Source organism: Macrococcoides bohemicum, from assembly GCF_003259675.1.
Classification (GTDB): domain Bacteria; phylum Bacillota; class Bacilli; order Staphylococcales; family Staphylococcaceae; genus Macrococcoides; species Macrococcoides bohemicum.
Window position 1 is genome coordinate 1 of record NZ_PZJG01000001.1, and the last position, 56,886, is coordinate 56,886.

Here is a 56,886-nt window from a genome sequence, read left to right on the forward strand (position 1 = left end):
GACTTGTAATCAGTAGGTTGAGGGTTCAAGTCCTTTTTCCGGCACCATTTCTTTGAGCCATTAGCTCAGTTGGTAGAGCATTTGACTTTTAATCAAAGGGTCAGAGGTTCGAATCCTCTATGGCTCATCTTTTTTAATAAATATTATTTTGCGCGGGTGTGGCGGAACTGGCAGACGCACTAGACTTAGGATCTAGCGCCTTTGGCGTGGGGGTTCGACTCCCTTCACCCGCACCATATTGCGAAAGTAGTTCAGTGGTAGAATACAACCTTGCCAAGGTTGGGGTCGCGGGTTCGAATCCCGTCTTTCGCTCCATTAATTCTATCGTAATAATTATGGCTTTTATTATTTAAAAAGCCGGGGTGGCGGAACTGGCAGACGCACAGGACTTAAAATCCTGCGGTAAGTGATTACCGTACCGGTTCGATTCCGGTCCTCGGCACCATTAGCGCCCGTAGCTCAATTGGATAGAGCGTTTGACTACGGATCAAAAGGTTAGGGGTTCGACTCCTCTCGGGCGCGCCATTATTTTAATTACTAGCTACGGGAAGTAGCTCAGCTTGGTAGAGCACTTGGTTTGGGACCAAGGGGTCGCAGGTTCGAATCCTGTCTTCCCGATTTGCTTTAAAAGCTTTAATATGGGGGCTTAGCTCAGCTGGGAGAGCGCCTGCTTTGCACGCAGGAGGTCAGCGGTTCGATCCCGCTAGTCTCCACCATATTAACTAAATATTATTTCGGCGGCGTAGCTCAGCTGGCTAGAGCGTACGGTTCATACCCGTGAGGTCGGGGGTTCGATCCCCTCTGCCGCCACTATCTTTTTTAAAACTTAATGTGTACTTTTAGGATTTAGGACCTTTAGCTCAGTTGGTTAGAGCAAACGGCTCATAACCGTTGGGTCGCAGGTTCGAGTCCTGCAAGGTCCATTTAATTATTTTTATATAATGGAGGAATACCCAAGTCCGGCTGAAGGGATCGGTCTTGAAAACCGACAGGGGCTTAACGGCTCGCGGGGGTTCGAATCCCTCTTCCTCCGCCATTATTTTTTACTTCAGCAAAATAAAATAAAAAAGATTTTCAATTATTTATTATTATCGCGGGATGGAGCAGTCTGGTAGCTCGTCGGGCTCATAACCCGAAGGTCGGTGGTTCAAATCCGCCTCCCGCAATTATTAGTGGTCCCGTGGTGTAGCGGTTAACATGCCTGCCTGTCACGCAGGAGATCGCGGGTTCGATTCCCGTCGGGACCGCCATTTGTATGGCTCAGTAGCTCAGTCGGTAGAGCAATGGATTGAAAATCCATGTGTCGGCGGTTCGATTCCGTCCTGAGCCATCTTTTTTATTATTCTGCCGGAATAGCTCAACTGGTAGAGCAACTGACTTGTAATCAGTAGGTTGAGGGTTCAAGTCCTTTTTCCGGCACCATCTTGGAGGGGTAGCGAAGTGGCTAAACGCGGCGGACTGTAAATCCGCTCCTTCGGGTTCGGCAGTTCGAATCTGCCCCCCTCCACCATTTTTTATTTGTTTATTTTTAGGGGCATAGTTCAACGGTAGAATAGAGGTCTCCAAAACCTTTGATGTGGGTTCGATTCCTACTGCCCCTGCCATGGCGATTGTGGCGAAGTGGTTAACGCATCGGATTGTGGTTCCGACACTCGTGGGTTCGATTCCCATCAGTCGCCCTTAATTTTTTTAATATTGGGCTATAGCCAAGCGGTAAGGCAACGGACTTTGACTCCGTCACTCGTTGGTTCGAATCCAGCTAGCCCAGCTTTAGGCGCCATAGCCAAGTGGTAAGGCAGAGGTCTGCAAAACCTTTATCACCGGTTCAAATCCGGTTGGCGCCTCCATTATTTATATATGCGGGAGTATTTCAACTTTTAGAATACGGACCTTCCTGGTTCGAGATGTAGGTGTAAGTCCTACCTTCCGCTCCATTTTTTATTAAGCTGCATGATGCATGCTTATTTTTTTCGTAGAATTTATGTGATAAATAGAGACAAAAAAAGAACTACAGAAAGGATTCTGTAGTTAAAAGTAATTAAACGAAAATGAAATTTGGTGATAATAAAGTTGACGAGACTTTATTACACGTTCATTATAACAGTTCATTTGCTATTTGTGAACAGAGATTGAAAATAGGATGAAATTCTTGACCATAATTTTTTTAAGTATTATACTTATTAAATAATAAATTTTACTAAGCCACCGTGGCGGAATTGGCAGACGCGCCGGACTCAAAATCCGGTTCCTAACGGAGTGTCGGTTCGACCCCGACCGGTGGTACTAATGTCCCTTTAACTTTTAGTTAGAGGGACTTTTTTTATTTTAGATACCTGAACAATTCCGGATACTTGGAGTATCTGGAATTGTTCAATATAATAGCAACAGACAGACTTATGAAAGTAGGATAAATATGAGATACAACGAATACAATCAACCAGTAGGAGATTTGATTGAAGATTACTCCCCTGGAATACTTCCTAACATACAATCAATCATAGGAAAGACTGTCACTATAGAAAAAATTAATATTAAGCACTGTGATGATCTATATGAAATATACGGTGCATCATCAGAACCAGAACATCTTACATATATGCCGATTCAAAGATTTGAGAGTAAATTAGAATTTAAAGATTATTTAATACAGTTAATAGCTTCTGTTGATCCTTACTATTTAACGATTATCGACAATCAAACACAAAAAGCAGTAGGGACATTCTCTCTAATGCGTATAGACAACCTGAATAGGGTCATTGAAATGGGATGGATTGTGTATTCTCCATTATTAAAACGCAGCAGAGAGGCTACAGAAGCGCAATATTTAGTTATGAAGTACGTATTTGAAAACTTGCAGTACCGACGCTATGAATGGAAATGTGATAGCTTAAATGAAGCTTCTAATAAATCAGCAACACGATTAGGCTTTACGTTTGAAGGCACATTTAGACAAGCTACTGTTTATAAAGGACGTAACCGTGATACAAATTGGTTTTCAATTATCGATAAAGAATGGCTAGCCAATAAATTGAAATTAGAGTCGTGGTTAGATGATAGTAACTTTGATAGCAATGAAAATCAATTAAAATCATTAAGCGAAATGTAACCGGCACATACTCATTCATATTAATACCAATTCTATTTTGTTATATTGGAACTATAAACAATAAGGAGGAATTATTATGGGATTATTTGATGAATTGATGGGTAACTCTAGTGAAAAAAATACAGAGGAAGTTCAAAATGAATTTCAGGATTATTTGCTTGAAGATGAAGTAGTTGAGGCGAGTTTTATTCTTATTCGGGATTTGTTTGTGTTCACGAATAAACGTATCTTAATCGTTGATAAACAAGGGTTCTCAGGTAAGAAGATTGAGTTTATTACAATTCCTTATAAAAATATTCGAGCATTCAGTGTTGAAAATGCAGGTCGATTTGATATCGATGCAGAATTAAAATTATTTGTGGCAGGGATTCAAATGCCTATCGTTAAATTATTTAATAAAGACACTGATATTGTGAAATTACAAAAATTAATAGCGATGAGATTACTTAATTAATCAAAGCCCGCAGATTATAATTATTAATCTGTGGGCTTGCTTTTTTTGTATCAACTTTTATTAGAGTTATTAAGCATTGTTATTAAATTTAATGATAAAAATATAATTATTATTATCTAACAATAAAGTGTAAAATTACTTGTGAATATTTTAAGAAAGTAATACATTGTATTTACATTGGAGGTGCATAAATGGTTAAATCTAGCACGATTACTTTGACATTGATAAAGAATTAAAAGAAAATACGAGAATGGAACAAATGACGTATGATTATTAGAAAAACCAAACATCTCATTAATGAGATGCTTGGTTTTTTTCTTTTGTATTTAATATAGATATGAATAGCACGACACCGAGTATAATAATCATTCCAGCACATTGGATGATATCAAATGGTTGTTTCAGCCAGACAATACTGAGGATAACTGCTGTTAATGGTTCAATACATCCGAGTAGTGCAGTAAGTTGTGGATCGATATATTTTACGCTGAGTAGATATAGGAAGAAGGCTAGCGCGGTTCCAACGATGATAACGAATATGAGATAGACGTTAAACATTACACCATATGACAATGGATTTATCTGCCAGTGTCTATTGAATAGACTGATAAACAAACCAGCTATAAGCATCGCCCATCCGATAATGACAAGTGGTGTATTACGGACAAAGAGTCTTCCGGCATACATTGTATAGAACGCTGCTGCGATTGCTGATAATAATCCCCAGATAATTGCTGCTGGAGGTACGACAACATTGTTAATATTACCACTCGTGAGCAATAGGAATGTTCCGAATGAGGATACGAGTATAATAATCAGATCTATTGCTCTAAACTCTGTCTTACGTGTAATAAGCAGGAAAGTCAGGATGACAATCGGCGCTAAGTATTGTAAGAGTGTAGCTACTGCTGCATTACCCGCTTCTATTGATGCTAGAAATGTATACTGTACCGCGAGCATTCCAAATAATGAGTAAATCACAAGCTGGAAAAAAGTATGTTTATCACGAAATACATTCAGGATATTTTGCTTCCGTATCATAGCCAGGCAAAGTAAAAATATGCCGCTTAAGATTAATCTAATGGTAATAAACCAGTCAAGTGGTATGCTATAGCCTTGAAAGATTTGCTGGGATACTGTTCCGCCGACACCCCAGAATATTGACCCTAAGGTGACAAACATAATCCCTTTTAATTTATTATTCATCACTTCACTCCTTTCAAGCATTATATTGATTATAAATTTCCATATATAAGAATGTCAATATGACGTGAACGTTGTTTCTTTTGTGTGGACAATTTTTGATTTACAGTATTAACTTTGTTATGCATAATAATTAATAAATATATTTGAAATGTACCGTGTATTGAAAGGAGTGATTAAATATGACTAATGAACTTAATGTGGAGAATAATATAATAATATTTCCAGATATTGATGGCATAACACAGGAAGTTAAAAAGCTTAAAATAGAGATATCGATGTTAATACTCGAGCGCGATGAACTTTTATTTGTGGAGTGTAAAAATATCGAAACAGCGTATATGATACATCTCGGATTTTTGGAATATAAAATATTTGAAAAAGAGTGTTTATATTTACGCTTAAAACGGAGGATGGAACTGATTCAGGCGAAGTTAAATCGTCAGGAGAAAGTAGATTTACCTTTAATTGATGAGCAACTGGATCAGGAGTTTATCATATACAAACATCAACTGGATGAACAGCTGAACAAATTGAATAATGCTATTGACTATCAAAAAGGTGAAGCACTGTCAGAAGAAGATTATAAAGCATTAAAAAAGATGTATCGAACAATCGTTAAGTCATTACATCCTGATTTAAATAGCGATTTAACCGAGGAGCAGTTAAAGTTATTTCAAAATGCAGTCAGTGCATATGAAAAATGTGACATACTCACAATTGAAATGATATATTTCATTATCAATGACACTTCAAATGATAAAAAATTGGATAATAGGTCTGTTCTTGATGGACGTGATAAATTGTGTCAAAAGTTAGAACTGATTAAGCTTGAGATTGAACAGATAAAAGCGTCATACCCTTATACGATGAAGTCAATAATAACTGATCAGGATGCAATAGAGAAGAAAAAGACTGAGCTCGAACAAGTATTAATTCAGCTGGATGAAGTAATTAAAATATTTGAGCAAAAGATTGATGCATTGCGAGGTGTGTAAAATGCACGAAATAGATAAACCGAATGACCATGGATTGATGCATTTAATCCATAATAAAAATTTAACGGTACCGTTGCCTTTTGCGCGTGAAATCTTTTTATTTGATACTTATATCGCCGGAACATCGCATATTGAGGGTTTAGAAGAGTTATATGCGTACCTAATGGTTGGTAATCTATTAAATTTTTATAGAGAACCAGATAATCCTTATGATGCACAGGCTATAATGATAAAAAATGCTGATGGTGTTAAGCTAGGGTATATTCCTAAAGCAGATAATATAATATTTTCGAGGCTGATGGATGCCGGTAAGCTACTTTTTGGTAAAATTTCATCGAAAAGTATGAACGGAAATTGGGTAAAGATAAAGATAGATATATTTTTAAAAGACTAATGTATTAAAAGATAAAGATTATTATAAAGATTATTTAAGTATGACTGTGCGTATTAACCATGAGATATGGGAATTGTTTAGACGTTTAATGGTTAAACTAATGAATAATGGTAACAAGATAATGTCAACTAAAAATCCTAGTACTGGAATAAAATCAGGTATAAGGTCTATAGGTGACAATGCATAGATGATAGTGATAAGCGCCAATACTTTAGCGAGTATTGGTGTTTCTTTTTTATGTAATGCGATAAATATTGCTGGTACATCTATTTTTACTTGTTTTGCGCGTTGTTTTATATTCATCTTTTAACCTCGATAGTTTTTAGTCATAATATCGAATATAATAAAAAGATGCAAATTATAGATAGGACGTGATAATTTGGCTTCAGTAAGAGGGGTGTTATTTGCATTACAGAACATGCATTATGTTAGCGGTCGATGTGTATTACGACAGATGAAATAACAAATATATTAATGGAACATATGAAAGGTTCGATGCTGTATGAGCAATACAGTAAATTAAAGATACTGAATCAGATAGATTTTATTAATCAATATGAATATAGTGATAACAGAGTCGGTTACATCAATGATTATTTGAAGCTTTAGCGGAATCGATTGATGAAGATAGAAGATACCGCTAAAATTGGAATACAAAAAATCCCAATGCATCAAAATGCGCATTGGAATTTATGATTTAGATTTCTTTTTGGTTTTCAATAATTTTATTAACAATACCGTATTCTAAAGCTTCTTGTGTGCTTAACCAGTAATCACGACCTGTATGTTGTTCAACTTCTTCTACAGATTTACCAGTTTCACGTGCGATTAATTCGTTTAATTTTTGACGTGTACGGATAATTTCTTTTGCTGTGATTTCCATGTTAGACGCTTGTCCTTGTGTACCACCACTTGGTTGGTGAATCATGAAGCGTGTATTTGGTAATGCGTAGCGATTTTCTTTTTTACCTGATAAGTAAATTAATACGCCGGCACTAACTACCCATCCTGCACCGATAATCTTAACTTCTGATTCGATGAAATTGATCATATCGTGAATTAAATAACCTGAATCGACATGTCCACCTGGAGATGAGATGATTAATTTAATCGGCTCATGATTGATTGAATCTAATAATAATAATTGATTAACAACTTCTTTCGCTGATTTATCATCAATACCACCTGAGATTAAGATTGTACGTGATTCTATCATTTTTTCTAACATAAGATCTTTGTTTTCGTTTGTCATAATGTGCCTCCTATAAGCTTGTTATAATTATTTTATTGTTTTGGTCAATTTAAGTCAAAAAATATGGATTAATAAGATAAAATATCTTTATTTTTGTATAGCAGTCTTGCTTTATTTTTGGATTATGTTATGAAAGAATTAATTAAAAGAAATAGCATTGAATTTTTAAAAATTTATTGTTTTTAAGCGCTAAAGTATGTTAGAAATAATATTATACATTCTTTTAATAGATATTTAAATTTACAATTATAGGGTAGGTGTACAGATGAATATTAGCGCAAAACAATTCTTCACTAATATTTTAAATGGAATGGCAGCCGGTATTGTCGTTGCTTTAGTGCCAAACGCAATGCTTGGGGAGCTTTTTAAATATTTAGCAGGTTATCATCCTGTGTTTACCAGTCTTGGACAATTATTGGTTATCTTTCAGTTCTGTTTAAGTGCGTTAGCTGGTATTACGATCAGTCAGCAATTTAAATTTAACGGTTTACAGACAGCAATACTTTCTGGAGCTTCTGTACTTGGTTCTGGTGCCGTTCAGTTTAATGGTAAAGGCTTTATGTTTGCAGGTATCGGTGACATTATAAACATGATGTTAACCGTCGCGCTTAGTGCTTTTGTTTTAATTGTACTAGGAAATAAGATGGGAAGTTTGAATATCGTCTTTTTACCTTTGTTTGCAGGAATTTTACCTGGCTTTATCGGTTCTCTTACATTGCCTTTCGTAAAACAATTTACAGGTGCGATTGGCCAGGTCATTCAGCATTTTACTACTTTAAATCCACTCTTAATGTGTATTTTGATTGCGATTAGTTATAGTCTTTTGATGGCAACACCAATTTCTCTTGTTGCAATTGCAACTGTTATTAGTTTATCGGGATTAGGAAGTGGCGCAGCAAACTTAGGTATTGTTGCATGTTGTTACACATTCTTATTCGGTGCACTGCGTGTAAATGATAAAGGTACGATTATCACATTAATTATTGGCGCAGCGAAAATGATGATGCCGGTGTATTTCAAACATCCGATTATTATGGTACCGCTACTTATCAATGGTATCATTGGAGGATTATGTGCATACTTCTTTAACGTTCAAGGTACACCGATGTCTGCTGGATTTGGGTATACTGGACTAGTCGGTCCTATCAACGCTTTAAAGTTTATGGAAGGCACTATAATGCAGAATGTTATCAGTTTACTGTTAGCATATGTCATCATTCCGTTACCAATAGCATTTTTGTCTCATCAATTACTAAAAAAAGTATTACCGCGATATAATGATGAAATATATCTTTATAAAGCAGAACATTAGTATAAAGCAAAGTGGTCCGGTTCATTAAGAGAACCGGGCCACTTTTTAACGCTATTTATTATAATTTTTTAAAAATCGTTCTAATCTTACCATTGCCTCTTTAATCTCTTCCATACTTGATGCAAATGATAATCTAATATGTCCTTCACCATATTTTGAGAATGCACTTCCTGGTACAACTGCCAATCTTTCTTGATCCAGTAGGTCTAAGGCAAACTGATACGAATCGCTATTGTAAGCTGATATATCCGGGAAGATATAAAACGCACCTTGTGGTTTTTCAACCGGTAATCCTAATCCGGTTAATTTTTCATATAAGAAATCTCTGCGTTCGATGTATGCTTTATTCATAATTTTTACTGTCTCTGTATCTTTGAATGCTTCTATCGCACCATATTGACTCGGTGTTGCTACACAGATTGAATTATATAGATGTACTGATGTGACGTGAGTAATGAGTTCTGCATTAGACACAACGTAACCGATACGGGCACCTGTCACTGCATGGGATTTTGATAGACCATTGATAACAAATAATTTATCTCTCAGTTCAGGAAACTCTAAGAATGAATGATGTGGTGTGTCATATACATTCTCACTGTATATTTCATCTGTCACGATAAAGATATCTTCGTCTTTTAACATATTTGCTAATCCTTGAATTTGTTCATACGTTAATGTCATACCGGTAGGATTTGTCGGATAGTTGAATAGTACTGCTTTTGTTTTAGGTGTTATTGCTGCTTTAATTGCTTCTGGTGTAGGTACAAGGTGGGTCTTTGAAGTATCAACGAGCACTACTTTAGCACCGAGCAACTTGATGATAGGTTCATATCCTAAATAACATGGTGAGGGTAAGATAACTTCATCTCCAGGGTTAATGATTGTTCTAAATACATCATCGATCGCTTCTGAACCTCCGTTTGTAACTACAATCTCTGTTTCAGGATCATAACTGATATTAAATTTTTTCTGAATCGACTTTGCAATCTCATTTCTCAGCTCTATTAAACCTCTATTATGTGTATATCGTAGTTTATCATTTTTAATCGCCTCAATCATCGCAATTTTGACTGATGCAGGAGGAGCGAAATCTGACTGTCCTAACGTTAAATCGATACAATCTTCTAGTCCTGCTGCTTTATTTGCAAACTCTCTCGTTCCGGGTATTGTTACTTCATTGATGAATTCATTTAATTGCGGCATTTTATACACTTCTCTTTCAACTATTTTTGTTAATGATTATACGCTATCTCCCTTTAACAAGCAAAAGGATAAGTACAATAAACAGAAAAAAATAAAAATTCCGACTTGTATACTTATACATATAAGTGTATAATAAATTTTATTCAAAGGAGGGGAAGTCATTGTCTTTTAAAAAGTTATTAAGCTATCTATTATTGATTGTCATGATTGCTACGATTACACCATTTACGGCTCATGCAAAAACCGATCAATTCGATACGATTAAGAAAAATGGTGTGCTGCGCGTCGGATTATCTGCCGATTATGCACCATATGAATTTGAGAAAACAGTTAACGGAAAGCGAGAATATGCAGGTATTGATATTGAACTTTCAAAAAAATTAGCGAAAGATCTGGGTGTTGAATTAAAGATAGTAAATATGCAGTTTGATAGTTTACTCGGTGCTTTAAAGACTGGGAAGATTGATGTAATTATTTCCGGTATGTCACCAACACCTGAACGTAAAAAAGAAGTGGACTTCTCTGACTATTATATGCATGTTCAGCAGCGTATGATTATACAGAAGAAAGATGCAAAAAAGTTAAAATCAATTGAAGATTTCAAAGGTAAAAACATTGGCGTTCAAAAACAAACAACACAAGAAGAGCTTGCAAAGACTGAAATTCCTGATGCGAATGTAACGTCACTGACACGTGTGCCTGAAATTATTATGTCTTTAAATACAGGTAAGATTGATGGCGTCGTATTAGAAGGTCCTGTTGGTGAAGCATATTTATCACAAAATACAAACTTAGCTTTCTCTGATATGCAGTTTGCTGATGAGAATAAAGGAACGGCAATTGCTTTGCCGAAAGGTTCTCCGAAGTTACTTGATGCGCTTAATAAAACGATTAAAGAAGTCGAAGATAAAGGATTAATGAAAGGTTATAAAGATAAAGCGAATGAAGCGATGTTTGATGAAGGATCATTTTTCAGTAAATATAGTTCATTCTTTATTCAGGGTATCGGGGCTACAATCTTAATTTCATTAATTGGTGTAGTTTTAGGCTCAATCTTTGGTGGTGTTCTAGCCTTTATGAAATTGAGTAAGCATATTATCTTGAAAACATTATCATGGATCTACATTGAGTTTATTCGTGGAACACCATTACTTGTCCAAGTATTTTTAGTTTATTTTGGAACTACAGCAGTATTAGGTATCGACTTGTCTGCATTTATTTGTGGTGCAATTGCATTAGTTATTAACTGTGCAGCATATATTGCCGAAATTATTCGTGCCGGTATCAATGCAGTAGATAAAGGTCAAACAGAAGCAGCGCGTTCTTTAGGTTTAAGCCATGCACAGACAATGAATAAAGTCGTCATGCCTCAAGCAATTAAGAATATCTTACCGGCTTTAGGTAATGAATTCGTAACTGTAATTAAAGAATCATCAATCGTTTCGGTTATCGGTGTTTCTGAATTAATGTTTAATGCACAAGTTGTTCAAGGTGCATCATTTGATCCGTTCACACCATTATTGATTGCTGCAGTTGTATACTTCATCCTTACATTTGCACTGAGTCGAGTGATGAATGTATTTGAAAGGAGAATGAGGGTTAGTGATTAAAGTAAATAATTTGCATAAATATTTTGGTAAAGTTGAAGTGTTAAAAGGCATTGATCTTGAAATTTCAGAAGGAGAGGTTGTTGCGATTATCGGTCCTTCCGGAAGTGGTAAATCTACGCTGTTACGTTGTTTAAATCTACTGGAAACACCGACGAGCGGTGAAATTATATTTGAAGGTAATGCACTCACTGCTAAAGGGACAGATATTAATAAACTCCGTCAGAAGATGGGCATGGTATTCCAAAGCTTTAATCTGTTTCCACATAAGACTGCAAAAGAGAACTTAATACTTGCACCATCATTACAAGGTAAGGGTAAGAAAACTGAATTAGAAGCAAAAGCATTAGATTTACTAAAGAAGGTTGGATTATCTGATAGAGCAGACAATTATCCTTCACAATTATCTGGTGGTCAAAAGCAGCGTGTAGCGATTGCCAGAGCGCTCGCAATGGATCCGGATGTTATCTTATTCGACGAGCCAACGTCAGCGCTTGATCCTGAAGTAGTAGGAGATGTATTAGCTGTTATGAAGAAGCTAGCTGAAGAAGGGATGACGATGGTCGTCGTAACCCATGAGATGGGCTTTGCCAGAGAAGTTGCTGACAGAGTTGTATTTATGGATAATGGCGTCGTTCAGGAAGATGCACCACCAGAACAATTATTTAATAACCCTCAAAATGAACGTGCGAAAGCATTTTTATCGAAAGTTTTATAATGCTTCGTAAATATTAATAAGTAAAGTAAGAAAACTGCTACAATCAAATTTGATTGTAGCAGTTTTTGTTTTATTGATTTAATTATTATCTCATAAAACAGCGTATTTTATGGTAAAATAATAGTCTTATAAAGTGAGGAGGGAAGAGAAGTGTATCAGCAGTTAAAGCAGGAAATTATAGAATATAGTAAGACGATCGGCATAGATGCTATCGGTTTCACTACAGCAGATCCTTTTGAGTCACTGCGTCCAAAACTTGAAGCATATTATGCAAATAACTATGATTCCGGATTTGAAAAGGGCACGATTGAAGAACGTATCAACCCTAGGCTTTCTCTCCCTGAAGCACAGTCTATTATTGCGATTGCAGTCGGTTATCCGAATAAGCTACCTAATGCACCGAAGAGTATTCGTGGAGCAAGACGAGGTATTTTTGCGCGTGCATCATGGGGAATTGATTATCACACTTTATTAAATAAACGACTCGAACTGCTTGTCGCATTTATTAAAGAGAGAGTCCCTGAAGCAAAAACGATGAATATGGTAGATACGGGTGTGCTCAGTGATAGGGCAGTAGCTGAACGTGCTGGTCTCGGCTATGCAGCTAAAAATGGATTTATATTAAATAAAGATTTAGGCACATGGACTTATCTTGGTGAAATACTTGTATCGATTCCATTTGAGCCCGATCATCCTGTAATAGATTCATGTTTAGATTGTACAATATGTATAGATCGTTGTCCGACAGGTGCTCTACTAGGTAATGGGCAGCTTGATTCGAATAAATGCATCAGTTTCCTTACCCAGAAGAAAGGATTTATGCCGGATGAATATCGGGGGAAGATTGGTAATCGTCTATATGGGTGCGACACATGTCAGCAAGTTTGTCCAAAGAATCGTGGTATCAATACAACACATGAGGATATTGAACTGGAACCTGAGAATTTAAAGCCGTTACTCGTACCATTATTAAAGATGACGAATAAAACTTTCAAAGCAGAATTTGGTCATTTAGCTGGTGCATGGCGAGGCAAGAAACCGATTCAACGCAATGCTATATTAGCGCTTGCTCATTTCAATGAAATCGATGCGATACCGGATCTAAAGGAAGTCGCAGAAAGTGATCCTCGACCAGAAATTAAGGGCACTGCTTATTGGGCGATTGGTCAAATTAGTCGTGATGAAATTGATTATTTAAAGGCAAGATATGAAAAAGAAATAGATAATGATGTTAAACTAGAAATATTAAAAAGTATAGAAAGTGTGGAAAAATAAATGTCATCAATTAACGTAGTATTATATCAACCTGAAATACCTGCTAACACAGGAAATATCGCTAGAAGTTGTGCAGCAACAGATACGCATCTTCATTTAATTCGTCCGCTAGGATTCTCTACTGACGATAAAATGTTACGTCGTGCCGGCTTGGATTACTGGAAATTTGTAAATATCACCTATTACGATAGTATCGAAGAATTCTTTGAAAAGAATGAAGGTCACTATTATTTACTGACGAAGTTTGGTACGAAACCTCATACGACATTCGATTATAGTAACCCTGACGAGAAACATTTCTTTATCTTTGGTCGTGAAACAACGGGCTTACCGGACTGGGTTAAAGAAAAATATATGGACACAGCACTGCGCATTCCAATGAACGACAATGTTCGTTCGCTTAATTTATCAAATACTGCAGCAATATTAATCTATGAAGCTTTACGTCAACAAAACTATCCAGGTTTAAACTAAGGAGGTCAAGTGATGAACGATATGATTCAGTTATTACAGAACCATCGATCAATTCGTAAATTTAAAGATAAAGCGCTCGATCAGGAGACGATTAAGACTTTAGTGCATTCAGCACAAAGTGCATCGACATCAAGTTATGTACAAGCATATTCAATTATCGGTATCACTAGCCAGCATATTAAGCAGCAACTTAGAGAAATCAGTGGTCAATCTTACGTTGAATATAATGGTCATCTATTTGTCTTTGTGGTTGATTATCATCGTCATCATGGATTAGGTAACCACTTAAACTCAAATGTAGATGATTATTTTGGGACGACAGAATCGCTATTAGTCGGTACGGTAGATGCAGCTTTAGCTAGTCAGAATATGGCGGTCGCAGCTGAAAGTATGGGACTTGGTATTTGTTATATCGGTTCATTACGCAATAATATGCAACGTGTGATAGAATTGCTTAATTTACCGGATTACACGTATCCATTGTTTGGCATGGTCGTCGGTGTGCCGGATGATGAAGGTAGTCAGAAAGAGAGATTACCATTGAACGTCGTTTATCATGAGAATACATATCAGCCTTTTAATTATGATGATTACAAAGCTTATGATGCGCGCACGAGTGCTTACTATAAGGCACGAACTGAAGGTAAACGTAATGATAAATGGAGTGAACAGGTGATACAAATGCTTGGTGGTAAAGCGCGTCTTGATGTGGATGGTGTCGTAAAGCAACAAGGTTTTCTAAAACAATAAAAATAAGCCGAAGACAAATTTGTCTTCGGCTTATTTTGTGATTATTTGTTTAAATCTTCTTCCTTAACACCGTAGCTAGATTCTTTGCCAGCAGTTAAGATAGCTGTTAGGAAAGCGATACATACCATACCGATTAATAATGTATTCATTGGTAATCCCCCTAGATTTCATTAATAAAACTATTATAACCTATTCAAATCACTTTTAAAACCACAAATAAATGTTTGTTTTAATAATTCATTATATTCATATTTATAGTGTTATGGGCTGTCAAAATAGGGTATAGCATATATAATAAAGTATGAGTAATGATTCTTAGGAGGAATGAACATGGCAATGAATTTTAAAATTTTTGAAGATAAATTAACCGTATCGAACTACGTTGCTGATTTATTTAGAAAGCAGATGAGTAACAATCCCACATCAATTATCGCGACTGCTTTAGGTGATGAAGCAGGTCACGTCATTGCAGAATTAAAGGCTGATATCGCTCGTAATCCAGTTGAGACGAGTCAAATTCATATCTTTGACTATGATAAATTACGTGGTGATTATGGCACTGTTGGTATCGTTGATAAACAATACCATGAAGCAACAGGTAAAGATATTATGGAATTGATTAAAGACGAAGCGAAGACTAAAGAGAACAAAGGGAAGTTGACAACGTTATTTGCTACGATTACACAAGATGGCTCTGTCGGTTATAAAGAGATAAATCAGGATAACGATAAAGGTTTACGTTCAGCACGTGAAATTATTATCGTATTAACAGGTGCAGACAAAGCTTCAATCGTTGAAAAACTATACAATACTGAAGCGGGTGGCAACTTTGAAGCAGCGAATTTAAAAACACATCGCATGGTCAATGTCATCTTAGATGATGCAGCAGCAGCTGGTTTACCTCAAGATATACGTGAATACTACTTCCAAAAATTTGCGTAAAGGAATGATTATATGTCAACATCACATGATAATAAAAATGAAATGGTAACTGATTTCGACGACGTTGTAGAATTAGGTAAAGAGATGGAGCAAATCTCTGAACAAAATGCTGAAGCGCGAGAAGAAGGTCAGGAACAAGAGGATGATCCTCAATAAGTATTGAACAGTACATAATGATTTATGTACTGTATTTTTATGATTAATTAATGAATGTAAGCGTTATTTAATGTAAAATATAAGTATCAATAGATAAGGGGAGATAGTTAATGTCATTTAGAATTGAACATGATACATTTGGAGAAATCGAAGTACCATCAGATAAATATTGGGGTGCACAAACTGAACGAAGTAAACAAAACTTTCCAGTAGGTAAAGAAAAGATGCCAATCGAAGTCGTTTACGGATTTGCTCATCTTAAGAAGGCTGCAGCAATTGTCAACAAAGATTTAGGTAAATTATCAGATGAGAAGTCAGATGCTATCGTAAAAGCATGTGATGATGTGTTATCTGGCCAATTAGATGAACACTTTCCATTAGTTGTATGGCAAACTGGTTCAGGTACCCAAAGTAACATGAACGTTAATGAAGTGGTAGCATATGTTGCAAATATGTACTTGAAAGAATCAGGAAGCACAGAATCTGTTCATCCAAATGATGATGTGAATAAATCTCAATCATCGAACGATACTTACCCAACAGCAATGCACGTGGCACTTTTCCATGAAATCGAAGCGAAATTAATGCCGGCATTAAATACACTTCGCAATACTTTAAAAGAAAAAGAAGATAAGTTTGCTGATATCATTAAGATTGGTCGTACGCATTTACAGGATGCAACGCCATTAACTTTAGGACAAGAGATTTCTGGCTGGCGTTATATGCTTGATAAATGTGAAGCATTATTAAACGTATCTAAAAAAGAATTATTGAATTTAGCAATCGGAGGTACTGCGGTTGGTACTGGAATTAATGCACATCCTGAGTTTGGTGATCGCGTTGCTAAACAGATCGGTGTACAAACGGGTTATGATTTCGTATCATCGCCAAATAAATTCCATGCATTAACTGCTCATGATGAAGTGACATTTGTTCATGGTGCATTAAAAGCACTTGCTGCAGATTTAATGAAGATTGCTAACGATGTACGCTGGTTATCATCTGGGCCGCGTGCAGGTCTTGGTGAATTATCAATTCCTGAAAATGAACCAGGTTCATCAATCATGCCAGGTAAAGTAAACCCTACGCAATCTGAAATGTTGACGATGGTCGCTGTTCAGGTAATGGGTAATGACGCTGCAGTTGGTATTGCAGCAAGTCAAGGTAACTTTGAACTGAATGTATTTAAACCGGTTATTATGTACAACACATTACAATCAATTTATCTTTTAGCAGATGGTATGAATTCATTTAATGATAACTGTGCGGTTGGTATCGAGCCGATTGAAGAAAATATTCACAATTATTTGAATCAATCATTAATGTTAGTAACGGCATTAAACCCTCACATCGGTTATGAAAAAGCAGCACATATCGCAAAAACTGCACATAAAGAAGGTTTAACTTTAAAAGAATCAGCAATAAACTCAGGATTCTTAACAGAAGAGCAATTTGATGAGTGGATTAAACCTGAGGAAATGATTCATCCAAAATAAAATGTTTTAATCTGAAAGGGCAGGTCAGTTATGAAAAGACTAGGTTTAGTAGATATTGGATCAAATACAATCCGTTTAGTTATTTTTGAATACTCAAAAGAAACAGGATTACAGGAATTACAGAACATTAAAACACCTGCACGATTATATCAGTTTTTAAACAATGAAAAAGTAATGTCAGAACGTGGTATTGAAGTATTATGTGACACGTTAAATAGTTTTCAGAAAGTTGCACAAAAGTTTGATGTCCATGCACTTTATCCAGTCGCAACTGCAGCTGTACGACAAGCAACAAATATCGAAGAAGTAATCGATAAAGTGAAAGAAAATACAGGCATAGAGATGCGTATTATTTCAGAAAAAGAAGAAGCATTCTTTGGGTTCTATGCGGTCATCAATACATTAGAATACTCAGATGGTGTAACAGTGGATATCGGTGGAGGTAGTACAGAAGTTACATTTTTTGAGGACAAAGAATTAAAATTTTCACATAGCTTTCCTTTCGGTGTCGTAACGCTTCAAAATATGTTTTTTGAAGGTAAGGCACATAACGATAAAGATGCGATTGAAGCGGCGGCAAAGTTTATTCAGGAACAGCTGAGAAGTCTTCGCTGGCTTGAGAAACGTCGCGTTCCAATTATAGCAATTGGTGGATCAGCCCGTAATATTGCGAGAATCCATCAGTCATTAACAGAATATCCTATTGCAGGTGTCCATGGCTATGCGATGAAAGAATCGGATCTTGATTTGGTATTTGATAACCTTACTGCAGCATCTGAAGATGATTTAGAAGATCTGGATGGATTAAGCAGAGACCGTCAGGATATTATCATCCCTTCATGTGTATTATTTAATACATTATTTGATGAAGTTGAGGCAACTGAATTTATCTTCTCACGTAAAGGGTTACGTGAAGGTGTTATCATGAGCATTCTTGAAGAGGAGTATATATTACCGTTCGATAAAGACAATGTCTTTAAAGACTCGTTAAAGAACTTAGCAACGGACTATAACATTAACCAGGAAGAAGCAAACCAACGTGTTATGATTGCTGAGACGCTTTATTATGAATTAGATAAGTTTGAACTGATTAAAGGTAACAAGCGTGACAAAGCATTTTTAAGAAATGCAGCTTATCTGTATTATTTAGGAAGTTACATCGATTCAGATGCCTCAAGTCAACATACGTATTACATTCTTTCAAACTCTAGCTTAAATGGTATTAGTCATAAAAATAGAGTGAAACTTGCATTACTTGCCAGCTTTAAAAATAAATCGTTACTAAAGTTTTATGAAGAAGAAACGAAATGGTTTAATAGCGAAGAGCGCGAAACAATTCAAATGCTTGGCAGTATACTGAAATTCGCTTATGCCTTAAATATAAGTAACACGAACATCGTTCAAGCTTTGTATTTTGAGAAAAAAGAAGAACATTTTGATTTAGTGATTGAGTACTCAGGAGATGCTATCGCTGAAGAATATCAAGCAGAAAGACAGAAGAAACATATCGAAAAAATAATAAAGTCAAAACTTAATCTCATTTTTACAGAATCTTTACAATAGTTAGGTATAACTAATTTAGACTGTAAATTAATATACAATAAAAGTGGATGTGACGATAATGGAAAAATTAGATTTAAACAACAAGGCATTTTATAACAACAGAGAAGTAAGTTGGGTAGATTTTAACCGTCGTGTAATTGAGGAAGCTTTTGATAAGAAAAATCCACTACTAGAACGTCTTAAATTTTTAGCTATTGCAAGTTCAAATGCTGATGAATTTTTTATGGTGCGTATAGGTGGACTTAAAGATCAGGTCGCAATGAACTTTAATGAACCTGAAAATAAAACACAGTTAACACCAACAGAACAGTTAGTAGTAATTGATGCAGCTAATCGTGAAAACGTTAAATTACAATATGAACAATACAAAGCTTTGATTCAGGAGTTAGAAGTATATCAGGTTTTCTTTAAAGCGATTGATGAGTTATCTCCTGAAAACTATGAAATCATTGAACAAAAGTTTAACTTTGAAATTTTACCGACGTTAACGCCACTTGGTATCGACGCTTACAGACCTTTTCCTAAATTATCAAACAAGTCATTAAATATATTCGTAGATGTAGAAACAGATGCTGGCGAAAAGAAATCTGCTATCGTTCAGATTCCAGCGTTATTAAACCGCATCATTCAGCTTAAAAATGGTGAGCGTACAATCTTCGTATTATTAGAAGATGTTATTAATCATTTCATCGATAAGTTATTCTTTGGTTACAAAGTAATTCGTACGTTTACCTTCAGAATTACAAGAAACGCAGATTTAACGATACATGAAGATGGTGCAGAAGATTTATTAATTGAAATTGAAAAATTCTTAAAGAAACGTAAAAGTGGTGCTGCTGTTCGTTTAGAAATAGATACACGTCATGACACTTCTATTAACGGTTCATTCTTAATGAATGAATTAGAGATTGAAGCACGTGATATCTATAAGTTAGATGGACCACTTGATTTAACGATGTTATTCCAGTTAGCAGGTATGATAGAGAAGCAATATCCACAGCTTGCGTTTAAACCGTTTGAAGCGGCACCACCGAAATATTTAAATGGTGGTAACGTTTATGAAGAAGCGCAGAAACACGATATCTTCTTCCATCATCCGTATGAGTCATTCCAGCCGATTGTTGACTTCATTAAACAAGCTTCTGAGGACCCTAATACGTTAGCAATTAAACAGACGCTATATCGTGTATCTAGTGATTCTCCTATCATTGATGCATTGAAGAATGCAGCTGAAGCCGGCAAACAAGTAACAGTACTGGTTGAGTTGAAAGCACGTTTTGATGAGGAGAATAATGTGCACTGGGCGCGTATGCTTGAAGAAGCGGGATGTCATGTAATTTATGGTATGACACACTTAAAAACGCACTCTAAAATCACTTTAGTCGTGAAAAAAGAAGGCGACGAAGTAGTGCCATTTGTCCATTTAGGTACAGGTAACTACAACGATAAGACTGCTAAAATCTATACTGATATGGGTATTATCACAACGAATAAAGAAATTGGTCAGGATGCGATGAATTTCTTTAACTATTTAAGTGGTTATTCAGAAAAACCAACATATAAGAAATTACATGTGGCACCTTTTGAAATTCGCGATGAATTCGTTGAACATATCAATCAGGAAATTGATTGTCATAAAGAATTTGGTAATGGATTAATTATTGCCAAGATGAATTCATTAACTGATAAGACAGTTATCAAGAAATTATATGAAGCAAGTCAGGCTGGCGTAAAAGTTAAGCTCATCATCCGTGGTATTTGCTGTTTACGTCCAGGTATCCCAGGTATTAGTGAAAATATTCGTGTAATTAGTATTGTTGGACGATTCCTTGAGCATTCAAGAATTTATTACTTCTATCATAACGGGGAAGAAAAGATGTATCTATCTTCTGCAGATATGATGACACGTAACATGATTAAACGTGTTGAAATTTTATTCCCAATTTTAGATCCAAAGATTGTGAACGAACTAAAAGAAATTTTAGATCTTCAGCTTAATGATAACCAAAAAGCACGTGAGCAGGATGCAAGTGGGGTATATCATTATGTACGTAATGAACAGAATGCTGTAAATTCACAGGAAGAACTTGTGAATCAGGCAGAAATTTATAAACGTACCTTGGTGAAACCTAAAGTTACTGAGCCTCAGCCAGTAATGAGTAAACGTGCTAGATTACTAGGATTTGTCAGAGATCGTTTAAAGAAATAAGAAAAAAAGCGAGCCATTTCGTATGATTTCATACGAAATGGCTCATTTTTTATTTTACATTGATATTTAGGATGATTTAAACAAACTTCGTAACACTATTAATATTGCGACGCTCACTTGTTCTAGGCTCTTTTAACGTTTTACCGATAGTAATAATCAGTGCAGGTACATATCTTTCATCGATATTAAACGCTTCTTGAATACCGGTACGATTAAATCCGCCAATTGCACATGTCCCTAAATCATTAAGCGTTGCAAAATTCATCACCTGCATTGCCGGAAATGCAGAGTTCATAATTGCTGCCTCATATGCATATGCTTCATTGTGATAGACACCGTTTACTTGACCGGCAATCGTATCTTTAATTTCCTGAGTCATCGTACCTGCTTCAATGGCAGGGTCAAATACTGTATCGATATTTTTATTCGCTTCTTTATCACCTAATATTATAATCGTTGCACTTGAATCTTTCACTTGTGCCTGGTTATATGCAAGCGGTAATAACTTTGATTTTGCTTCATCGCTATGCACAACAAGAAATTCCCAATGTTGCAGATTCCATGCTGAAGGAGCCTGATTAGCAGCTTCTAATATTTCAAGCAGTGCTTCTTCTGACATTTTATATTCAGGGTCATAAACTTTGACCGCTTTACGTGTTAATAACTTATTCTGTATTGCATTTTCCATGATGCACCTCCTAAAAATAAATAAAGATTTATACGATTATTATCATATAAATCTTTAATATATTATGCAATTGAACTGCTTAATCAAGTATTGCAGTAATCTTTTCCTGAGTAAGTGGATGGATAAATTCCAGCTTATAACTTTCAAGCGCAAGCTGTCGCAAGTTAGAATCACTGTACAGTGGATCGCCAAGAACAGGGTAACCAATTGCAGCCAGATGTACACGAATTTGATGTGTACGACCAGTTTCTAATGTCAATTCAACTTCTGCGATACCATCGCCTAAAGCTTTTGAATCAACAATATGTGTTACTGCGCGATCACCTGTTTGTGAAACACGACGTTTATTTGGATGAAACTTATCTTTACCGATTGGTAGATCGATTGTTTGATTCTTAAGTGGAAGATGACTTTTAACTTTGGCACGATATGTGCGTGTGATTTCTCGTTCTTCAAGCATACGGTCGAGTATCTTTTTGATGAAAGGATTTTTTGCGACAAGTAGCAATCCTACTGTTTCCTGATCGAGACGGTGTACCGGTTCTACGTAATCTGAGTCTAACGTATAGATGGCGTGGTTGAGCAGAGTATTAGATTCTGCCATATCATTAGGATGCGTTTTAACACCTTTAGGTTTTACAAGGATTGCTAAATGTTCATCTTCATATTTTACTTCACAAAGACGATAACTTGATTTATACGCACTTTTTTCTTCTGCAATCGGTAAGTATAACTGGTCACCTTCAGAAAGTTTGCTTCTTAATGTAGCAGGTTCATTATTTATTGTTATTTCCTTTGACATTCTGAATTCATGCATCGGCTTTTTAGGTATGTGTAAAGCTTTTAACATTTCTTCGATTGTTAAAGTATCCCATTCATTTGTAATATTTATAATCATAATTTTTCTCCTAAATCGTATTTAAGTCGTATAATAATAGGGTAATATTTAATATTATATTAAAATTTATATAAATCATCATTCGCTTATATACTATTATAGATGAATTAAAGGAGAATTTACATGACTGAAGAAATTAATTTAGAGAAATTTAATAAATCGATTGAAGCAAGACAAATGACGTTTGATGATATAGATGAAATTATTGCACTACAAAAAATATGTTTCCCAGGTATGGAACCGTGGGAAAGAGCACATTTAGAATCACATCTAAATCTGTTTCCGCGTGGGCAGATGGTTATCGAATATGAAGAGAAAATTATCGGATCTTGCTCAAGTTTAATCATCAACTTTGATGAATATGATGATAAACATACTTGGAATGACATTACGGATTCGGGTTATATTACAAATCATAATGATAATGGACATAACTTATATGGCATTGAAGTGATGGTTCATCCAGATTATCGTGGCATGCGTGTTGGACAACGTTTATATGAAGCACGCCGTGAAATCGCTTATGAGCTTAACTTAAAATCAATCATTATCGGTGGACGTATTCCGAATTATCATCAATATCAGGATGAATTGACTCCACGTGAATATGTCAATGACGTAATGAAACGTAAGATTAAGGATCCAGTACTTACATTCCAGTTTATGAACGGGTTTACATTGATGCGTATTAATCCGAACTATTTAAAAGACGATGTGAAAAGTAGTAAGTATGCAACATTAATGGAGTGGAACAACCCTGATTTCGTTGCTAAATCTAACTTACATTTCAGAACAAGTTATCCGGTACGAATCTGTACAGTTAACTACATGATGCGTAAAATCGATTCATTTGAGGAGTTTGCGAACCAAATTGAATATTTCGTTGATGTGGCATATGATGCTGGCAGTGACTTTGTTGTCTTTCCTGAATTGTTAACGACACAACTGATGAGTTTTGATGAGAAGAAAAATCCAGCAGAATCAATCCGTCAGTTAACAAAATATACAGAACAATATATTGAAATGTTCAATGACTTTGCGATGCGCTATAATATAAATATTATTGGTGGCAGTCACTTTGTTGAAGAAAATGATGATATTTATAATATTTCTTACTTATTCAGACGTGACGGATCAATAGAAAAGCAATATAAAATTCATGTTACACCAAATGAACGCAGATGGTGGGGTATTTCACCTGGTAAGAAGGTTGAAGTATTCGATACAGATTGCGGGAAAATAGCAATTCAAATCTGTTACGATAGTGAGTTCCCGGAGATGGCACGTATTGCAACTGAGAAAGGTGCTAAAATAATTTTCACACCATTCTCAACTGAAGACAGACAAAGTTATCTGCGCGTGAAATATTGTTCAATGGCACGTGCGATTGAAAACCAAATCTATACTGTTACGAGTGGTACATGTGGTAACTTGCCACAAACTGAAAATATGGATATCCAGTACTCTGCATCAGGTATCTATACACCAAGTGACTTTGGATTTGCACGTGACGGTATCGTCGGTGAAACTGGTGAAAATGACGAGATGGTTATGATCGGTGATGTTGACCTTGAAGTATTACGTCGAGGTCGAGAAGACGGTACTGTCCGTCAATTACGTGATAGAAGACATGATTTATACCGCGTTGAATACAGACGTGACTAATATAAAAGAATGGTGTGCTTATGAAGAATAGTACGTTACTTTTAAAAGAAATTGCTGAATTTTTAAATGAAGAAACAGAAGTATATTCTATGATGAATGGTGCCCTTGACCGATTGGTTAAGGGGACCAATTTTTCTACTGGATGGATATTCTTTATCGATGAAGACGGAACACATACGCTTGCATCTGAATATGGATTGCCGGATGCTTTACTCATGGATGATTGTCGTTATATGACAGAAGGACCGTGCTGGTGTGTCTCGCGTTATCATCAGAAGAAGTTAACAAAAGCAAGCAATATTATTACGTGTTCACGTATCGTAAAGGCGAATAAGCAATATAGTGATAAGACCGGTGATATAACACATCATGCAACAGTGCCACTACAATCAGGTGATGAAAGATTTGGATTGTTAAACGTTGCGACGCCGAACACCAAAATTTATTCAGAAGAAGATCTCGCTTTATTAGAATCCATCGCCTTCCAGATTGGGAGCGCGATTAAACGCATCTATCTTACTGAGAAAGCACGAGAGACTGCATTACAGGAAGAAAGAAATAGACTGGCTCGTGATTTGCATGACTCAGTTAATCAGATGTTATTTTCATTAAAGCTCACTGCGCACGCAGCAGGGACAATGAGTAAGGACGAGAAATCTATTCAGGCATTTCAGATGATAGAGTCAACCAGCCAGGATGCTGTCAATGAAATGCGCGCATTAATCTGGCAGTTGAAACCGGTGGGATTGGAACAAGGCCTGGTTGAAGCAATAAAGAATTATGCTGAAGTGTTAGGTTTAAATGTAACGATTAAAGTATCTGGTCTACTCAATCTGGAAAGTAAAGTAGAGCATACAATCTTTAGAATTATTCAGGAAGCAATGAATAACGTTAAGAAACATGCCCAAACAGATGCAGTATCCATTCATTTATCACAGCAAAGCGAACAGTTTATAATGAAGATAGAAGATAAAGGTAAAGGATTTAAAGTAAGTTCAGCTAAAGCGTTACCGACTCATGGTCTAAAGAATATACTGCAACGCAGCAATGAGATAGGCGCAGAAGTTAATATGAAAAGCGAAGAAAATGTCGGAACAATGATAGAACTTTTTTATCCGAAAGGACAACAACATGAAAATAATAATCGTAGATGATCATCATATTGTGAGACAAGGATTACAATTTTTATTATCAACAGAAGCAGACTTTGACGTTGTTGCTGATTTCAGCGATGGCAGTGAAGTTGTGTCATATCTTAAAGAACATGATAAGCCGGCGTTAATTATTATGGACCTTGTAATGCCTAACATGGACGGCATAGAAACAACTAAAGCCATAAAAAGCAGCTATCCCGAAGTGAAAGTGCTTGTATTATCAAGTTTTGTTGATGAAGAACATGTAATGGGTGTGATAGATGCAGGAGCAGATGGATATGAAATGAAGGACAGTGAACCTGATGTGTTGATTCACACGATTAAACAAGTGCTAGCTGGCGCTCAGGCGTTTCATCCGAGTGTAGAAGCATATAAAGAATCCGGGCTGAATTTGCCGCATATAAAGAATCCATTATCAAAGCGAGAACTGGAAGTATTAGCCGAAATGTCGAAAGGCTTAACCAATAAAGAGATAGCAGAGCAGTTATTTGTATCAGAGAAGACAGTCAAGACGCATGTTAGTCATATCTTTGCAAAGCTTGAAGTGAAAGATCGCACGCAGGCTTCGATGTATGGTGCGAAGTATAATTTGTATAAGTAGGTATGCTTGGGGCTAGATTGTTTTCTGAATCGATGTCGATGTGTCCAATAAAGGTGAGATATTGGACACGTTTAACATCATCAAAAAATCCAGCACGATGATAATCTTCATAGTGCTGGATTTCTTTTATAATACGTCTTGAAATTCAGGTGTTTTATCAAATACACTTTTAGCGAATGGACATAATGGGATAATCTTTTTGTTGTTTTGACGTGCGTATTTAACCGCAGCTTCTATCATCATCTTACCTGCACCTTGACCACGTAATTCATCGTTAACTTCGGTATGATCGATAATAATCTTATCTTCTCCAGTCGGCACATAAGTCATTTGCGCTTTAGGACTTGATACATCACCGATATAAAATAAATTTTCTTTATGATTTACAGCCATCATAATAATAACACTCCTCGTAGTGAATTCTGTTTAGATTAAGTATAAATGTATTAGCCGGTTTAATAAAGCAATTAAGCAGATCGTAATTGAATTGATGATGGTAAAAGTATACAATAATACTTAAAATAGGAGGTTGCCTGATGATAGATAAATGGTGGGCGAAGGATGAATGGTTAACATTGATTTTTATGATTAGTTATATGGCTATGAAAGACTGGTTACCAAAAATGTGGGCAGAACGTATTCTTCTTATTGTACTTGCTTTCGTTATGCTCTATTTTGTTGTTAAACTTACTGTCTATATTATAAATGAGTTTCGTCATACAGAAATTACGCATATTAATTATTTCATCAATAAAGAAACTGATTATTTCATCGTCTGGTTAATACCGGTGTTATTTAAACTCGCTACATTCTACTTAGTTTATGTCGTGATGATGATTGAATGGGGTAATCTGTGGAATTATATTATGGTCTTCGGCGGCATTGTTCTAGTTCTGGTTATGTTTGATGAATATTTCGAACGTCATAGTGAGGTGCGAGAGGTATTAAATGAAAATAAATAAGTTTTTTGCGTAGTTAAATAGAAATAAAATCATAATTATAGTGAATACTTTACTTGCTATTCATTTGATTTATACAATAATTTTCAAAGATATTATATATTATTGTTGTTTCAACTTTGATTTTCATCAGAGTAGTCTAATTCAATAAATATTTTAAGCAAAATATAAAAAAACTTCGAAATGATACGAGCATTGATTATAATGAAGAACAATAAAGAAAAGATGGTCGCTATTTTTATGTTTTTACATATCTATTTTGTTTAATATTAGTTATATGTTTGTTATTTGTTAATCAGCACACATTACTCATCTGTATCATTGCTGTCATTATCATCATAATTGGTGTATTAATCGATAATAGATTTGAAAAGAGAACGAAATTAAGAGAAATACTCGCAGAAAAGGACAAAGCATAACGTATGTTTTGTCCTCGTTTTATACATATTGTATTCATTTCCTATTCATGTGGTTCTAAGTGAACGATTGTTTCAATTGCACCATATGCTTCTTTAATATTGTGTTCTATATTTTCAGTAATATCATGGCTTTCCGCCACTGTAAGATTTGCATCTACTGTTACGGTAACATCGATAAATGTCATGACACCGTGATTTCTTCCTTTAATATCTACAACGGATAAAACATCCTCAACATTTAAGACGATTTTCTTCATCTCATCAAGTGTTTCTGCATCAAAGCCATCTGTTAATGTAATCGCTGTTTCAAAGAATATTTCAATCGCTGTTTTCATGATCAATAAACCGACTACTATTGCTGCGACGGTATCTAAGAAGGGCAGTCCCATAAATACGCCGACAATACCTACAAATGTTCCAAACGATACAAGCGCATCGGATAGGTTATCAGCTGCGGCTGCTTTTAATGCGCTGGAATCTACTTTCTTCGCTAAATTACGATTGTAGAAATAGACGAGTAGCATTGCTAACGCCGATAATATCGCTACCACTGCTGTTTCAATGGATGGCGTTGAAAAGTCCTGATTGATATAGTGTCGAATGCCCTGAAGGATTACCTGAACGCTGACTGCAAACATAATGAATGCAGCAATCAGTGAACCGATATATTCAGAACGATAATGTCCATAGTTATGATTATCATCTGCTGGCTTCATACTGATTGCAAGTCCTATAAGCAGAGCAACTGATGATACAACGTCAGTCGCGTTATTTAATCCGTCGGCAACAAGCGCGTGTGAGCCATTCATATAACCGAATAACAATTTTAACGTAGTAAGCAATACATACATTATAATACTGACTTTTGCACCTTGCTGAGCTTTTGCGAGTTGGTCTTTTACCTGCACTTTTTTCATCCTCTCAAACCATGTCTTATTATTATCAAACAAATGGGAAGAAATATCTAGTGAATTGCAGTGAATAATATAAAAATTATTATGCTTGTAATATTAAATACGAATAAGTTTTTTATTCATAAAAATTCATAATTATGAAAATTACAATTTACATTGCAATAGAAATATTTTATAATTATTTGTAATAGTCAGAAAATTCGGTTGTTGAGGAGGATATTATGAAAATCAAAGGGAACATGACAGTCAGGATTATTATTGCATTAATTGCTGGTATTGCTATAGGTTCATTCTTTAATATATATCAGGACGCAAGCTGGGTTAAGTGGATTAATCAATATGTCTTTAATGTAATCGGTCAAATTTTCTTAAATCTTATTTTTATGCTTGTTGTACCAGTAGTATTTGTGTCTATTGTTTTAGGTGTGCTTGGTGTAGGTGATCCTAAACATTTAGGTTCTATCGGTTTAAAGACGATTTCATTCTTTTTAGTAACGACTGCATTAGCTATCACCCTTGCAATGTCACTTGCTTTAGTATTTAAACCAGGTGACGGTAAAAGTGATTTGTTAAACAGTGATGAAGTAAAAACTTATGCTGAAGAACAGAAGAAAAAAGCTGCAGCAGCAGAAGAAGAAGGCACACCTGTCACCCAGACTTTTGATCAGACGTTAATCAATTTAATTCCGAAAAACCCAGTACTTGCTATGAGTGAAACAAACATGCTGCAAGTGATTACATTTGCAATATTTATTGGTATCGGTATGATTGCACTGCGAGAGAAAGTATCAGCAGTAAAATTACTGTTTGAGCAGACAAATGAAATACTGATGTTTATCGTAACAGCGATTATGCAATATTTCGCACCAATTGGTACATTCGGTTTAGTTGCAACAGCATTTACGAATGCAGGTTTCGGTGCAATTAAACAGCTTGCAATGTATTTCTTCGTTGTATTATTAGGTTTATTCTTACATATGATTCTTGTATATGGTGGTGCAGTCAGTTTCTTGGCTCGTCGTAATCCTATCTGGTTCTTTAAAGGTTTCGCACCGGCAATGACCGTTGGATTTAGTTCGTCAAGTTCAAATGCGACGTTACCGATTTCATTAGAATGTGCTCAGGATAATTTAGAAGTACGTAAAGAAATATCATCCTTTGTACAGCCGCTAGGTGCCACAATTAACATGGATGGTACTGCAATCATGCAAGGTGTTGCAACAATCTTTATCGCACAAATTTCCGGTGTTGATTTAACACTTGGTCAGATGGTGACAGTTGTTGTCATAGCAGTAGTAGCTTCTATCGGTACTGCTGGAGTGCCAGGTGCTGGTCTTGTAATGCTTGCGATGGTTCTCACATCGATTGGTTTAAATCCTGCCGCAATCGGAATTATTTTAGGGATAGATAGACTTCTCGATATGACGCGTACAGCTGTTAACATTTCTGGAGATGCTGCTTGTGCAGTTGTCATTTCTGAACAGGAAAAGCGTTATTTAGCAAAAAAAGGTATGAACGTTGCATAATTGTGACATTAAAAAAATAATTTTTAAAAAAGAGGAAACTTTTAAGGGTTTCCTCTTTTAATTTTTTGTAAATTATATTAAGATGGTAAAGTCACTTTAGATGAATGTGTATTTTTTCAACTTATATTTTAAGAGCATTTACTGACATAAATTTATATTTAGAGAGAAAGGTCGTATAGAAAATGGATAAACAGCAATTCACAGATTTACTTCAAACGAAATTCAAAATGGTGCGTATCGAAGCGGGATACACACAAGACACTATGGCTCAGACGATCGGCTTATCAAAGAAAACATTAGTTCAAATTGAGAAAGAACGTGTATTACCGAACTGGACAACATGTGTATCTTTATGTGCATTATTCAGAGATTCAGAAGTATTACAAAATACTTTAGGTGGAGATCCACTGGAAGTGATTCAAGTGATTTCACGTGGTGCATGTGCATATCCGGATCAGGATAACAAAAATGAATTATGGTGGACAACGATTGAATCTGATCGTGACATCGTTTTACAACAAAACAAAATTTCTAACCTTTACCGTGTATTAGATGGTTCAACACAACCATTATATGGATCAAATAAAGCGCGTGAAGCTGAAATGTTCTTTAATAAGAAGAAAAACGAAAATTTAGTAAGTTTATAATATACTAAACAAACGCTTATCCAGCGTTTGTTTTTTTTATATAGAGGTATTAAACTAATAAGTATTAAAAATAAAGAGGTGGCATATTGAACGCAGTATTAATCGTATTATTTATGGGACTCATCGGTGCACTGATCGGTGGATTTACAAATTATATCGCAATAAAGATGTTATTTAGACCGTTTGAACCAAAATTTTTATTTGGCAAACAATTACCGTTTACACCTGGACTCATTCCAAAACGTCGTAACGAACTGTCAGTTAAGATGGGTGAAATGGTGACAGAACATTTACTCACACCAGAAATCTTTAAAGAAAAGTTGATGACTCCACAAACAGAAGGCTTTATGAAAGACTTTATCGTACGTCAGATTCAGACATTAAAGACAGGACAATATTCAGTCGACGACTTTGCAAGACGCTTTAATATAGATGTAAGTGCGCTTGGCAATGAGAAATTACGGCATCAACTTTTGCAAGTCATTGATAATGCAGTTTTAACGCGTAAAGATGAACAGATAGCAAATTTATTACCAGTTGATTTACGTGGGAAGCTTGATGCCCAAGTTGAAGGTTTGCCACCAATGATCATGGAAAAATTACGTGACTATGTTAATTCTGCAAAAGGTTATGATGATATGATGCAAATGATCGATCGTTTCTTTATGGAAAAAGGTCGCGTTGTCAGCATGATTCAAATGTTTATGACGAAAGAGATGATTGCAGATCGCGTCATCAAAGAATTTAATGCATTAAGCAGAGAAGAAAAGTTAAACAATATCATCGCTACTGAAGTAAATCGTGAATATCATCAGTTGTTAACAAAACAACCGTCTCACTTTATCAGTAACCAGGAAATAGAGACGATTAAAGAAAATTTAATCGAGCAAATCATCGCTCAAGTCGACTTAAAGCACTATACTTCTACACCACTTGTCACACTTGCACCAAAAGCTTTTGAGTATATGGAAGGTGAAGGTAGTGATCGATTTGTACATTATGCAATCTCTAAAACATCAGATAATATTGCAGAAATTTTAGAGAAAGTGCATATCGCTGAAATCGTCAAACAGCAGATTGATAACTTCGAATTATCGTTTTTAGAGCGACTCGTTATTGAAATATCAAACAAGGAATTAAAGTTGATTACATTTTTAGGCTTCTTACTTGGTGGCATTATCGGTTTAGTACAAGGTGTAATCGCTCTCTTTGTATAATGAGCGCCATTTATGGTATATTTGTTACGAACAATTAAATTATGTATAAATTCAAAGGAGAATGATTATGTCAGTTAATATTTATGATGAAGCAAACCGTTTAGAAAGCGCATTACGTCAAAGCGACGAATACAATGCGATTAAAGAACATTACTCTGCAGTAAACAACAACCCTGAATCAAAGAAAGTTTTTGATGATTTCAGAAAGATTCAGTTAAATTTACAGGAAAAACAAATGTCTGGTCAGGAAATTACAGAAGACGATTTAAATGCAGCACAGTCAACTGCTGAATTAATCGAAAAGGACGAAAACATTTCTAAATTAATGGAAGCAGAACAAAAAATGAGCTTCATGATTCAGGAAATTAACCGTGTTATCATGAAACCTTTAGAAGAATTATACGGCGTACAAACTGAAGATACGCCTGAAGCTTAATTGCTAAAATTTAAGCTTTCAAGTACAATAATTAAATAAATTATCAAATAAACAAAAAGTGATATGCTTTTTGTTTATTTTTTTGTGAGGGATACAATGAAGTTTTATTTAAGACATGAACAGTTCGAATCAATTCAACTCTATATTAAAAATATTATCAACCTGTATTATGAAGAAAGCTACTTATTTGAAGGTGTTGGAGATAATCAGATCAATCTTAATATTGAGCAAAAAGATGAAACAACCGTTACGACAACAATGACGATCGATGGTAAAACATATACGCAATCTGCAAAAAGAAATGGTGTTACAAAGCGCGATATGAAACAGGCGCTTGGTGAGACGTTGATCACTATATTAACTGACCATACAGAAATTATTCAAAGCTGGGGAACACTGACTGGCATAAGACCTACAAAACTATATCATAAATATTATAGAGATGGATTAACGCATGAAGAAATTACGGAAATATTGGTACGTGATTATTTAATTTCTCCTGAGAAAATTGATTTGATGAGAGATATAGTACACACACAATTAACTGCTATTCCTGATCTTTATCAGCTTGAACGTGAAGTAAGTATTTATATCGGTATTCCTTTCTGTCCGACTAAATGTGCATATTGTACGTTCCCAGCTTATGCAATACGTGTATTTAAAGACCAGGTACCAGAGTTTTTAGTGGGATTAATACACGAAATAAAGCATACTGCAGCATGGTTAAAAGATAATGATATACAAGTGACTTCTATATACTTTGGTGGTGGTACACCGACATCGATTGAACCGAAAGATCTATCATTATTGCTTGAGACTGTATACACATCATTTGACATGACGCATGTACGAGAAGTTACAGTTGAAGCAGGGCGTCCTGATACGATTGATAAGGAAACACTGGATGTACTTAATCATTATGATATCGACCGTATTAGTATTAACCCACAAAGCTTTACAGACGCTACTTTAAAAGCGATCGGGCGACATCATAGTGTACAGGAAACGATTGATAAGCTTCATCTATCACGAGCACACAATATGAATAATATTAATATGGACTTAATTATCGGATTACCAAATGAAACACGCGTTGAAGTGGAAAACTCTTTACAGGAGACGAAAAAATTAAATCCAGAGTCATTGACAGTACATACATTAAGCTTTAAAACAGCAAGTGAGATGACACGTAATAAAGCAAAGTATCCAGTGGCGCCAAGAGATGAAATCATTCATATGATGAACATGACAAGGCAATTTGCTATAGAAAATGATTATATTCCGTATTATTTATATCGTCAGAAAAACATACTTGGAAATCTTGAGAACATTGGTTATTCTAAACAGGACGAAGCTTCATTATATAATATTTTGATCATGGAAGAAGTCCAAAGTATTATTGGACTGGGTTGTGGTGCATCAAGCAAGCTTATAGATCCTGTTACCGGCAAGATTGAAAACTTTTTAAATCCAAAAGACCCGAAATCATATAACAATAGTTATGAAAGTTATACTGACAAGAAGATTGAAAAATTAACGCAATGTTACACAAGCATCTAATGTGATATCACTTTAGATGCTTTTTTTCGACTTGTCTAACAATTTTATATGATTTAATGTAAAATATGATGTAACAAGAAAAGTGAGGTACTGCTTATGGTAAAATTTATCCACTGTTCAGACTTATTACTAGACGAGCCATTTGATTTAAAAAGTAACTTGCCGGAACATATTATGCAGGATGTATACCGAGCAAGCTTTGAAAGTTTTAAAAATTTAGTTGATGATGCAATAGAGATGAAAGTTGATTTTATACTTATTAGTGGGAATTTATATTCGAGTAAAAATAGAAATATTAGAGCAGATAAATTTATTGAACAGCAATTTGAACGATTAAATAAAGCACATATTTTTGTGTATTATATTGCTGGAACAGAAGATAGTTTATCTCAAAAGTCTTATACAATTTATCCGGATAATGTCGTTGTATTCTCTGAAGATGTACAGTCATACGAGCTGATTACGCATAACGGACAAAGAGTGTTTATTCATGGATTTAGCTATAAAGAACATACAACATATGAAAATAAATTAGACAGTTATCCAGTGAATGAAGTGGATCAATCCATTCATATCGGAATGCTGCATGGAATACATCATAAGATTAAAGGCTTCAACACGACAGAGTTTAAAATAGAGGATTTAAACGAAAAATTATATCATTACTGGGCATTAGGACATTTACCATATAAGAAACGTCTTAATGATCTGCCTGAAATCCATTATCCTGGCAAGATGCAAGGTACACGTTTCTCTGATACTGGACGAAAAGGATATCTTTATGTTGAAGGAGATCATACAGCACTTGACGTTAAATTTATACCGACAGAACATATCCGTTTTGAACATGTGACGTTAACATTAAATGAAACCGGCAAACATGCCATCTATCAGGACATTACTGATTTCAAGAATAGTATAAGAAGTTCAGGGAAAAGTATGTATCAGTTAAAGCTCGTTAATCCATTTGAAACATTAATTGACAGCCATTTAATACAAAGTATTCTCAAGCAAGTACAAATGTATGAATCAAATGAATCACAATTTGTCTGGATCGATGACATCGAGCTTGAGCAGACATTTGAAGTACATACACTAGCCAGTGAATTTAATGCAGAACATTTAGAGAATGAAGCACTATTTAATCAGGCACGTGTACCGATACAGCGATCAAGTGTTGAACGATACGCAGATGATATAAGTTTTGATGTGCATCAAACGTTACTTAATCACGGCGAATCAAGATTAAAGTTAATGATGAGGGATGAATCATGAAGATAAGATCACTTGAAATATATGGATACGGCAGATTAGAACATCGAAAATTTGATATTCATTCAGACTTTGTTCAGATTTATGGTGAGAACGAAACTGGAAAATCAACGATGCAGGCGTTTATCCATGCTTTATTATTTGGTTTCCCTAGAGATGGGGAATATGAACCGAGACTTGAGCCGAGATTTTCACCGCAATACGGAGGTAAGATGACGCTTGAATTACAATCAGGCGAGATAATAACGATTGAACGCAACTACGTACATCAAAAGGAAGAAGCAACAATATTGCTTGATGGCAAACAAAAAGATGTGCAATGGTTAAATCAATTATTAAACCACATTTCAAAAGAAACTTATAAAAATATTTTTTCATTTGATGTATTAGGATTACAGGAAGTGCATCGCAAACTGACTGAAGATAAATTACAGGCGTATCTTTTGCAGGCAGGAGCATTTGGCAGTACTGAATTTACACAGATGACAGAACATATTAAACAGGAAAAATCACGATTATTAAATGATGACGTTAGGGGTGAAATAAATAAAGCTACCGAAGAATTACAAGTTCTAGAATCTCAAATTCGTCAAAAAGATCTTCTGTTTGAAACGTATGATACATTACTGTCTGAACAAGATAAATTAAGGTGCGAGTCTGATGAATATAAGACACATCTTAAAGAACTTAATCAAGTATTACAACGTAAACAACGTGAAATAGCTTTTCACAATCAAGCGAAAGAATGGAAAGCACTCGAACACAAATTGAATATTACACCGCCAACTTTCCCAGAGCAGGGGATTGACCGATTTGAAGCGCTAAAGAAACAACAGCATCAAGTGAATCGGGACTTACAACTGCGTCAGGAAAGACTCAACCAATTAACAGTTGAAAATAGCAGTATACAATTGCTTAAGAATCAGGTAATAGAACAATCAAATGACTTGCTCAAACAAGAACAGTCATATCGAAACTATCAGTCAGATCTTTCTCATCATTCAAAGATGATTGATCAGCTGACAAATGAACAGGCAACATTGATGAAAGATATTGGCTGGGAGAAATATCATCTTGTAGATGCAGGACCATCAGTAAATGAACAAGCAAGTTTAACAATCAATCAACTCGAAAAAGATTCACTTGAGAAGTCACAGATAGATCGAGAGATTAATTTTGTTAAAGATACGATTGCTAAAAAAGAACAGGCACTTCATGACCTGGAACATGTAAAGGTGCATGATGAACGTTTCGAAAAATCTTTACAACTTGAAAAGAGTAAGACTGATTTAATAGATAAAACTAAGCTTTACGATACGATGAAGGAAGAAACGGCAACTTTTGAAGCGAAACAGTTAAAACAATATAAACTTCAGCAAGGTAGTTTGTTATTAATGATGTTATTGTTTATCGGTGGTGCCATCTATTCATTTTTAATACCTCAATATATCGTTCTGGGTGTATTTTGTGTATTAGCAGTCCTTACAATCGTTATGTTGATGATGAATAAAAAACCGGATTTGCATTTCAATCAATCTTTAGCGCAGGAAGTTACGGATCTTAATCTAAAAATAAAAGATTTGCAGGATGACTTTGATTTATCCTTTGATCTGGAAGAACAACGATTAATCAGACAGCGTATGAATGAAGGTAATAGTGAAATAGCACGCGAAAAAAATCGATATAATCAGTTAAATCACAGTTTACAAGATATTAATAAGCGTATTGAACAATCGACTTCAACATTACAAAATATAAGAACAAAACTAAAATTACCGGAAGATTATCTGGTAACTCGACTTACACTTGCCATCAAACAAATTAATAAGATTAATACGTTGGCATTGGAATTAGAAACATTGAATGGTAAACATAAAGCGACCGAGCAACATATATTACAATTTAACGAAGTATTTAATCGCTTTAAACAAACAGTACCGATTGAATTAAATATCGACAGCTTATTCCATGATTTAAAGACGATGCAGACGAAAGATGAGAAGAATAAGTTTCAGTTTAATAAGAATAATGATCAGATAGCGCTGTTAAATAAAGAGATTGCAATTATGCAGGAACAATTATTACAGTTCAATAATGAATTACAGACACTTTTCGATGAAGCTAAAGTAAGCAACGAATCAGAATATTATGCTCAGGAAAAAACATTTAACAATTATCATAGTGATTTAACTCAGTTTGATAAATTAAGTCGTTCACTTACTGAACAAGGATTCTCATATGATGATAATACGGCTTTAAGCTATGTTACAACGATTGACTTAGTGGCGCAACTGAATGCTATTGAAGCGCATATTAATGAGTTAAAGCGCGACTTAGCTCGAGTGAAAGAAAGATTAACAGTGATACACGAGCAAATGGAAACAATCGCAAGTGATGATAGTTTATCCCGTCTAAAATATGAATTACAGATTAAGAAAAATCAATTAAATACTTTAATATATGATTTTACGGCGGTCAATTATATTGAAACATTGATTGAGGCACATATTGAAGCAGTTAAAGAAAAAAGACTACCATATGTTATCAGTGATGCAACTGAGATATTTAAGTATTTGACTGAGGATAGATATATACAAGTACTGTACAAAGATCAACATCTTGTTGTCAAAGCGAGCGATGGTCAAGTTTATCATCCGACAGAACTATCGCAATCAACGAAAGAAATACTTTATATTGCATTGAGACTAAGTTTAATCCAGTCGCTTAATAAATATTATCCGTTCCCAATTATTATTGATGATGCATTTGTGCATTTTGATAGAACGAGACGTGAGCGTATATTAGAATATATGATGAAGTTAAAATCTAACCAAATTATTTATTACACTTGTAATAGATCAACTGTGGTTACAAACAAAAACACCATTACACTAGAGAGAATAAATAAGGAGGTTAAAAAATGAGAACCATTGAAACATTAAAACCTGGTGCTTCTGTGGATAACTACTTTTTAATTCACAAAGCAATTCAAGGCGTAACAGGACAAGGGAAACCTTATTTAACGTTATACCTTAAAGATAAAAGTGGAGATTTAGAAGCGAAAGTATGGACTGTCACTGAAGATGATATCAAAGCACTAACACCTGAAACTTTAGTAAGAATTAAAGGTGATGTTATAGATTATCGTGGCAGAATTCAGATGAAGGTCAATCAATTTAAGGTAGCGACACCTGAAGATGGTGTGAAGCTTGAGCACTTTTTAGAATCAGCACCACTTAGTGAAGATGATATGATGAATGAGCTGATGGACTATCTGCTTGAAATTGAGAATGCGAAGTTACAACGTGTGACACGTTTATTATTAAAGAAACATCAAAATGAATTTATGACATTCCCTGCTGCGAGTAGTAATCATCATAACTTTGTTTCAGGGTTGTTATATCACGTGTTAACGATGTTAAAGCAGGCAAAAGCATTATGTGATATTTATCCATCACTCAATAAGAGTTTATTATATTCAGGTATTATTCTGCACGATCTGGGTAAAGTTAAAGAATTATCCGGACCAGTCGCAACAAGCTATACTGTAGAAGGAAATCTACTAGGTCACATTTCAATTATGAGTGACGAAGTAGCGAGTGTCGCGCGTGAACATAATATTGATGGAGAGGAAATTATGCTGCTTCGTCATTTAATCTTAAGTCATCATGGTAAATATGAATATGGATCACCGAAATTGCCGATGGTAAAAGAAGCGGAGATATTAAACTTTATCGATAATATTGATGCACGTATGCAGATGTTTGATAAACATATGAAAAAAGTAGAGAAGGGTAACTTCTCAGAACGCATTTTCGCACTTGAGAACAGACAATTTTATAAACCCATCAATCTGGACTAATGATTGACGAATTAACGAAAAATCCCAGGATATCAATAAGGAATTATTGATATCCTGGGATTTTTAGATTATTGACTTACTTCTGGTGATTGTGCTGTTAAAATTTGCTCATCAACGATTTTCTTAATGTCTTTATCTTTGTAATCGACATCGTAGTCTTTAAGCAGCTTTTTGTATGCATCAACCATTAATTTAGGATCTTTTTGAATTTTAGTTTGACGTACTTTTTCTTTTAGACTATTCTTTTGGCTATCGAAATCATCTTGTTTGTCCGCTAAGATAATGTGGTAACCAAAGTCAGTTTTTACTAAGCCTGAAAGTTCGCCTTCTTTTAATTTAAATAACGCTTTTTCAAACGGTTCAACTGTTTGTCCTTTAACAACATAGCCTAATGATCCACCGTTTGCCTTAGAACCTGTATCACCAGATTCTTTTTTAGCGATCTTAGCGAAGTCAGCTTTGTTTTTCTTAACTTGTGCTAAGATTTTTTCTGCTTTTGCTTTCGCAGCCTTATCACTTAAACCATCTTTGTTCGAATCAGATTTCACTTGAATTAAGATGTGAGATGCTTTCTTCGCATTTTCTTTTACATCTGCATCCTTTACTTTAACTGTTTCTTCTAACAATTTTTTACGGTATTCATCATTGACACGCGTGTCTTTATATTGTTCAACAGTCATCCCTGGTTGTTGTTGTTGTAGAATTTGAAGGAATTGTTTCTCGCCACCGTATTTTTTAATTTCTTCATCTACAGACTTTTTAATTTTATCTGCATCTACTTTTTTACCGTATTTATCTTTTAAAATATCTCCGATTAAAATTTGGAACGCTGTGTTAGCTACTTCAGTTTTACCCATCTCTTTAATTACATTTGTTGTAGTAACATCTCCTGCTTTAGAAGATATTAAAGTTTCACCATTATTTCCACATGCAGATAATCCTAAAACAGATATAGATAATGCTACAGGCAGAATTACTTTTTTAAGTTTCGTCATACGTATTCTCCTTTTCAGTTACAATTTCTGTTCTAATATATCACAAAGCAATATTAGATTACAATTTATCTAATATTGCACTCGTGATAATTCATTGAAAATTCATGTTTTGTCAGTATTTCAAAACCATATTTACGTTCTTCGATGTAAGAGCCTTTCGGTGTATTGATAATATACTTTAAGTATATAAAATCAATAAATGACATTCCGACATTAATAGAAAATATAAATAGAAAGTAATGTGCAAATTGTGGTAATACTACTGCGCAATATAACGTGATAAAAGTTATTATGACAAACGGCAGCATCAGTGAAATACCAAATTTTATTTTGTGAATCGGATGATTGATTCTTATATTAAATAACGGAAAAAATTTAGACTTATTCGTTTTTTGTAAGATCATTGATTTCATATCATTCATAAAAGGTATCATATGACAAAATTTATGAATGGGGTATAGCAATAAAAATGCTGCGATAAAAAGAAAAAAGTACTGATCAGAGAAATGTTTACCAAAAACACTTGAGAATAATTCAAAACTAACGATAAATACTAAGATTGAAATAAGTGCTGAAATAAGCAATATACGCTGTAAACCGTATGTTGCACGAAAGTTAAAGTTTTTATTACATAAGTACATGGCAATTCTCCTATCGGTCAATTTACCTAGCAATTATGCATTATCAGTTTCGTTCTCGTCAAGTAAAACTTTTAGTAGATCATTATGACTTTTATCAAGGTGTTTAATAAAGTCGTCGCCATATATTTGCGCTACGATATATTTTAATTCAGTGAAAGAAGGAAGGTCATGCATTATGTCATTAAATTTATTTGCTGCTTCGTAAATACGATCATCTGTTTCTTTATAGCCATGATATGTTTCATACAGCAGTTCTTTCCCTTTTTCAGTCAATTCAAGATACGTATTACGTTTATCGAATTCACTTTTAGGCATCGTTAAATATCCACGCTTTTCAAGGTTTTTAGCAAAGTTAAACACAGTTGAAACATGCATCACGCCATATTGACTCACTTGTGAAATCGTTGCCTTTTCAAGGTTCCTGATGATTATTAATATATGATGTTCATTAATATTTAAATCATAAGGTTTAATCCATTTTTGCCAGTCTTTTTCCACGGTTTTCCATAAAGCTTTACTCAACTGAGATACCTTATGTGTAAAAAGCATTTTTTCAATTACATCTTTTTCACGTTTCATAACACTGCCATCCTTTCACTTGTATATTAAATTTATATTATTGCTATAGTTAAAAAAAAAAGTATGATGATAACATCATACTTTACTATAGGATAATAATATTTTAACATAATACATTTGTGAAACAAGGTATTTATCTGAATTTTTAAAAATATAAAAAGAAGAGATAATATCTTCTTTTTTTACATCTATTTTTTTGATAAGTTATCCATAATTTCAGTTTTACGGTTATTTAAGTTTTCGATATTGCCTTTTAAATTCTCAACATTTGGTTGAATATCAGTTTTAAAATGTGCAATCATATCTTTAATTTCATCTGTCATCGTTTTCATCACTTCTTGTGAAGCATCTTTTGTTTTGAAGACAGCATCTTTTACTTCATTTGCTTCAATCTTTAACTGATTCACCTGTGCTTTAGTGTCATATGCAGTTGATTTAAAGTTTTGTTGTAATTCTTTACCTGACTTCGGTGCATTTAATATTGATGTTGCTGCACCTGCAGCGATTCCTACACCAAATCCTAATAATATACGTGAAAATTTCATAAATTGATCCTCCTCAATTTGCTTGTACTAATCTATACCCATAATTTTTAATAACATGCTTATTTTATCGCATTGCTGATTGCATCTTTTAATTCATGCATTGCTGTTTCGTTGAACGCGTCCGCATGTGTTTCCCACTTGTAACCGAACCCATCTATATCATCTTCATAACGTGGAATGATATGGAAATGGATGTGGAATACAGATTGATCAGCGAAAGCACGATTATTTTGAACAATGTTGATTCCTGCTGGACTAAATGCAGCATCAACTGCTTTAGCAACTTTTTGTACAGATTGAATAACTTTTGCTAAATCTTCAGGGTCTACAGATAAGATATCTTCAGCTGCATTTTTAGGGATAACGAGTGTATGGCCTTTTGATACTTGTGAGATATCTAGAAATGCATATGTATGCTCATCTTCATAAACTTTATATGAAGGAATGTCACCTTTTAATATTCTTCCGAAAACTGTTTCATGCATTGAAAACGCCTCCTTAAATTATTTGCTATTTTGTTTATTATAATGTAAATAATGAAAATATTCATTCAATCACAATTCGTTATGAGAAATAATCATTATTTGATACAATAAATTTAAATTAAGATGAACGGAGAATGCATGTGACAGTTAAAGTGAGTAATTTAACAGGGGGATATGGTAATCAACCTGTTATTCATAATATAGATTTTGAATTAGCACCAGGTCAGATTATCGGACTTATCGGATTAAATGGTGCCGGAAAAAGTACGACGATTAAGAATATGTTAGGGTTGCTCCGTCCGTTAGAAGGTGATATTGAAATCAATGGCTATAAACTCTCAAACGACCCTTTTAAATATCGCTCAGAACTATCGTATATTCCAGAATCACCTGTGTTATATGATGAATTAACATTAGAAGAACATATCGATATGACAGCGATGGCATATAATATTGATGCAGAGGTAGCTATGGAACGCGCGATGCCGATATTAAAGATATTTCGTTTGGAAGATAAGCTGAAACAATTTCCTGTTCATTTCTCGAAAGGGATGAAACAGAAAGTAATGATTCTTTGTGCATTTATCCCGGAACCGGCGCTTCATATTATTGATGAACCATTTTTAGGACTAGATCCTTTAGGGATACAATCGATGCTTGATCTTATGGTGAAAGCGAGAGAAGCCGGACGCACTGTATTGATGAGTACCCATATTTTAACGACGGCAGAACGTTATTGCGACTCATTTTTACTGATGCATCATGGTAAACTAATCGGTAGAGGTACGCTTAATGATTTGAGGTTGCAGTTTAATATGCCGAATGCCACACTGGACGAAATTTATATTTATGCAACAGGTGATGCGCATGAATAAGGCGGTTCAACTTTTTAATCAAAGGCGAGCGAAGAATCATAAAGAAGTAGCTTATTATAGTAAGTTTATCTTTAATGGTCATTTTGTCGTATTCTTATCAATTGCTTTTGGTGCATTGATGTTACAGTATTCACAAATGGTAAAACACTTATCACCGCACATCAATTATCATCTTATTATTGCAGTAACACTCGCTGTGCTAACCATTACGAATATTAGAACTTTCGTCAGACCGGCAGATCAGATTTTTTTACTGAATTTTGAACAGCATATGAATGCCTATTTTAAATCAGCAATGATAAGAAGTGCATTGATTCGAATAGTTATTTTTGCAATTGTTGCAGCTTTATTTATTCCGCTATATTTTAATGCAGTAGATCCATCGGTGACAGGGTTTATTTGTGCGATTATATTAGGGATCGTAATGATTATCATTGGTATATGGATCCGTTTTTTTATGATGAAGTTAGATATAGCGCAACATTTAATCAGTCTGCTGATATTTTTAATGGCATTATCTGGAATTTATACTTCGCTTGAAGGCTTACCGATGACAATCTTTCCGATTATCATTTTTGGATTTGGTTTTATTTATCTGCTTATTAAAAATACACAATACCGTACAGTAAACTGGCATGCAATGATAGATTACGAAGAACGATTGGCACATCAACAAAATAAAACGATTAATATGTTTACAGATGTAAAAGGTATGAAAGATACTGTTAAACGACGTCGTGTACTAGATGTTTTATTAACTAAGAATAAAACTAAGTACAATCAGCAACATATGTTTGAGTTTTTATTTGTTAGAAATTTTCTGCGCAGTAGTGATGCATTATGGATTATCATTCGACTGATTTTAATTGCAGCCGTTGTGATGTGGATTGTGAATCAGGAAATTATTGCAATGATTATCGGCGCATTTTTAGTGTATGCAATTGTCTTACAAACATCACAATTTTATAAACAACAGGCATTTCAGTTGTGGCCACAAGTTTGGCCAGTTCCGGAAAGTTTGGTGTTAATAGGTTTCAAACAGTTCATGCGTAAACTCGTATGTCTTACAACAATGATTATCGCGGTAATCTATATTATATTTTATCCTGCGCACTTCTATTATGTGGCTGTATTTTTCCTGCTTATGCTCTGGACGATGCGTAATGTAACAGAGAAAATTGATAAACGTATGAAATTATTAAAGGATTGAGACATCTGTCTCAATCCTTTCTTTAATCTTCAGCTTCTGTTAATCCTTCAGGTTTCTCTACATATAAATATTTTGAATAATATATATTGGCCATAATATCTTCTGATTGATACATAGATAATGCTTCTTTACTGAAGTTTTCTCTAAAGAAGCTGCTCTTTCTAAAGTCATCTATTTGACTCTTTCTATCAAACTGGAAAGTCGCAACATATGTTTCACCACGTTTAGGGCGTAATAGACGGAAAGCCTGATATCCTTCGTAATCATTAAGTTTTTCTAAAGGGAAAGGTTTCGTATCAAAGACTTCCTGACGCGCTTCTTTCACAATAAAATAAAGTAATAAAGTCGGTTTCTCAAGAAGTTTTCCATCATTAATAACATTAGTGAATGATTGTGGTGCACTAAACACCGATTTATCATCCGTTTCTTCATATAAATAAGCATTATCTTCATTATAGAAAGATAATATTTGTCGTTTTGAATATTTCCTTTTTATTTTATCCAGGAGAAAGCTGGAACCATAAGTTATATAAGTATACATCGTTATCATCCTCTCTTTATTTATCTATACCCAAAATACAAGATTTATGTCAGTTTAATGACATTAGTTTTTTATGCTACTTTATAATAATTCTTATGATAAAATCAGACTATATACGAAAAAATTGGGGGAAGTTTGTTTGAATTCATTTAACGATACGATTTTAAAAGCAGCAAGAGGAGAAAAAGCATCCCATACACCGGTTTGGTTTATGCGTCAGGCAGGAAGAAGTCAGCCTGAATACAGAAAGATTAAAGAAACACATAGTTTATTTGAAATTACACATGATCCAGAACTTTGTGCATATGTAACAAAGTTACCGGTCGATCAATATAATACGGATGCAGCAATTCTTTATAAAGATATTATGTCTCCGCTTGGAGCAATTGGTGTTGACGTAGAGATTAAATCTGGTATTGGACCGGTTATCGATAATCCAATCCGTACGATTCAGGACGTTTCTCGTTTAGGTGAGATTCATCCGGAACAAGATGTACCGTACATTTTAGATACAATTAAATTATTAACGCAGGAACAGTTAAATGTACCATTGATCGGATTTACAGGCGCTCCGTTTACTTTAGCGAGTTATATGATTGAAGGTGGGCCATCTAAGAACTACAACAAAACAAAAGCGATGATGTATGAGCAACCTGAAGCATGGCATATGCTCATGGAGAAACTAGCTGATATGTGTATTACATATACGCACGCACAAATCGATGCTGGTTGTAAAATGATTCAAGTGTTTGATTCATGGGTTGGGGCGTTAAATAAAGCGGACTATCATCAGTTTATTGCACCACATATGACAAGAATTTTCGCTGGGATAAAAGAAAAACAAGTACCAGTTATTACATTTGGTGTAGGTGCAAGTCACTTGATCGAAGAGTGGAATGCTTTACCTGTCGATGTATTAGGATTAGACTGGAGACTGCAAATAGAAGAAGCACGTGCAAAAGGCATTACAAAGACTTTGATGGGCAACCTGGACCCTGCAATCTTACTTGCACCATGGGAAGTAATTGAGCGTCATTTAGTTCGCATTTTAGATCAGGGATTACAATCGGACAGTTATATCTTTAATTTAGGACATGGTGTATTTCCGGAAGTTAAGCCGGACACTTTACGTCGTGTAAGTGCTTTTGTACATGATTATTCAGCGAAATATAAAGCTTAAAATTTGGGGGAAGAATGAATGACTAAAAAGGGATTACTCGTTATGGCTTATGGTACGCCATATAAAGAAGAGGATATTGAACCATACTATACACATATTAGACATGGTAGAAAACCATCTGAAGAAAGTTTACAAGATTTAAAAGATCGTTATAAAGCAATCGGTGGTATCTCACCGCTAGCAGGGACAACAGAACGCCAGGCAGAAGCTTTAGTGAAAGCATTAAATGAAGCTACAGGTGACGACTATCAATTATATATCGGTCTAAAGCATATCGCACCTTTTATTGAAGATGCAGTAGAAGCGATGCATAATGATGGTATTACTGAAGCAGTAACAATTGTCTTAGCACCACATTATTCTAACTTCTCAGTAGGAAGTTACAATAAACGTGCCGCAGAAGAAGCAAGTAAATATGGTATTCAACTTAAACATGTTGAATCATTCTATAATCAGGATAAATTTATTGAATTCTGGACAGATCAAGTGAACAGTACACTCGATACAATTCCAGAGACTGATTGGGAAAAGACAGTGTTGATCGTCAGCGCGCATAGTCTACCAGAGAAAATTAAAGCAGCGGGCGATCCTTATCCAGATCAATTAGAGGATACTGCAACAATGATCATGGACAATTCTAAAATTTTAAACGTTGAGACTGGATGGCAGTCAGAAGGTAATACACCAGATCCGTGGTTAGGACCTGATGTACAGGATTTAACACGTAAATTACACGAAGAAGAACAGTATGAACATTTTATCTATACACCAGTCGGATTTGTCTGCGAACATTTAGAAGTTTTATATGATAATGATTATGAATGCAAAGTCGTGTGTGACGATTTAAATGTGAAATATTATCGCCCTGCGATGCCGAATACGGATGAACGTTTTATCGGTGCGATGGTGGATGAAATTCAAAGTGTATTAAATCAATAGAAATGAGTGTTTAACATGGCAAAGAAATGTGCAGTGATCGGCGCAGGTATTACAGGATTATCAGCAGCGTACTATCTGCAAAAAGAAGATTCATCGATTGAGATTGATATATTAGAAGCGGGCGATGTACCAGGTGGTAAGATTAAAACTTATCAAAAAGATGGGTATACGATAGAATTAGGTCCAGAATCATATCTTGGACGTAAAAAGATTATGACAGAACTTGCTGAAGCAATCGGTTTAAAAGATGACATTGTGATAAATAATACCGGGAAATCATATATTTATGCCAAAAATAAACTTTATCCGATACCAGGTGGTTCAGTATTAGGTATACCAACTGAGATGAAACCATTTTTATCAACTCGTCTTATCTCACCAATTGGAAAATTACGCGCAGGTATGGATTATTTGATTCAACCAAAACCGATGGAACCGGATGTTTCAGTCGGTGCTTTTTTCAGACGACGCTTAGGAAATGAAACTTTAGAGAACTTAATAGAACCATTGTTATCAGGTATATATGGTGCTGATATTGATAAGTTAAGTTTAAAATCTACATTCCCGGACTTTAAGGCGACTGAAGAAAAGCACGGTGGTCTTATAAAAGGAATGCGTGCAAACAAGAAGAAAGCACCTAAAAGTAAAGGGCCGGTTCAGGGACAGTTTAGACAATTTAAAAATGGTCTGATGAGTTTTATAGAGGCACTAGTAAAAGACATAGAACAAAAAGGTGTCCATATTAAATATAATCATAAAGTTGATGCCATTGAAAAATTAGACAACGGCTATCATATTACTGTAAATGGGGAGAAAGTATACTACGATAAAGTTATTATTACGGTTCCACATACAGTATTTCGAGAATGGCTTAATGATGGACCATTAAATTATTTCGACTATATGGAGACGACAAGTGTTGCTACTGTTGTTATGGCCTTTGATGATAGTCAGGTGAACAACAAAGAAAATGGAACAGGTTTCGTTATTGCTAAGAACTCTGACACCGTCATCACTGCGTGTACGTGGACAGATAAAAAATGGTCTCATACAACGCCACCCGGAAAGACATTGTTACGTGCATATGTAGGTCGTCCAGGTAGCAATGTCGTTAAGGACAATGACGATGCAGTAATTGTTAAACTCGCACGCAATGACCTGGATAAAATGATGGAAATTACAGGTGAACCTGAATTTACGATTGTGACGAAGTTATTTAATAGCATGCCACAATATGAAGTAGGTCATATTGATCGTATTCACTCAATTCAACATTATCTTAAGACACACTATCCTGGTTTAGTGATTACCGGTGCATCTTTTGAAGCGGTAGGACTGCCAGACTGCGTTGCTCAAGGTCAGCGCGCTGCATTACAAATTGCACATGAATAATCAAAATATTATCTATAATGAATCTATAGCATTATAATGAAATACAGACGCACTTTAGGAGGATGTTATGAAATTTATTCACAATAATAATATAACGGATCCTTCATTGAATTTAGCAATGGAAGAATACGTATTGAAACATTTACCGAAAGATGATTCCTATTTCTTATTCTATGTTAATGAACCTTCAATAATTATCGGAAAGAATCAAAATACATTTGCTGAAATTAATCAATCATATATTGATGAACAAAATATTCATGTCGTCCGCCGTATTTCTGGTGGTGGAGCAGTTTATCATGATTTAGGCAATTTAAATTTTAGCTTTGTAACAAAAGCTGATGAAGACAGTTTCCATAACTTTAAGAAATTTACGATGCCGATCGTAGAGGCACTTAATAAATTAGGTGTACAAGCTGAGATGACAGGACGTAATGATCTTCAGGTTGGCGAACGTAAAATCTCAGGAAATGCGATGTTTCAATCGGGAGATCGCATGTTCTCACACGGAACACTGATGTTAAACAGTGATATTGAAGAAGTCGTGAAGAGCTTAACAGTAAGTGAAAAGAAATTAATAACAAAAGGAATAAAATCTATTCGTTCACGTGTAGCAAATATTCAGGAATTTCTTGAAGAACCAATGTCAATGGAAGATTTTAAACAGACATTACTGAATTCAATATTCGATGGTGAGATTGAAGAATATCAACTTCAGGAAGAAGACTGGAAGAAGATAGAAGAAATCAGTGAACAGAAATATCGTAACTATGACTGGAATTACGGGAAAAATCCGAAATATAACTATGAAGTCAAACAGAAATTTCCTGGCGGTATGTTGGAACTTAAGATTAATGTCATTAAAGGCATGATTGATGATATTAAAATATTTGGTGATTTCTTCGGTGTAGGCGAAGTTACTGAGATTGAACAGAAACTTAAAGGATTACCACATAATCAAAGGGCTGTGAAGGCAGTTTTAGATACAGTAGATTTTGGACATTACTTCGGTAGAATAACGAAAGAAGAATTTTTAAGTTTAGTTGCAAAATAAAAAAAGATAAATTTTTAGCGCCAATCCTTAAAATTAATTTTTGAGGCATTGGCGCTTTATTTGAAAGTATTCAATTTAAATTTCCTCCAGAGCGTTCAATTCACTCGTATATTGAAGAAATGCTTCCTGGTTATGATTTAATAAAGACAAATCAATCTTTTCTTTTAATAATTTCTTTTGATGACTTTTAACAGCTTCGTCAATGATAAGCTCGATATATAAATTATTGAGATTAGATACGAAAGTTTCAAGACCATTTAATTGTGTTTGTTGATTATAGTTCATAAGTGTAACCTCCTAAAATGTATTAAAACGAGTATATTATATAATATTCTAAATTGCAATAGTATTCAGAAAATTATATCAATTAACATTTATTCGTTTTGATTAATAATATATAACCATATTTTTAACTTTGTAAACATATCTTTTTCTATTGTAAACTATGTTAAATATTTGAAAAAGTTAACAAATGTTAAGTGGAATTGTGTATAATATTATCAATATATTGACAAAGGAGAAAGTTGATATGGAGAAATATATTGTTAATGAAAAGACGATGTATATTAAGGCGTATAGAGATGGTAGAAGTGTACTTTCGGAAATTGGTGAATATGGAAGAGAAACATTTATATTTAAAAAGAAGCCACTTCATATCATTGAAGACTCACTATTCTTTTATCATGCTTCCTATAAAGCGAGAAAAATATCTACGAAGATGATTGCGGAAATCTATACGAAACCCCCGATTATCGTCCAGCCTGGTACACAAACATATTTCTTTCCGACGCACAGTGATCGAAGTAACGATATGGCCTGGATTAATGTTCACTACGTAAATAGATTTCACGCAGGGGAACATTATGATACTGTTGTGGAATTTGATGATCAGTCACAAGTATCTTTTCCGGTGACAACGTATACTTTTAATACACAGTATTTGCATGGGATCAAACTGGAATATTGTGTAAGAGCAAAGGCGTTAAAACAGGAAATGTATACGCAGGAAGCAGTGCATTTTGACAAATGCAGGGCAAATCTATTCGAAATGTTAGCAATGTATGCATTATTAGAGAAAAAGGTGTAAATGTTCCATAAAAATATTTACCAAATGTATTGACCAATTCATTTCAATTGATATAATAGTATTTGTTGATTGAAATTATTCCACAGTAGCTCAGTGGTAGAGCTATCGGCTGTTAACCGATCGGTCGTAGGTTCGAGTCCTACCTGTGGAGCCATGGAGATGTACTCAAGTTGGCTGAAGAGGCGCCCCTGCTAAGGGTGTAGGTCGGGTAACCGGCGCGAGAGTTCGAATCTCTCCATCTCCGTTACAAATCACTTAGTGTATGCTAAGTGGTTTTCTTTATGTTTAATATAAATAATTGAATAATCAGAATTTTTGAATTATCATAGATACATTATATTTTTGAAATTATGATTACTCATAGATGTATTAATCTTATCTATATGACTATAAATTAATACATAACAAAGTATGTGAATAACTTAACAAACATACTTATTCCTGTGATAATATAATATTAGATCATTAAATGAGGAGGAAGAAAGTATGAAAATAGTTATGGCAGGCTCAGGTGCGATGGGTGGACGTGTTGGTCTTTATTTAACTGAGAGTGGACAAGATGTGGTGATGCTTGATAAATGGCAGGACCATGTTGATGCGATGAACAGTAATGGTGTTGTTGTTCATTCTTATGGTGAAACAACAAACCACAAAGTTAAAGCAGTATTTATGGATGACTATAATGAACCGGCTGATTTGGTAATTTTATTAACAAAGGCTCTGACTGCTGAAGAAACGATCGATAATTTAATTGGACAGGGTGTCATCACAAAAGAAACGAAAGTGATGTCACTGATGAATGGTTTAGGTCATGGTGATATGCTGCTGAAGAAATTGTCTGTTGAGCAAGTTATACTGGCTGTAACAATGTGGTCAGCGGGTCTAAAAGGACCTGGTGAATTAATTTTAGAAGGAACTGGTAATATTGAATTTGGATATCCGGATGGACATGTGGATGCATTCATTGAAAAATTGAAAGTAATTTTAGATGAAGCGAAACTTAATGGTGTTATTAGTAATGATATTGTTACATCAATCTGGAATAAAGCTTTAGTGAACTGCTGCTTCAACACGTATTGTTCAGTAACAGATAAACGAATCGGGGAATTTGGTGCGTATGAACAAGCAGATGCAATGTTAATCCCTTTAGTTAAGGAAATTATTGCAGTAGGGGCTACTAAAGGTGCTAAGCTGGATTTAGATGCAACAATGGAGAAATTCCATAAAATGTACTCACCTGATGTCGTTGGTCTACATTATCCATCTATGACTCAAGATATTCATAATGGACGTAAGACAGAAGTCGATTTCTTAACAGGTGCTGTAAGTCGATATGGTGATGAAGCAGGGATAGAAACACCATATTGTGATATTTTAACGCATTTAGTACATCAAATTGAAAAATAGAAGAATAGATGTTGATTTTTTACCAGACATGTAACAACATGTCTGGTTTTTTGATGGTTGCGTAAAAAGAGATAAATCACTAGCTCAACTTCAACAAAAACATACTTTTATACAACATTCGGATGCAAACTACCTCTAAAGATGAAATTTACACCTTTTTGATGTTGCGTTCACAAACTTAAAATGATATATTTTAAAAGTACTCTTTTTACGAGAGACAACATACTATTAACGCGGGATGGAGCAGTCTGGTAGCTCGTCGGGCTCATAACCCGAAGGTCGGTGGTTCAAATCCGCCTCCCGCAATTAAAGTGGTCCCGTGGTGTAGCGGTTAACATGCCTGCCTGTCACGCAGGAGATCGCGGGTTCGATTCCCGTCGGGACCGCCATTTTGGCTCAGTAGCTCAGTCGGTAGAGCAATGGATTGAAAATCCATGTGTCGGCGGTTCGATTCCGTCCTGAGCCATATTTTAATTTTATTATGCAAGGCGATTGTGGCGAAGTGGTTAACGCATCGGATTGTGGTTCCGACATTCGTGGGTTCGATTCCCATCAGTCGCCCCATTGTTAAGCGGGTGTAGTTAAATGGTATAACCTCAGCCTTCCAAGCTGATGTCGTCGGTTCGATTCCGATCACCCGCTCCATTATTAATCCACAGTAGCTCAGTGGTAGAGCTATCGGCTGTTAACCGATCGGTCGTAGGTTCGAGTCCTACCTGTGGAGCCATTTAGGCCCCTTGGTCAAGCGGTTAAGACACCGCCCTTTCACGGCGGTAACACGGGTTCGAATCCCGTAGGGGTCATATAATCAGAAGTGAAATATCGCTTCTGATTTTTTTGATTATTATGGATCGTTGTCCGAGTTGGCCGAAGGAGCACGCCTGGAAAGTGTGTAAACGTCACAAGCGTTTCGAGAGTTCGAATCTCTCACGATCCGCTAATAGAATAAAACTACTGATGATACTTCAATGTAACTTCAGTAGTTTTATTTAGTTATACCGGACATATTTTTACTTAATGTTATTTAATGATAAAAGTTGCTTCAACGACTATTTTTTAATGTAGAAAGTAAATATAATATACTTATTCAAATATTATACTTCTAAAGTTTATTGTGAATTATAACACAAAATAGAAATCATAAGGTGATGAAATGAGAGATAAAGCATCGACACGTAAAGTGTTAGCAGAACTAAACTATCCAGTAAGATATAAACGCTTTTCAAAAATCTTTAAAAGAATAAAAAAATCAGAACGCCGTTTCTTTATTAAATTATTAAAAGTAATCTGCAAAGATATTAAAAACAAAGAACTTATTCATTTTGCGACCTATAGTCATATTAATTTAAATCAACATGGATTATTCATTTTATTAGATGACCGCATTGCTATGGTTCATAGCAAAATGAAATCAAAACGTATTTACTATGAAGTAATTAAATATGCGGATATAGTAAACATTGATTTTGAGCCCGATACTGAAGGGGAATATGGAGAATTATTTTTCAAATATAAACGTAAAAAATTAGGTGAAAAGTCAGTCACACTGCGTATGATTAAAAGTAAAGACTTGCCTGAAATAGTGGGATTTATTAGAATTAAAATGTCTGAAACAATATAAAGGGGGACAAAAAAATGGCGAATATCGATAAATTAGTAACATATGCAGAACTTAAATTAGGTCAGTTTGGTGTAGATTACCGTGAAAATTACGAAGAAGATAAAGTGCAGGAAATTGAACCACGCAGCTACGGAGTAAATGGAACTTCTATTGATGTGCTTTATGATGCACAAAGTTATGTAATCGATTTAACAAAATCTGGTGTTCGTGATGTGACTGAAGAAGATGCACATGCAGTTGTGGCAAGATTAAAAGAATTCTTCAATCAAAAATAATAATAAAAAATCGTGAGACTATTATCTAGTCTCACGATTTTTTAAATTGCAGTTAATGCTGCGAGATATAAGCCTAGTGCAAATAAGAATCCGAATAAGGTGTTGAATTGTCCGGTAACTTTCATTGCAGGCATCAGTTCGATCGGTGTGTTGCCTTTGAAGAAGCGATTTACTGCTTTAATCGGCAAGTTAAAGCTTAGCAATACAAGTAATAAAAATGGCGAACCATAAGGTTTATAGAACACTGTGTACAGTACTACTAAGAAACTGATTAAGTATAATAATGCCATCGTAATAATTGCGATTGTTTTACCAACTAAGATAACATAAGTCTTTCTACCGCTCGCTTTATCTTTAACACGGTCACGAATATTATTGGCCATATTAATCATGCCGATATTGATTGAAACCGGAATTGACATAATTGCAGGGTACCATTCTAGATGTCCTACCTGAATGTAGAACGTAATCATAATAATTACAAATCCCATAAAGAATCCGGCGAAGATTTCACCGAATGGCGTCCATGAGATTGGTATCGGCCCACCCGTATAGAAATAACCTACTGCCATACATACAATCCCAACAAGTAAGATTAACCATGACGATTGAGAACAAATATAAAGACCCAATATTGCGGCAATGATATAAAAAGCAATTGCTAAATTATATACTGACTTAGGACGCATACCATTTCTTACGATTGCACCACCGATTCCGACTGAAGTATGATCATCCAGTCCGCGCTTGTAATCGAAATATTCATTAAACATATTTGTTGCAGCTTGTATCAATAAGCAGGCAATAAGCATGATAATAAGTAAGTCGATACGGATATCAGTGAAATATTTTGCGCATGCTGTTCCGACAAGTACAGGTACGAAACTTGCTGTTAAGGTGTGTGGTCGCATTAAGTGATAATACTTTGCTATACCAGTGTGTTGTTGTAAATGTTCAGACATATTCATACCTCTTTTATTCTTAATGTATAAATTTTATATTTAATAATAGTCATCGTCAACAAATCTAGCATAATTTGTCCAATAATCATTGAATAATGTTAAAATAATAAGTATATTATTTTGAAGTGAAAGAAGTGTAGAATGTGCCGATTAATCAACAGTTTGATTCTCATTTAACAACAAATAAAATTAATAAAATAGAACAATTTGATTTAGACTTCCAGCTAAATGTTGCAGGGATCATGGATTATTTTCATGCATTTGCAGGAGAGCGTTATGTCTTTATCAATAAAGATAAATCCTTTAAGTTAATCGGTATCGGTCATCATTCAGTAGTTACAGCAGATACGATTCATCCTATTCAAATCGAACGACAGTTTAAGGCGATTGTTCAGGATGCAACATATATTGGTAATGGTTCGCAGTATGATTTAAAGCTTTTTGGTGGCTTTCAGTTTGATAATAATGAAAGTAAAAATTTTTCTGCTTATGAAAAGAGTCATTTCATCATTCCGAAAATACAGATTGTTGAAAGTAATGGACACGCTTCAATAATATTTGTTGATCAATCTTTAGACAAAGCGCAGTTAATCGAAGCATTAAGACATCATACCGGAGATAATGTACCATATAACAAAATAATATCTGCTGAAGATATTGATCTGGACTTATTTAAATCTAATGCACATAAAGCAATATCGATGATGCAGGAAGAAAAACTGGAAAAAGTTGTGCTATCAAGAAAAAGAAAGATTACGATGGAACGAGATATCGATATTTCGCCACTCATCGATCAGGCGATGAAAAATCATGAAGTGAGTTATTTTGCTTTAATGGAGTCTGGAACACAAACATTTATTACAAAGACACCTGAACAGCTTGTTGCGGTGCAGAATGGCATCCTTCATACAAATGCCATTGCCGGAACGATGGGCAAAAGTATTGCAAACGCGAAACAAAAGTTACTGAATGATGAGAAGAATCTATATGAACATAAAATCGTTGTAGAAAGTATAAAGGAAGATCTCGCACCGTTTACAAATGAGATTACTTTAAAACAATCACCGGATATATTAGAAAATCAATTTTTCTATCATTTATATACACCGATTAATGCGAAGTTGAATCGTGGTGGATTATTAGAAGTAACTGAAAGTCTACATCCAACACCTGCACTGGGTGGTTTTCCGAAACGTGCGGCGATGCATTTCTTAGCGGAGGCAAATGAAGGGCGTGGATTATACGGTGCACCATTAGGTTATGTTGATTTAAATGATGAAGGTGAGTTTATCGTTGCCATACGTTCGATGGTTATCCAGGATAACACTGCGATGCTCTATGCAGGATGTGGTATTGTTAAGTCGAGTGTTGTAGAGAGTGAAGTTTATGAAACAGAAATTAAATTTAAACCGATGTTAGAAATGTTAGGAGTAAATGAAGATGAATGACGCGTTAACAAAACAAGTGTTTCATTTCGTTAAATCATTATATGATTATGGTGTACATGAGATAGTGATTTCACCAGGATCACGCTCAACACCCGTTGCGATAACATGTGAACTTCATCCAAAGATGAAGACGTATATTCATCCAGATGAACGCAGTGCAGCTTTTTATGCACTTGGACTGATGAAAGCAACGAATAAGCCGGTTGCAGTACTCTGTACATCTGGAACTGCAGCAAGTAACTATACGCCGGCAGTGTCTGAATGTTTTATCAGTCACATGCCGCTCGTTGTGATTACAAGTGACAGACCCCATGAACTGCGCAATGTCGGTGCACCACAGGCGATTAATCAGGTAGGGATGTTTAGCAATTTTGTACAATATGAACGTGACTTTCCGATCGCAGATGATACAGATGAATCGATTCAATTTATCGATGCTGTAATGATGCAGTCTAGTCGTTATTTCAGTGGACCGATGAAAGGCCCAGTACATTTCAATATACCTTTCAGAGAACCATTGATGCCGGACTTTGAGCTAGCAGAAATGATGACAATTACTCCAAAGGTTCAGGTTAGTTATCAGAAGACATTTGATGTCAATACAGTCAAACCAATTATTCGTCAGGAAAAGGGCATCATAATCGTCGGTGATTGTCAGCTGGAAGATTTAACACAGATGCTTGTCTTTTCTACAATACATAATATACCGATTATTGC

57 protein-coding genes and 30 tRNA genes (1 of these 87 only partly in view) are annotated in these 56,886 nt (G+C 35.0%); 71 read left to right on the forward strand and 16 right to left on the reverse strand.

The features are described from left to right. The first annotated feature begins 54 nt into the window (after window positions 1–54). The 22 genes from BHX94_RS00575 to BHX94_RS00680 all read left to right on the forward strand — a co-directional run bounded on the left by BHX94_RS00575 (window position 55) and on the right by BHX94_RS00680 (window position 3,560). A tRNA-Lys gene (locus BHX94_RS00575) sits at window positions 55–127 on the forward strand. Between the two features lie 25 nt (window positions 128–152). Continuing rightward, window positions 153–236: transfer RNA gene (locus BHX94_RS00580), tRNA-Leu, on the forward strand. 4 nt (window positions 237–240) lie between these two features. Continuing rightward, window positions 241–315, forward strand: a tRNA-Gly gene (locus tag BHX94_RS00585). A 41-nt stretch (window positions 316–356) separates the two neighbouring features. Further along, window positions 357–445: transfer RNA gene (locus BHX94_RS00590), tRNA-Leu, on the forward strand. 3 nt (window positions 446–448) lie between these two features. Further along, window positions 449–525: transfer RNA gene (locus BHX94_RS00595), tRNA-Arg, on the forward strand. Window positions 526–544: 19 nt separating this feature from the next. Next, window positions 545–618, forward strand: a tRNA-Pro gene (locus tag BHX94_RS00600). A 22-nt stretch (window positions 619–640) separates the two neighbouring features. Then, window positions 641–716 (forward strand) — tRNA-Ala (locus BHX94_RS00605). A gap of 20 nt (window positions 717–736) precedes the next feature. Beyond that, window positions 737–810: transfer RNA gene (locus tag BHX94_RS00610), tRNA-Met, on the forward strand. 39 nt (window positions 811–849) lie between these two features. Continuing rightward, window positions 850–923 (forward strand) — tRNA-Ile (locus BHX94_RS00615). Window positions 924–943: 20 nt separating this feature from the next. Beyond that, a tRNA-Ser gene (locus BHX94_RS00620) sits at window positions 944–1,036 on the forward strand. 56 nt (window positions 1,037–1,092) lie between these two features. After that, window positions 1,093–1,166 (forward strand) — tRNA-Met (locus BHX94_RS00625). An 8-nt stretch (window positions 1,167–1,174) separates the two neighbouring features. Next, window positions 1,175–1,250 (forward strand) — tRNA-Asp (locus BHX94_RS00630). A 7-nt stretch (window positions 1,251–1,257) separates the two neighbouring features. Next, a tRNA-Phe gene (locus BHX94_RS00635) sits at window positions 1,258–1,330 on the forward strand. A gap of 16 nt (window positions 1,331–1,346) precedes the next feature. After that, window positions 1,347–1,422 (forward strand) — tRNA-Thr (locus BHX94_RS00640). Window positions 1,423–1,426: 4 nt separating this feature from the next. After that, window positions 1,427–1,510 (forward strand) — tRNA-Tyr (locus BHX94_RS00645). Between the two features lie 20 nt (window positions 1,511–1,530). Beyond that, window positions 1,531–1,604 (forward strand) — tRNA-Trp (locus tag BHX94_RS00650). A 2-nt stretch (window positions 1,605–1,606) separates the two neighbouring features. Further along, window positions 1,607–1,679, forward strand: a tRNA-His gene (locus tag BHX94_RS00655). A gap of 17 nt (window positions 1,680–1,696) precedes the next feature. Beyond that, window positions 1,697–1,768, forward strand: a tRNA-Gln gene (locus BHX94_RS00660). A 5-nt stretch (window positions 1,769–1,773) separates the two neighbouring features. Beyond that, window positions 1,774–1,847, forward strand: a tRNA-Cys gene (locus tag BHX94_RS00665). Between the two features lie 354 nt (window positions 1,848–2,201). Continuing rightward, a tRNA-Leu gene (locus tag BHX94_RS00670) sits at window positions 2,202–2,283 on the forward strand. Between the two features lie 130 nt (window positions 2,284–2,413). Beyond that, complete coding sequence (locus BHX94_RS00675) at window positions 2,414–3,106, forward strand: GNAT family N-acetyltransferase (protein WP_111744504.1); 693 nt, start codon at window positions 2,414–2,416, stop codon at window positions 3,104–3,106. Window positions 3,107–3,182: 76 nt separating this feature from the next. Beyond that, complete coding sequence (locus BHX94_RS00680; protein WP_111744505.1) at window positions 3,183–3,560, forward strand: PH domain-containing protein; 378 nt, start codon at window positions 3,183–3,185, stop codon at window positions 3,558–3,560. Between the two features lie 294 nt (window positions 3,561–3,854). Here the strand turns inward: BHX94_RS00680 and BHX94_RS00685 are convergent, their stop codons facing one another. Next, window positions 3,855–4,766, reverse strand: a complete 912-nt coding sequence (locus tag BHX94_RS00685; protein WP_111744506.1) for a DMT family transporter — start codon at window positions 4,764–4,766, stop codon at window positions 3,855–3,857. Between the two features lie 179 nt (window positions 4,767–4,945). Between BHX94_RS00685 and BHX94_RS00690 the strand changes: the two genes are divergently transcribed. Then, window positions 4,946–5,761, forward strand: coding sequence for a J domain-containing protein (locus BHX94_RS00690; protein ID WP_111744507.1), 816 nt, complete (start codon window positions 4,946–4,948; stop codon window positions 5,759–5,761). Window position 5,762: 1 nt separating this feature from the next. After that, window positions 5,763–6,155, forward strand: coding sequence for an HIRAN domain-containing protein (locus tag BHX94_RS00695; protein ID WP_111744508.1), 393 nt, complete (start codon window positions 5,763–5,765; stop codon window positions 6,153–6,155). A 30-nt stretch (window positions 6,156–6,185) separates the two neighbouring features. Here the strand turns inward: BHX94_RS00695 and BHX94_RS00700 are convergent, their stop codons facing one another. Beyond that, entirely contained in the window at window positions 6,186–6,458 is a 273-nt protein-coding gene (locus BHX94_RS00700) for a YkvA family protein (protein WP_111744509.1), read from the reverse strand. 135 nt (window positions 6,459–6,593) lie between these two features. On the opposite strand from BHX94_RS00700, the gene BHX94_RS12740 reads away from it, so the two are divergent. Then, entirely contained in the window at window positions 6,594–6,764 is a 171-nt protein-coding gene (locus tag BHX94_RS12740; protein WP_170120713.1) for a hypothetical protein, read from the forward strand. Between the two features lie 88 nt (window positions 6,765–6,852). On the opposite strand, the gene BHX94_RS00705 is transcribed toward BHX94_RS12740, so the two are convergent. After that, window positions 6,853–7,407, reverse strand: coding sequence for an ATP-dependent Clp protease proteolytic subunit (locus BHX94_RS00705; RefSeq protein WP_096075971.1), 555 nt, complete (start codon window positions 7,405–7,407; stop codon window positions 6,853–6,855). Between the two features lie 265 nt (window positions 7,408–7,672). Here BHX94_RS00705 and BHX94_RS00710 point away from each other — a divergent pair, with 265 nt between their 5' ends. Then, window positions 7,673–8,719, forward strand: coding sequence for a PTS sugar transporter subunit IIC (locus BHX94_RS00710; RefSeq protein WP_111744510.1), 1,047 nt, complete (start codon window positions 7,673–7,675; stop codon window positions 8,717–8,719). Between the two features lie 51 nt (window positions 8,720–8,770). Here BHX94_RS00710 and BHX94_RS00715 read toward each other — a convergent pair whose 3' ends face one another. Next, window positions 8,771–9,925: an aminotransferase class I/II-fold pyridoxal phosphate-dependent enzyme gene (locus BHX94_RS00715; protein ID WP_111744511.1), complete on the reverse strand. Its 1,155-nt coding sequence runs from the start codon at window positions 9,923–9,925 to the stop codon at window positions 8,771–8,773. 203 nt (window positions 9,926–10,128) lie between these two features. On the opposite strand from BHX94_RS00715, the gene BHX94_RS00720 reads away from it, so the two are divergent. From BHX94_RS00720 to BHX94_RS00760, 10 genes are all read left to right on the forward strand, one after another. Further along, complete coding sequence (locus tag BHX94_RS00720) at window positions 10,129–11,535, forward strand: ABC transporter substrate-binding protein/permease (protein WP_111745066.1); 1,407 nt, start codon at window positions 10,129–10,131, stop codon at window positions 11,533–11,535. Then, window positions 11,528–12,250: an amino acid ABC transporter ATP-binding protein gene (locus BHX94_RS00725; protein WP_111744512.1), complete on the forward strand. Its 723-nt coding sequence runs from the start codon at window positions 11,528–11,530 to the stop codon at window positions 12,248–12,250. Before BHX94_RS00720 ends, BHX94_RS00725 begins: the two co-directional genes overlap by 8 nt. A gap of 150 nt (window positions 12,251–12,400) precedes the next feature. Further along, window positions 12,401–13,525 carry a tRNA epoxyqueuosine(34) reductase QueG gene (gene queG / locus BHX94_RS00730; protein WP_111744513.1) on the forward strand — a complete coding sequence of 375 codons (1,125 nt, stop codon included), beginning with the start codon at window positions 12,401–12,403 and terminating at the stop codon, window positions 13,523–13,525. Further along, the gene (trmL, locus tag BHX94_RS00735; protein ID WP_096075976.1) at window positions 13,526–13,999 is read left to right on the forward strand and encodes a tRNA (uridine(34)/cytosine(34)/5-carboxymethylaminomethyluridine(34)-2'-O)-methyltransferase TrmL; all 474 of its coding nucleotides are present in this window, start codon (window positions 13,526–13,528) and stop codon (window positions 13,997–13,999) included. It begins immediately after the preceding gene. A gap of 12 nt (window positions 14,000–14,011) precedes the next feature. Then, on the forward strand, window positions 14,012–14,749 hold the full coding sequence (gene nfsA / locus BHX94_RS00740; RefSeq protein WP_111744514.1) for an oxygen-insensitive NADPH nitroreductase: 738 nt from the start codon (window positions 14,012–14,014) through the stop codon (window positions 14,747–14,749). A gap of 330 nt (window positions 14,750–15,079) precedes the next feature. Next, the gene (locus tag BHX94_RS00745; protein ID WP_111744515.1) at window positions 15,080–15,691 is read left to right on the forward strand and encodes a sugar phosphate isomerase family; all 612 of its coding nucleotides are present in this window, start codon (window positions 15,080–15,082) and stop codon (window positions 15,689–15,691) included. 12 nt (window positions 15,692–15,703) lie between these two features. Beyond that, on the forward strand, window positions 15,704–15,847 hold the full coding sequence (locus BHX94_RS12745; RefSeq protein WP_165958672.1) for an SAS053 family DNA gyrase inhibitor: 144 nt from the start codon (window positions 15,704–15,706) through the stop codon (window positions 15,845–15,847). A 110-nt stretch (window positions 15,848–15,957) separates the two neighbouring features. Beyond that, complete coding sequence (gene fumC, locus BHX94_RS00750; protein ID WP_096075979.1) at window positions 15,958–17,343, forward strand: class II fumarate hydratase; 1,386 nt, start codon at window positions 15,958–15,960, stop codon at window positions 17,341–17,343. A gap of 30 nt (window positions 17,344–17,373) precedes the next feature. Further along, on the forward strand, window positions 17,374–18,906 hold the full coding sequence (gene ppx / locus BHX94_RS00755) for an exopolyphosphatase (protein WP_111744516.1): 1,533 nt from the start codon (window positions 17,374–17,376) through the stop codon (window positions 18,904–18,906). A gap of 58 nt (window positions 18,907–18,964) precedes the next feature. Continuing rightward, entirely contained in the window at window positions 18,965–21,115 is a 2,151-nt protein-coding gene (locus BHX94_RS00760; protein ID WP_111744517.1) for an RNA degradosome polyphosphate kinase, read from the forward strand. Window positions 21,116–21,191: 76 nt separating this feature from the next. Here the strand turns inward: BHX94_RS00760 and BHX94_RS00765 are convergent, their stop codons facing one another. Together BHX94_RS00765 and BHX94_RS00770 are read right to left on the reverse strand one after the other, a co-directional pair. Continuing rightward, entirely contained in the window at window positions 21,192–21,803 is a 612-nt protein-coding gene (locus tag BHX94_RS00765) for a nitroreductase family protein (RefSeq protein WP_096075982.1), read from the reverse strand. Between the two features lie 79 nt (window positions 21,804–21,882). Then, window positions 21,883–22,701, reverse strand: coding sequence for an RluA family pseudouridine synthase (locus tag BHX94_RS00770; protein ID WP_096075983.1), 819 nt, complete (start codon window positions 22,699–22,701; stop codon window positions 21,883–21,885). Window positions 22,702–22,824: 123 nt separating this feature from the next. Here BHX94_RS00770 and BHX94_RS00775 point away from each other — a divergent pair, with 123 nt between their 5' ends. Genes BHX94_RS00775 through BHX94_RS00785 form a run of 3 tightly spaced genes read left to right on the forward strand, consistent with a single transcriptional unit; the run spans window position 22,825 to window position 26,121 of the window. Beyond that, window positions 22,825–24,366: a bifunctional GNAT family N-acetyltransferase/carbon-nitrogen hydrolase family protein gene (locus BHX94_RS00775; protein WP_111744518.1), complete on the forward strand. Its 1,542-nt coding sequence runs from the start codon at window positions 22,825–22,827 to the stop codon at window positions 24,364–24,366. A gap of 20 nt (window positions 24,367–24,386) precedes the next feature. After that, complete coding sequence (locus BHX94_RS00780; protein ID WP_111744519.1) at window positions 24,387–25,520, forward strand: GAF domain-containing sensor histidine kinase; 1,134 nt, start codon at window positions 24,387–24,389, stop codon at window positions 25,518–25,520. Further along, window positions 25,498–26,121 (forward strand): response regulator transcription factor, encoded by a 624-nt coding sequence (locus BHX94_RS00785; protein WP_111744520.1) that lies wholly within the window; start codon window positions 25,498–25,500, stop codon window positions 26,119–26,121. Before BHX94_RS00780 ends, BHX94_RS00785 begins: the two co-directional genes overlap by 23 nt. Before the next feature lie 126 nt (window positions 26,122–26,247). Here the strand turns inward: BHX94_RS00785 and BHX94_RS00790 are convergent, their stop codons facing one another. Beyond that, entirely contained in the window at window positions 26,248–26,517 is a 270-nt protein-coding gene (locus tag BHX94_RS00790) for a GNAT family N-acetyltransferase (RefSeq protein ID WP_111744521.1), read from the reverse strand. A gap of 140 nt (window positions 26,518–26,657) precedes the next feature. Here BHX94_RS00790 and BHX94_RS00795 point away from each other — a divergent pair, with 140 nt between their 5' ends. Both BHX94_RS00795 and BHX94_RS12750 read left to right on the forward strand, forming a co-directional pair. Beyond that, a complete protein-coding gene (locus BHX94_RS00795; RefSeq protein WP_111744522.1) occupies window positions 26,658–27,083 on the forward strand; it encodes a hypothetical protein in 426 nt (141 codons plus the stop codon). A gap of 278 nt (window positions 27,084–27,361) precedes the next feature. Further along, complete coding sequence (locus BHX94_RS12750) at window positions 27,362–27,499, forward strand: hypothetical protein (protein WP_170120714.1); 138 nt, start codon at window positions 27,362–27,364, stop codon at window positions 27,497–27,499. Window positions 27,500–27,540: 41 nt separating this feature from the next. Here BHX94_RS12750 and BHX94_RS00800 read toward each other — a convergent pair whose 3' ends face one another. Further along, window positions 27,541–28,416 carry a cation diffusion facilitator family transporter gene (locus BHX94_RS00800; protein WP_111744523.1) on the reverse strand — a complete coding sequence of 292 codons (876 nt, stop codon included), beginning with the start codon at window positions 28,414–28,416 and terminating at the stop codon, window positions 27,541–27,543. A gap of 218 nt (window positions 28,417–28,634) precedes the next feature. On the opposite strand from BHX94_RS00800, the gene BHX94_RS00805 reads away from it, so the two are divergent. The 8 genes from BHX94_RS00805 (at window position 28,635) to yhaM (ending at window position 38,933) form a co-directional block, all read left to right on the forward strand. Next, the gene (locus BHX94_RS00805; protein WP_111744524.1) at window positions 28,635–29,939 is read left to right on the forward strand and encodes a dicarboxylate/amino acid:cation symporter; all 1,305 of its coding nucleotides are present in this window, start codon (window positions 28,635–28,637) and stop codon (window positions 29,937–29,939) included. 182 nt (window positions 29,940–30,121) lie between these two features. Then, on the forward strand, window positions 30,122–30,586 hold the full coding sequence (gene xdrA, locus BHX94_RS00810) for an XRE family transcriptional regulator XdrA (protein WP_096075992.1): 465 nt from the start codon (window positions 30,122–30,124) through the stop codon (window positions 30,584–30,586). A gap of 86 nt (window positions 30,587–30,672) precedes the next feature. Next, window positions 30,673–31,803 carry a DUF445 domain-containing protein gene (locus BHX94_RS00815; RefSeq protein ID WP_111744525.1) on the forward strand — a complete coding sequence of 377 codons (1,131 nt, stop codon included), beginning with the start codon at window positions 30,673–30,675 and terminating at the stop codon, window positions 31,801–31,803. Between the two features lie 67 nt (window positions 31,804–31,870). Continuing rightward, on the forward strand, window positions 31,871–32,239 hold the full coding sequence (locus BHX94_RS00820) for a YlbF/YmcA family competence regulator (protein ID WP_111744526.1): 369 nt from the start codon (window positions 31,871–31,873) through the stop codon (window positions 32,237–32,239). A gap of 96 nt (window positions 32,240–32,335) precedes the next feature. Further along, window positions 32,336–33,799 carry a coproporphyrinogen III oxidase gene (locus tag BHX94_RS00825; RefSeq protein WP_111744527.1) on the forward strand — a complete coding sequence of 488 codons (1,464 nt, stop codon included), beginning with the start codon at window positions 32,336–32,338 and terminating at the stop codon, window positions 33,797–33,799. A gap of 96 nt (window positions 33,800–33,895) precedes the next feature. Then, window positions 33,896–35,074 carry a metallophosphoesterase family protein gene (locus BHX94_RS00830; protein ID WP_111744528.1) on the forward strand — a complete coding sequence of 393 codons (1,179 nt, stop codon included), beginning with the start codon at window positions 33,896–33,898 and terminating at the stop codon, window positions 35,072–35,074. Further along, on the forward strand, window positions 35,071–37,995 hold the full coding sequence (locus tag BHX94_RS00835) for an ATP-binding protein (protein ID WP_111744529.1): 2,925 nt from the start codon (window positions 35,071–35,073) through the stop codon (window positions 37,993–37,995). Before BHX94_RS00830 ends, BHX94_RS00835 begins: the two co-directional genes overlap by 4 nt. Continuing rightward, window positions 37,992–38,933, forward strand: a complete 942-nt coding sequence (gene yhaM / locus BHX94_RS00840) for a 3'-5' exoribonuclease YhaM (protein WP_111744530.1) — start codon at window positions 37,992–37,994, stop codon at window positions 38,931–38,933. Before BHX94_RS00835 ends, yhaM begins: the two co-directional genes overlap by 4 nt. A 68-nt stretch (window positions 38,934–39,001) precedes the next feature. On the opposite strand, the gene BHX94_RS00845 is transcribed toward yhaM, so the two are convergent. From BHX94_RS00845 to BHX94_RS00865, 5 genes are all read right to left on the reverse strand, one after another. Beyond that, window positions 39,002–39,928 (reverse strand): peptidylprolyl isomerase, encoded by a 927-nt coding sequence (locus tag BHX94_RS00845; RefSeq protein WP_111744531.1) that lies wholly within the window; start codon window positions 39,926–39,928, stop codon window positions 39,002–39,004. A gap of 65 nt (window positions 39,929–39,993) precedes the next feature. Further along, window positions 39,994–40,569 carry a DUF3267 domain-containing protein gene (locus BHX94_RS00850; RefSeq protein WP_111744532.1) on the reverse strand — a complete coding sequence of 192 codons (576 nt, stop codon included), beginning with the start codon at window positions 40,567–40,569 and terminating at the stop codon, window positions 39,994–39,996. A 33-nt stretch (window positions 40,570–40,602) separates the two neighbouring features. Further along, the gene (locus tag BHX94_RS00855) at window positions 40,603–41,148 is read right to left on the reverse strand and encodes an HTH-type transcriptional regulator Hpr (protein ID WP_111744533.1); all 546 of its coding nucleotides are present in this window, start codon (window positions 41,146–41,148) and stop codon (window positions 40,603–40,605) included. 188 nt (window positions 41,149–41,336) lie between these two features. After that, window positions 41,337–41,693 carry a YtxH domain-containing protein gene (locus BHX94_RS00860; RefSeq protein ID WP_111744534.1) on the reverse strand — a complete coding sequence of 119 codons (357 nt, stop codon included), beginning with the start codon at window positions 41,691–41,693 and terminating at the stop codon, window positions 41,337–41,339. A gap of 59 nt (window positions 41,694–41,752) precedes the next feature. Next, window positions 41,753–42,178 (reverse strand): HIT family protein, encoded by a 426-nt coding sequence (locus tag BHX94_RS00865; RefSeq protein ID WP_111744535.1) that lies wholly within the window; start codon window positions 42,176–42,178, stop codon window positions 41,753–41,755. 140 nt (window positions 42,179–42,318) lie between these two features. Here BHX94_RS00865 and BHX94_RS00870 point away from each other — a divergent pair, with 140 nt between their 5' ends. Both BHX94_RS00870 and BHX94_RS00875 read left to right on the forward strand, forming a co-directional pair. After that, window positions 42,319–43,053 carry an ABC transporter ATP-binding protein gene (locus BHX94_RS00870; protein WP_111745067.1) on the forward strand — a complete coding sequence of 245 codons (735 nt, stop codon included), beginning with the start codon at window positions 42,319–42,321 and terminating at the stop codon, window positions 43,051–43,053. Continuing rightward, window positions 43,046–44,263 (forward strand): ABC transporter permease, encoded by a 1,218-nt coding sequence (locus tag BHX94_RS00875; protein WP_170120715.1) that lies wholly within the window; start codon window positions 43,046–43,048, stop codon window positions 44,261–44,263. Before BHX94_RS00870 ends, BHX94_RS00875 begins: the two co-directional genes overlap by 8 nt. A gap of 22 nt (window positions 44,264–44,285) precedes the next feature. On the opposite strand, the gene BHX94_RS00880 is transcribed toward BHX94_RS00875, so the two are convergent. After that, window positions 44,286–44,804: a hypothetical protein gene (locus tag BHX94_RS00880; RefSeq protein WP_111744537.1), complete on the reverse strand. Its 519-nt coding sequence runs from the start codon at window positions 44,802–44,804 to the stop codon at window positions 44,286–44,288. Window positions 44,805–44,943: 139 nt separating this feature from the next. Between BHX94_RS00880 and hemE the strand changes: the two genes are divergently transcribed. The 4 genes from hemE (at window position 44,944) to BHX94_RS00900 (ending at window position 49,369) form a co-directional block, all read left to right on the forward strand. Then, window positions 44,944–45,984, forward strand: a complete 1,041-nt coding sequence (gene hemE / locus BHX94_RS00885; protein WP_096076006.1) for a uroporphyrinogen decarboxylase — start codon at window positions 44,944–44,946, stop codon at window positions 45,982–45,984. 18 nt (window positions 45,985–46,002) lie between these two features. Next, on the forward strand, window positions 46,003–46,923 hold the full coding sequence (hemH, locus tag BHX94_RS00890; protein WP_111744538.1) for a ferrochelatase: 921 nt from the start codon (window positions 46,003–46,005) through the stop codon (window positions 46,921–46,923). Window positions 46,924–46,938: 15 nt separating this feature from the next. Further along, window positions 46,939–48,315: a protoporphyrinogen oxidase gene (gene hemY, locus BHX94_RS00895; RefSeq protein ID WP_111744539.1), complete on the forward strand. Its 1,377-nt coding sequence runs from the start codon at window positions 46,939–46,941 to the stop codon at window positions 48,313–48,315. A gap of 67 nt (window positions 48,316–48,382) precedes the next feature. Further along, window positions 48,383–49,369, forward strand: a complete 987-nt coding sequence (locus BHX94_RS00900; protein WP_111744540.1) for a lipoate--protein ligase — start codon at window positions 48,383–48,385, stop codon at window positions 49,367–49,369. Between the two features lie 75 nt (window positions 49,370–49,444). On the opposite strand, the gene BHX94_RS00905 is transcribed toward BHX94_RS00900, so the two are convergent. Further along, window positions 49,445–49,654, reverse strand: a complete 210-nt coding sequence (locus BHX94_RS00905; protein WP_096076010.1) for an IDEAL domain-containing protein — start codon at window positions 49,652–49,654, stop codon at window positions 49,445–49,447. Between the two features lie 244 nt (window positions 49,655–49,898). On the opposite strand from BHX94_RS00905, the gene BHX94_RS00910 reads away from it, so the two are divergent. The 14 genes from BHX94_RS00910 (at window position 49,899) to BHX94_RS00975 (ending at window position 53,759) form a co-directional block, all read left to right on the forward strand. Then, on the forward strand, window positions 49,899–50,456 hold the full coding sequence (locus BHX94_RS00910; protein WP_157742155.1) for a competence protein ComK: 558 nt from the start codon (window positions 49,899–49,901) through the stop codon (window positions 50,454–50,456). Window positions 50,457–50,535: 79 nt separating this feature from the next. Further along, window positions 50,536–50,610: transfer RNA gene (locus BHX94_RS00915), tRNA-Asn, on the forward strand. Window position 50,611: 1 nt separating this feature from the next. Continuing rightward, a tRNA-Ser gene (locus BHX94_RS00920) sits at window positions 50,612–50,700 on the forward strand. A gap of 242 nt (window positions 50,701–50,942) precedes the next feature. Next, window positions 50,943–51,863 (forward strand): ketopantoate reductase family protein, encoded by a 921-nt coding sequence (locus tag BHX94_RS00925; RefSeq protein WP_111744541.1) that lies wholly within the window; start codon window positions 50,943–50,945, stop codon window positions 51,861–51,863. 232 nt (window positions 51,864–52,095) lie between these two features. Further along, window positions 52,096–52,169: transfer RNA gene (locus BHX94_RS00930), tRNA-Met, on the forward strand. Window positions 52,170–52,176: 7 nt separating this feature from the next. Then, window positions 52,177–52,252, forward strand: a tRNA-Asp gene (locus tag BHX94_RS00935). 4 nt (window positions 52,253–52,256) lie between these two features. Beyond that, window positions 52,257–52,329 (forward strand) — tRNA-Phe (locus BHX94_RS00940). 22 nt (window positions 52,330–52,351) lie between these two features. Next, window positions 52,352–52,427: transfer RNA gene (locus tag BHX94_RS00945), tRNA-His, on the forward strand. Between the two features lie 7 nt (window positions 52,428–52,434). Further along, window positions 52,435–52,508: transfer RNA gene (locus BHX94_RS00950), tRNA-Gly, on the forward strand. Between the two features lie 7 nt (window positions 52,509–52,515). Next, window positions 52,516–52,590 (forward strand) — tRNA-Asn (locus BHX94_RS00955). A gap of 4 nt (window positions 52,591–52,594) precedes the next feature. Continuing rightward, a tRNA-Glu gene (locus BHX94_RS00960) sits at window positions 52,595–52,666 on the forward strand. A gap of 45 nt (window positions 52,667–52,711) precedes the next feature. Continuing rightward, a tRNA-Ser gene (locus BHX94_RS00965) sits at window positions 52,712–52,800 on the forward strand. Window positions 52,801–53,016: 216 nt separating this feature from the next. Continuing rightward, the gene (locus tag BHX94_RS00970; RefSeq protein ID WP_111744542.1) at window positions 53,017–53,484 is read left to right on the forward strand and encodes a PH domain-containing protein; all 468 of its coding nucleotides are present in this window, start codon (window positions 53,017–53,019) and stop codon (window positions 53,482–53,484) included. A 14-nt stretch (window positions 53,485–53,498) separates the two neighbouring features. Then, window positions 53,499–53,759, forward strand: a complete 261-nt coding sequence (locus BHX94_RS00975) for a hypothetical protein (protein WP_111744543.1) — start codon at window positions 53,499–53,501, stop codon at window positions 53,757–53,759. 41 nt (window positions 53,760–53,800) lie between these two features. Here BHX94_RS00975 and BHX94_RS00980 read toward each other — a convergent pair whose 3' ends face one another. Then, entirely contained in the window at window positions 53,801–54,721 is a 921-nt protein-coding gene (locus tag BHX94_RS00980) for a 1,4-dihydroxy-2-naphthoate polyprenyltransferase (RefSeq protein ID WP_111744544.1), read from the reverse strand. Between the two features lie 143 nt (window positions 54,722–54,864). Between BHX94_RS00980 and BHX94_RS00985 the strand changes: the two genes are divergently transcribed. Together BHX94_RS00985 and menD are read left to right on the forward strand one after the other, a co-directional pair. Further along, window positions 54,865–56,169: an isochorismate synthase gene (locus tag BHX94_RS00985; RefSeq protein WP_111744545.1), complete on the forward strand. Its 1,305-nt coding sequence runs from the start codon at window positions 54,865–54,867 to the stop codon at window positions 56,167–56,169. Continuing rightward, window positions 56,156–56,886, forward strand: partial view of a 2-succinyl-5-enolpyruvyl-6-hydroxy-3-cyclohexene-1-carboxylic-acid synthase gene (gene menD / locus BHX94_RS00990; protein ID WP_170120716.1) — the 5' end (the start) only. Its footprint extends 943 nt past the window's final position; 731 of the gene's 1,674 nt are visible here — the first part of the coding sequence; it begins with the start codon at window positions 56,156–56,158; the stop codon falls past the right edge of the window. Before BHX94_RS00985 ends, menD begins: the two co-directional genes overlap by 14 nt.

What these genes read in the sequence shown, in the direction of transcription:
- BHX94_RS00675 (WP_111744504.1), top strand. Translation starts at nt 2,414, where the DNA reads ATGAGATACAACGAATACAATCAACCAGTAGGAGATTTGATTGAAGAT.
- BHX94_RS00680 (WP_111744505.1), top strand. Translation starts at nt 3,183, where the DNA reads ATGGGATTATTTGATGAATTGATGGGTAACTCTAGTGAAAAAAATACA.
- BHX94_RS00685 (WP_111744506.1), bottom strand. Translation starts at nt 4,766, where the DNA reads ATGAATAATAAATTAAAAGGGATTATGTTTGTCACCTTAGGGTCAATA.
- BHX94_RS00690 (WP_111744507.1), top strand. Translation starts at nt 4,946, where the DNA reads ATGACTAATGAACTTAATGTGGAGAATAATATAATAATATTTCCAGAT.
- BHX94_RS00695 (WP_111744508.1), top strand. Translation starts at nt 5,763, where the DNA reads ATGCACGAAATAGATAAACCGAATGACCATGGATTGATGCATTTAATC.
- BHX94_RS00700 (WP_111744509.1), bottom strand. Translation starts at nt 6,458, where the DNA reads ATGAATATAAAACAACGCGCAAAACAAGTAAAAATAGATGTACCAGCA.
- BHX94_RS12740 (WP_170120713.1), top strand. Translation starts at nt 6,594, where the DNA reads ATGTGTATTACGACAGATGAAATAACAAATATATTAATGGAACATATG.
- BHX94_RS00705 (WP_096075971.1), bottom strand. Translation starts at nt 7,407, where the DNA reads ATGACAAACGAAAACAAAGATCTTATGTTAGAAAAAATGATAGAATCA.
- BHX94_RS00710 (WP_111744510.1), top strand. Translation starts at nt 7,673, where the DNA reads ATGAATATTAGCGCAAAACAATTCTTCACTAATATTTTAAATGGAATG.
- BHX94_RS00715 (WP_111744511.1), bottom strand. Translation starts at nt 9,925, where the DNA reads ATGCCGCAATTAAATGAATTCATCAATGAAGTAACAATACCCGGAACG.
- BHX94_RS00720 (WP_111745066.1), top strand. Translation starts at nt 10,129, where the DNA reads ATGATTGCTACGATTACACCATTTACGGCTCATGCAAAAACCGATCAA.
- trmL (WP_096075976.1), top strand. Translation starts at nt 13,526, where the DNA reads ATGTCATCAATTAACGTAGTATTATATCAACCTGAAATACCTGCTAAC.
- nfsA (WP_111744514.1), top strand. Translation starts at nt 14,012, where the DNA reads ATGAACGATATGATTCAGTTATTACAGAACCATCGATCAATTCGTAAA.
- BHX94_RS00745 (WP_111744515.1), top strand. Translation starts at nt 15,080, where the DNA reads ATGGCAATGAATTTTAAAATTTTTGAAGATAAATTAACCGTATCGAAC.
- BHX94_RS12745 (WP_165958672.1), top strand. Translation starts at nt 15,704, where the DNA reads ATGTCAACATCACATGATAATAAAAATGAAATGGTAACTGATTTCGAC.
- fumC (WP_096075979.1), top strand. Translation starts at nt 15,958, where the DNA reads ATGTCATTTAGAATTGAACATGATACATTTGGAGAAATCGAAGTACCA.
- ppx (WP_111744516.1), top strand. Translation starts at nt 17,374, where the DNA reads ATGAAAAGACTAGGTTTAGTAGATATTGGATCAAATACAATCCGTTTA.
- BHX94_RS00760 (WP_111744517.1), top strand. Translation starts at nt 18,965, where the DNA reads ATGGAAAAATTAGATTTAAACAACAAGGCATTTTATAACAACAGAGAA.
- BHX94_RS00765 (WP_096075982.1), bottom strand. Translation starts at nt 21,803, where the DNA reads ATGGAAAATGCAATACAGAATAAGTTATTAACACGTAAAGCGGTCAAA.
- BHX94_RS00770 (WP_096075983.1), bottom strand. Translation starts at nt 22,701, where the DNA reads ATGATTATAAATATTACAAATGAATGGGATACTTTAACAATCGAAGAA.
- BHX94_RS00775 (WP_111744518.1), top strand. Translation starts at nt 22,825, where the DNA reads ATGACTGAAGAAATTAATTTAGAGAAATTTAATAAATCGATTGAAGCA.
- BHX94_RS00780 (WP_111744519.1), top strand. Translation starts at nt 24,387, where the DNA reads ATGAAGAATAGTACGTTACTTTTAAAAGAAATTGCTGAATTTTTAAAT.
- BHX94_RS00785 (WP_111744520.1), top strand. Translation starts at nt 25,498, where the DNA reads ATGAAAATAATAATCGTAGATGATCATCATATTGTGAGACAAGGATTA.
- BHX94_RS00790 (WP_111744521.1), bottom strand. Translation starts at nt 26,517, where the DNA reads ATGATGGCTGTAAATCATAAAGAAAATTTATTTTATATCGGTGATGTA.
- BHX94_RS00795 (WP_111744522.1), top strand. Translation starts at nt 26,658, where the DNA reads ATGATAGATAAATGGTGGGCGAAGGATGAATGGTTAACATTGATTTTT.
- BHX94_RS00800 (WP_111744523.1), bottom strand. Translation starts at nt 28,416, where the DNA reads ATGAAAAAAGTGCAGGTAAAAGACCAACTCGCAAAAGCTCAGCAAGGT.
- BHX94_RS00805 (WP_111744524.1), top strand. Translation starts at nt 28,635, where the DNA reads ATGAAAATCAAAGGGAACATGACAGTCAGGATTATTATTGCATTAATT.
- xdrA (WP_096075992.1), top strand. Translation starts at nt 30,122, where the DNA reads ATGGATAAACAGCAATTCACAGATTTACTTCAAACGAAATTCAAAATG.
- BHX94_RS00820 (WP_111744526.1), top strand. Translation starts at nt 31,871, where the DNA reads ATGTCAGTTAATATTTATGATGAAGCAAACCGTTTAGAAAGCGCATTA.
- BHX94_RS00825 (WP_111744527.1), top strand. Translation starts at nt 32,336, where the DNA reads ATGAAGTTTTATTTAAGACATGAACAGTTCGAATCAATTCAACTCTAT.
- BHX94_RS00830 (WP_111744528.1), top strand. Translation starts at nt 33,896, where the DNA reads ATGGTAAAATTTATCCACTGTTCAGACTTATTACTAGACGAGCCATTT.
- BHX94_RS00835 (WP_111744529.1), top strand. Translation starts at nt 35,071, where the DNA reads ATGAAGATAAGATCACTTGAAATATATGGATACGGCAGATTAGAACAT.
- yhaM (WP_111744530.1), top strand. Translation starts at nt 37,992, where the DNA reads ATGAGAACCATTGAAACATTAAAACCTGGTGCTTCTGTGGATAACTAC.
- BHX94_RS00845 (WP_111744531.1), bottom strand. Translation starts at nt 39,928, where the DNA reads ATGACGAAACTTAAAAAAGTAATTCTGCCTGTAGCATTATCTATATCT.
- BHX94_RS00850 (WP_111744532.1), bottom strand. Translation starts at nt 40,569, where the DNA reads ATGTACTTATGTAATAAAAACTTTAACTTTCGTGCAACATACGGTTTA.
- BHX94_RS00855 (WP_111744533.1), bottom strand. Translation starts at nt 41,148, where the DNA reads ATGAAACGTGAAAAAGATGTAATTGAAAAAATGCTTTTTACACATAAG.
- BHX94_RS00860 (WP_111744534.1), bottom strand. Translation starts at nt 41,693, where the DNA reads ATGAAATTTTCACGTATATTATTAGGATTTGGTGTAGGAATCGCTGCA.
- BHX94_RS00865 (WP_111744535.1), bottom strand. Translation starts at nt 42,178, where the DNA reads ATGCATGAAACAGTTTTCGGAAGAATATTAAAAGGTGACATTCCTTCA.
- BHX94_RS00875 (WP_170120715.1), top strand. Translation starts at nt 43,046, where the DNA reads ATGAATAAGGCGGTTCAACTTTTTAATCAAAGGCGAGCGAAGAATCAT.
- BHX94_RS00880 (WP_111744537.1), bottom strand. Translation starts at nt 44,804, where the DNA reads ATGTATACTTATATAACTTATGGTTCCAGCTTTCTCCTGGATAAAATA.
- hemH (WP_111744538.1), top strand. Translation starts at nt 46,003, where the DNA reads ATGACTAAAAAGGGATTACTCGTTATGGCTTATGGTACGCCATATAAA.
- hemY (WP_111744539.1), top strand. Translation starts at nt 46,939, where the DNA reads ATGGCAAAGAAATGTGCAGTGATCGGCGCAGGTATTACAGGATTATCA.
- BHX94_RS00900 (WP_111744540.1), top strand. Translation starts at nt 48,383, where the DNA reads ATGAAATTTATTCACAATAATAATATAACGGATCCTTCATTGAATTTA.
- BHX94_RS00905 (WP_096076010.1), bottom strand. Translation starts at nt 49,654, where the DNA reads ATGAACTATAATCAACAAACACAATTAAATGGTCTTGAAACTTTCGTA.
- BHX94_RS00910 (WP_157742155.1), top strand. Translation starts at nt 49,899, where the DNA reads ATGGAGAAATATATTGTTAATGAAAAGACGATGTATATTAAGGCGTAT.
- BHX94_RS00925 (WP_111744541.1), top strand. Translation starts at nt 50,943, where the DNA reads ATGAAAATAGTTATGGCAGGCTCAGGTGCGATGGGTGGACGTGTTGGT.
- BHX94_RS00970 (WP_111744542.1), top strand. Translation starts at nt 53,017, where the DNA reads ATGAGAGATAAAGCATCGACACGTAAAGTGTTAGCAGAACTAAACTAT.
- BHX94_RS00975 (WP_111744543.1), top strand. Translation starts at nt 53,499, where the DNA reads ATGGCGAATATCGATAAATTAGTAACATATGCAGAACTTAAATTAGGT.
- BHX94_RS00980 (WP_111744544.1), bottom strand. Translation starts at nt 54,721, where the DNA reads ATGTCTGAACATTTACAACAACACACTGGTATAGCAAAGTATTATCAC.